Origin of the sequence: Streptomyces cinnamoneus (assembly GCF_014650495.1) — a bacterium.
GTDB lineage: Bacteria > Actinomycetota > Actinomycetes > Streptomycetales > Streptomycetaceae > Streptomyces > Streptomyces cinnamoneus.
In genome coordinates this window covers 173,015-230,685 of the sequence record NZ_BMVB01000005.1, presented here as the reverse complement: position 1 = coordinate 230,685, position 57,671 = coordinate 173,015, and the positions used below count along the sequence as shown (strand labels likewise).

The window sequence follows — 57,671 nt, the reverse complement described above, 5'->3', positions numbered from 1 at the left end:
GCGGGGTCCCCGGAATCGAGGGCGCCCAGCCACAGGTCCTGTGCCAGGCGCAGCAGGGTCGTGCTGTCGACCTCGAGGCTCAGCATCCACCGGAACACCTCTGCCACGACGGGTTGCAGGACCTCACCCATGAGGTCCGCTTGCCCGTGCATGCCGGAGACCCGCTCGATGACCAGCTTTCGTGCGTACGCTCGGGCGCGACCGGCGTATTCGGGCTCGAAGAGTTCCTCGGCGCTGGCGCGCATCCCTTGGTGGATGTCGCCGCTCCTCGACAGGATGTTCTCCGATCCGTAAATCTCCGACATCGCGGACGGAAAGCTGGTGGTGAACGTCTGACCGTGGCTCATCACCTGACGCACGTCCTGCCAGCGCGTGACAAGCCAGCAGCCGAGCGCAGGGATATCGGCCACAGGGTGGTCCCGTCGAAGCCGCTGATAGATCGGATAGGGATCCGCGTGGAGCTCCTCCGGTGTGATCGTGTCCAGGAACGAGGTCATGCGTCCTTCCGAATGGCTTCGCAGCAGTCTTTGGAGGTTGCCGGCAGCCAGTGGCGGTGACGGGCCCCGGGTTGCGTCCTTGGCCAGTTGCCCCGCACGCGGAGATGTACGGGGCAACATCGCCAGGAGGCGGGCGGGCGATTGCGGTCCGGCTGCCCGCCTGCGGGTCAGCGCTGGTGGGGAATCGGGGGCCGCTGCGCGTCCTTCTCCGCGGAACGGTCGAACGCTCCGGGCTGGGCGAGGTCCTCGAGGAGTTCGTCGATCAGCTCCTGGGTGACGTGCGGCATGACGTAGACGTGGCTGTAGTCGTGGCGGCGTCCACCGAGATTGAGTGGCACGCAGGCCAGCGAGTACTTCTGCGCGATCTCAGCCCGCGGCTGCTGGAACCAGACGCTGAGCGCGTGATCGCCGTGACCGACCTCGATACCGTCCTCGGCCCAGGGCTCACCGCGCTCCTGCAGCTGCTCGCTCAGCCGGCGCAGGCGTTCGGCCGTGTACTCGGCGATCCGCAGGACCTCGGCGGCCTGCCGCACCTGCTGCTCCTCGCTGAACTGGGCGAGGTGGTTCCACATGGCCAGGGAGGCGAAGCCGCTGCGGGAGCCGGCGAAGGTGCTGTCGGGGGAGGAGACGACCGCCGGGTCGGACGGCGGGCGCAGCTTGGATCCCGCGCGGGACATGTAGATCCCGGTGGGGACGGGCGCGCCGGGGTACTTGTGTCCGCTGGTGACGATCGAGGACACCTCGGGAATCCGGAAGTCGAAGACCGGCGGCGCGCTCTTGATGAGTCCGCTGTCGCGGGCCTTCTCCAGGTAGGGGGCGTAGGCGCCGCCGAGCGCTCCGTCGACGTGGATCCAGTACCCGTTGCGGATGCTGACGCGGGTGGGGTCGTCGGGGTCGAAGCGCACGGTGCGGTCGACGAGGCCGTGCCGCTCGAAGACGGGTCGCAGGCGCTCGCAGGCGCCTTGAACGTCGTCGTAGGCGCCCTTGAAGACGCTGCCGATGTTGAAGTTGACCAGGACGGGGTGGCCCTTGGCGGCGAAGAAGTCCACGAGGGCCACCAAGGCGTCGACATCGACCGTGCCCGGACCCTCGTCGCCGCCGGTGGTCGGGACTCCGCCGAGCGGCCACCCGTTGTACGTCTGCATGCCGGTGCCGGCCACGTCGATGGGGCACTCGCCCGGGTAGAGGCTGCCGCCCAGGTCGTAGAAGGTCGGGATGTCCAGCACCCGCATCGCCTTGATGTGCGAGTAGTGGGTCTCCTGCGAGAAGAACGCCACCGGCATGTAGGCGTTGGGATTGTCGGCGGGGTGTTCGGCCCGCAGGTAGGTGGTGCGGCAGCTGGCATCGCCGGAGACCTCGTCACGGACCAGGGCGTTGCCGTCCAGATAGTCGCGGGCGTTCCACATGGCGTACAGGTTGCCCTCGGTGCTGCCCATGGACAGCACGTATCCCCACCCGTCCTCATCCCCAGGACTGGCCGGGTCCTCGGGCAGCGGGGCGTGCCACAGGCGGGCGTAGTGCTCCAGGACCGCCCGCTCCAGCCACCGCGAGTGCAGGCTGTAGTTGCTGTCGACGAACGGGTCCCCGATGTTGTTGATGTGGTAGCCCAGGAAGCGACCCAGCGCGGCGTGGCCGTCGAGCGACAGGTTCACCTGGTAACCCAGAAGACGATTCCGGTGCCCTCCCAGGTACCCCTCCAACTTGGCAAGGACCGCAGTCCGCTGCTCATCGGTGTATGCCTCGGTACCCAGCCGGTAGTCCTCGTTGGCCGGCCGTGCCGTGAGATGCGTCTCGGAGTGTTCGGTAATCATTCGATGTCCGATTCTGAACGAAATTGCGAGACTGCTGCAAGTGGGGATTGCCGTCAGGCGCCAAGGGTCTCGAAAATCGCTCGGATCTAGGGGGTGGGTGGTTGCGCGAGTCGGCCGCCTGTACGACGGTCAACGAGCGGTTGCCGAATGGGTCGGTCGCCTGTCGTTGGACTGCCGAAGCGGCGGTTGCCGCGGAGTGCGGGTGCCCTGTCCGGGGACTCGCGGTACGCAGGATATGCGTGACGTGCCGCGCCGATTGCCCACCCTTCTCTATTTATCTCCATCTGATTATTCTAAGTGACAAGCGTTTGGTGCCGGTTATCCAGGAGTGCCTTCGGGAGTGACGTTTCGGCAACTCTCGGAGAGGTGGATCTGCGTCGCAGAAGTGTGCTGTAGTCGCGTTCTTTTCCGACCGGGACCAGTCCCGGGCGTCGTCGGCCACGGCCTACCACCCGGCCCGCGCCCCTGCCGTCCTCGCCCGGGGGCCCGGCCCGGACACGCTCGCCGAACCTGCGCGAATCCAGCGTCCTGTCACCAGCCGTTACAGCGCCGGCGCCACCACCTCCGGTCCTCGGACCTTCGGCGAATAGCACTCCGGCAGCCAGTGCGACCAGTTGTCAGCCCCGGGCATGAGCGTGGTGAAGATCGCGGAGGTGACGTTCAGCAGCGCGGACCGGGTCCGAGACCTGACCTGCTGTGCTGGTGTGATCGGGGCGGAAGGCTTCGGACGGTGAATGTGCGTTCCGGCTTGCGCCCGGCTTCCATGGAATGGGCCGCTCGAAGTGCCGCCGCGTCCCAGGGTGTCCCCCATCCTCTCGTGGGAAGCAGCGTCCCAGCAGGTCACAGCGTGCTTCGTCCCCCGTCGTCCCGCCTCGGGTCGGCCCCCTGGCCGCCTGCCGCCGGGCGTACGAGTCTGTGGGTGCCGGATCCGGCGGCGGGGCAAGCGATCGCCCGCCGGTCGGGCCTCAGGTCACGACAGGAGGAGGCAACACATGCTCAACGGCAACATGGTTCAGCGGGTCGGCCTCGGCACGGCCGCCCTGGCCCTGGCGGGCACGGCGTTCGGCGGCGCCGCCCACGCGGCGGATTCCGCGAGCACGTCCGCAGCCGCCGAGCCGGCCACGTGCGAAGGGTGGCGGTTGATCACGATGCCCGGAGGCGAGGTCAAGTACAACGAATGCCACCGCACGTACAAGGGCAAGCGGCAGTCCAGCGTCTCGCTGTACGTCGCGGACCACGCGTACAACTCATCGCCCAGGGCGAGGGTCGTCATCGGCGCATGGGAAGCCACGTATTCGCACTACAACCCCGGCGGCCCGGACACGCAGTGGAGCGAGAAGTACGAAACCGGCTGGCACAACGGCGGCGACGCCAAGGTGACCCTTTCCATAGTGAGGTCCCCGTAGTGAGGTGCCCGTCCGCAAGATGACCTGCCCTCCCTGATGAGGGGCGCACGCCGAGCCGCACTCCGATGTCAAGGCGCCGAGCCGCCGCACCTACGCTACGGAGAGCCCTTCGGGCCCAGGTGAAGCCGGTGCTCAAGCCCCTCATCAGCGAACGAAGAGCCCGCGGACGAGCATCGGCAACACCATCGGGAACCTCGCCGACGCCGTCGTCCGCTTCGTCACCAAGGCGATCGCCGGCGGCCTGCTGGACGCCGCCGCCTCGTGGACGGCTGAGTTCCGACCTCAACGCGGTACTAGGGAAAATCGGGTATCACCAGCCATACGGTTGTCCTTGACTTTCGAACAGAGTCGAGGTGGTGACCATGCACGACCAGAGTCCGCTGCGAGCCGAGACCTGGCCGATGTCCCGGACCTGCCCGTTCTCCCCGCCACCGGACTACGCCGGCCTGCGCGAGCACCCCGGCCTGGCCAGGGTGACGGGCCCGAGCGGACGCACGGTGTTCGTTGCCGCACGCCATGAAGACGTCCGTGCTGTGCTCGGCGACGCCCGGTTCAGCTCCGACCGCTCGCACCCGGACTTCCCGTGGATGCGCGTCGGCGAGGCCGTGTTCCCCGGCTTCAGGCCCTCGCTGATCGAGATGGACCCACCCGAGCACGGCCCCGCCCGTCGTGCGGTCGCCGGCGAGTTCGCCATCCGCCGCATACGAGAACTGCGCCCCAAGGTCCAGTGCATCGTCGACGGTCTGCTCGACGATGTGCTGGCCGGCGCCGGGCCCGCCGACCTGGTGTCCGCGCTGGCCGTGCCGATGTCCGGTCTGGTGCTGTGTGAGCTGCTCGGCATCCCGACCAGTGACCGGCAGGAGTTCACCACCAACACCATGGTGCTGACGGCCCACGACTCCGTTGATGCGGATCGCGTCGCCGAGTCCTTCCGCTCTCTGATCGCGTATTTCGACGCACTGTGCGCCGCCAAGATGACCGAGCGGCCCGAGGACCTGCTGGGCAGGCTGGCGGGCCACCAGCTCTTCAGCGGTGACGAGGGCCGCTGGGCCATGGTCGAACTGTGCATACTCCTGGTCGTCGCGGGCCTGGAGACCACCGCCACGATGACCGCACTCGGGGTCCTGGCGCTCCTCGAACACCCCGACCAGCTCGCCCTCCTCACCGCCGACCCGGGCCTGACCCCGGCGGCGGTGGAGGAACTGCTGAGGTTCTTCTCCGTCGCCGAGCTGCCCCTGATTCGCCGCGCCACGGCGGACGTCGAGATCGGCGGCACTCTGATACGGGAGGGTGAGGGCGTCGCCGCCCTGTCCGCCGCCGCCAACCGCGACCCCGCGGCCTTCGCCGACCCGGACACGTTCGATGTCACCAGGGACAACCGCAGGCACCTGGCTTTTGGCTCGGGACCGCACCAGTGCCTCGGCAAGAACCTGGCCCGGCTGGAGCTGTGCATCGTCCTCGACACTCTGTTCCGGCGCATCCCCACTCTCCGCCTGGCCACGCCACGCGACGAACTGCCCTTCGTCAACGGCTCCGGGTTCTCGGTATCGGCACTCCCGGTCACTTGGTGACGGGGACAAAAAAGCGCCGGCCGTCGGCCATGCGTATACCGGGTTGCGGAGAGGCAGTTCGTTCGTGAGCCGGTCACATGGCGGCCTGCCATGGGGATCTCCTGTGCGTCACGGTAATGGTAATTCTTGACAACAGGCCGAAGTTTCTAGTGAAAGCCCCAGATTTTGGCCGACCGGAGGTGTTGTGTGGAATGAGCCGGGGTGCTGATCATGTTGATGCACCTCGATTTATCGGCGTTTGGTCAGATGGTCGCGAGTCCGGTGAATGATCTTGCGCCCATGGTAGCCGAAAAAGTCCAAACTACTCTGGGAGGGCACCGGATGCCGGGCGAACCGATTGCGATTGTGGGAATGGCGTGCCGCTACCCGGGCGGAATAGCCGTCCCGGAAGGGCTCTGGCAGGTGGCCAGGGACGGGATCGACGCGATCGGCGAGTTACCGGACGACCGGGGCTGGGACCTGGCGGCCCTCTACGATCCCGACCCGGACCGGCCCGGTACCTCCTACGTCCGGCACGGCGGATTCCTCTACGACGCCGGCCATTTCGACGCCGAGTTCTTCGGGCTCTCCGCCCGCGAGGCGTTGACCACCGATCCGCAGCAGCGCCTCCTGCTCACGACGGCGTGGGAGGCCCTGGAGAACGCGGCCATCGATCCCACCTCGCTGCGGGGCAGCCGCACGGCCGTGTTCGCCGGCTCGATGATGCACGACTACGCGCCCCGGGTGCATACCGTCCCTGACGGGCTGGAGGGGTACCTGATCACCGGGAACACCTCCAGCGTGGTGTCCGGCCGAGTGGCCTACGTGCTCGGCCTCAACGGCCCCGCGGTCACGGTGGACACCGGCTGCTCCTCGTCGTTGGTGACCACTCATCTCGCGGTGCAGTCACTGCGTCTCGGCGAGTGCGACCTGGCCCTGTCCGGCGGCGTGACGGTGATGGCGACCCCGGAGATGTTCGTGGAGTTCTCGCGGCTGCGGGGCCTCGCCCCGGACGGCCGGTGCAAGCCGTTCTCTGCGACGGCGGACGGCACGGCCTGGTCCGAGGGCGTCGGAATGCTGGTGCTGGAACGGCTCTCCGACGCCCTGCGCCATGGGCACACCGTGCACGCGCTGGTGCGCGGCACCGCGGTCAACTCGGACGGGGCCTCCAACGGGCTCTCCGCACCCAGCGGGCCGGCTCAGGAACGGGTGCTGCGGGCGGCGCTGGCCGACGCCGGACTGTCCGAGGCGGACGTCGACGCGGTGGAGGCGCACGGCACGGGCACCAGGCTCGGCGACCCGATCGAGGCACGGGCGCTGCTGGCGGTGCACGGCCCGCAGCGGGCGCGCTCGTTGCTGGTGGGTTCGGTCAAGTCGAACATCGGGCACACACAGGCCGCTGCCGGGGTGGCGGGCATCCTGAAGATGGTGCACGCCATGCGCGACGGCGTGCTGCCGCGCATCCTGCACCTGACCGAGCCCAGCCCGCACGTGGACTGGGAGTCCGGCAGGGTCACCCCGCTCGCGGAGGACACGCCGTGGCCGGAGACCGGACTCCCGCGCCGGGCCGGGGTGTCCTCGTTCGGCATCAGCGGCACCAATGCCCATGTGATCCTGGAACAGGCACCGGAGCGCGCGCCCGCCGCGGCACCACGACCGGCGTCCGCGGTGCCGCTGCTGCTGTCCGCACGGTCGGCGGAGGCACTGCGGGAGCAGGCCGGCCGGCTGGCCGAGCGGCTCCGCCCGGACCGGGTCGGCCTGCTGGACGCCGGATTCACGCTGGCGACCGGCCGGGCCGGGTTCGAGCACCGGGCCGCCGTCGTCGGCCGGGACCGGGACTCGTTGGTGCACGGACTGGACGCGCTCGCCGAGGGCGGTTCGGCACCGGGCACGGTCGTCGGGTCACCCTGCCGGGACACCAGTCCGGTGCTGTTGTTCCCCGGCCAGGGCACGCAGTGGACCGGGATGGCCACGGAACTGCTGGAGTCCAGCCCGGCCTTCGCCGGGCACATGGCGGCCTGTCAGGACGCGATGGCGCCGTACGTGGACTGGAACCTGCGCGACGTGCTCACCGACGCGGACGCGCTGCTCCGGGTGGACGTGGTGCAGCCCGCGCTGTGGGCGGTCATGGTGTCGCTGGCCGGACTCTGGCGGGCACACGGGGTGCGGCCGGCCGCGGTGGTGGGCCACTCCCAGGGCGAGATCGCGGCCGCGACCGTAGCCGGCGCGCTGTCCCTGGACGACGGGGCGCGGATCGTCACGCTGCGCAGCCGGGCCTTGCGGGCGCTCTCCGGTACGGGCCGGATGCTGTCGGTGGGGCTGCCGAGAGCGGCGGTCGAAGAGTCGATGGCCCGCTGGGGCGGGGATCTCTCGGTGGCCGCGGTCAACGGGCCGCGCTCGACGGTGGTCTCGGGCGCCGTCGAGGCGGTCGAACAGTTCGCCGCCGCACTGGTCGCCGAGGACATACGGGCGAGCCTGTTGCCGGTGGACTACGCCTCGCATTCGGCGCAGGTCGAACTGCTGCGTGCGGAGCTGCGCGAACTGCTGGCGCCGGTGACTCCGATGGCGGCCGAGGTTCCCTTCCACTCGACCGTGACCGGCGGTCCGGTGGACACCACCGGGCTGGACGCGGACTACTGGTACCGCAACCTGCGCGCCACGGTCGAGTTCGAGGCGACGGTGCGCGGGCTGGTCGCCGCCGGGCACACCACGTTCCTGGAGGCGAGCCCCCATCCGGTGCTCGCCGGCGGCGTGCGGCAGATCCTCGGTGACTACGAGGAGGACCACGACGGGGGCGGCGTGGTGCTGGAGACCCTGAAACGGGACGACGGTGGTGCCGACCGCTTCCTGCTGGCGGTGGCCGAGGCAGCCGTGCACGGTGTGGACGTGCACTGGAACGGGCTGTTCGACGACGCCCGGAGTGTGGAGCTGCCGACCTACCCGTTCCGCCGGCAGCGGTACTGGATGCTGCCCACCGCCGCCTCCGGGCCCGTCGCCGGGCATCCGATGCTGGACTCGGTGGTCCAGCTCGCCGGCGGTGGCCTGGTCGCCACCTGTCGGCTCTCTCTCACCCGGCACCCCTGGCTGGCCGAGCACGCGGTGCGCGGCACCGTGCTGCTGCCCGGGGCCGCGTTCGCCGAACTGGCGCTGCACGCGGGTGAGCGGGCGGGGCTGCCGGTGCTGGACGAGCTGGTGCTGGAGAGCCCGCTGGTGCTGCCCGAGCGGGGCGAGACCGAGTTGCAGATCGCGATCGGCGAGACGGGTCCGGGCACGCTGGCGATGTACGCCCGGTCCGCGCCGGACGCGCCGTGGACCCGGTACGCGACGGGGACGCTCCGGGCCGCGGAATCCGGCGGCGCGCCCCTGACGGAGTGGCCGCCGGCCGGTGCCGAGGAGATCGACCTCGACGGCGAGTACGCACAGCTCGACGAGCGAGGTTACGAGTACGGGCCGGCCTTCCAGGGGTTGCGGCGGGCCTGGCGGCTCGGTGCGGAGCGCTGGGCCGAGGTCGAGCTGCCGGTCGATCCCGGGCGGTTCGGCCTGCACCCGGCCCTGCTCGACGCCGCATTGCACCCGTTGCTGCTGGATGCGGGGGACGCGCCGGTGAGGTTGCCGTTCTCCTGGAGCGGGGTCGCACTGCATGCGGTCGGGGCCACAGCCTTGCGGGTGCGGCTGACTCCGCAGGGCAACGACTCGTTCGCCGTGGCGCTCGCCGACGCGGCGGGGGAAGCGGTGGCCACGATCAGTGCGCTCGCGCTCCGGCCCGTGGGGCCCCTGCGGTCGGGGGCGGCGGGCGTGGACCGGGCGCTGCACCGGCTGGACTGGGTGCCGGTTGCGCGGCGGCCCGCCCCGGCGATCGTGGACGCGCCGATCCTGGACGTGGCCGGGCCGATCGTGGACGTGGCCGGGCCCGAGGAAGCACTGGCGCGGGTCCGCGAGTTCTTGGGCACCGACGACGAGAAGGCGACGGGCGGGCCCCTGATCGTGCGGACCCGTGGTGCGGTCGCGATCGTCCCGGAGGACGACCAGGACCCCGACGCCGCGGCGGTCTGGGGCTTGGTCCGCGCGGCACGCACCGAACATCCCGGCCGGTTCGTGCTGGTCGACCTGGACCGCCCTGGCGACCCCGAGGACGCCGGCTCCGCCCTGGAGCCGGCGTTGGGCACCGGTGAGCCGGAGATCGCCATCCGGGGCGGGCAGGCGTTCGCGCCGCGGCTGGCTCGGGTAACGCGGACGGGGGAGCGACCCGCCCTCGCCGGAGGCACGGTGCTGATCACCGGCGGGACCGGCGTACTCGGCCGGGAGTTGGCCCGGCACCTGGTCACCGAGCACGGGGTGCGGCACCTGGTGCTGGCGGGGCGGCGGGGCGGCTCGGCGCTCGAGTCCGGTCTCGGGGACCTGACCGGCACCGCCGAGATCACGGTCGTGGCGTGCGACGTCGCCGACCGGGCCGCCCTCGCCGAGCTGCTGGCGGCGATCCCCGCGCACCGCCCGCTGACCGCGGTGATCCATGCCGCCGGGGTGCTGGACGACGGCACGGTGCGCTCCCTCACCGCCGAGCGGCTGAACGCGGTGCTGCGACCGAAAGTCGAGGGTGCGCGCAACCTGCACGAACTGACCGAACACCTCGACCTGGCCGCGTTCGTGCTGTTCTCCTCCGTGGCCGGTGTCCTCGGCACGCCGGGGCAGGCGAATTACGCGGCCGCCAACGCGTGGCTGGACGGGCTGGCGCAGCACCGCCGCTCGCGGGGACTGCCCGCTTCGTCGATGGCGTGGGGACTTTGGGCGCAGGACACCGGCATGACCGGGCGGCTGGGCGACACCGACCGGGCCCGGCTGCGGCGAACCGGGCTCGTGCCGATGTCCCGCGAACACGGGCTCGCACTGTTCGACGCGGCGCTGGGCACCGACCTGGCGTGCACCGTGCCCGCCCGTTTCGACCTGGCCAACGTGCGTGCGGCAGGCCCGGAGCGGGCTCCGGTGTGGGCCGGGCTGCTCGGCGTCCGGCGGAGCGCGGCCCGGCCGGCCGCCGTGGCCGCGGCGCCCGTGTTCGTCTCCGGTGGCGAGCGGTCGGTGCTCGATCTCGTGCTGGCCACGGTGGGCTCCGTGCTCGGCGTGGAGCGCCGGGTGGACCCGGCGCGGGCGTTCCGCGACATCGGCTTCGACTCGCTGTCCGGGGTGGAGCTGCGCAACCGGCTCACCGCCGCGACCGGGGTGCGGCTCCCCGCGACCGCGGTGTTCGACCACCCCACCCCCACGGCCCTGGCCGGGTACCTGTCCGGGCAGCTCCCCGACGCGGTACCCGGCGGCCGGACACCGGTTGCCGGGCCCGGCCCGCACGACATGGACGACCCGGTGGTGCTCGTCGGCGCGAGCTGCCGCTTTCCCGGCGGGGTGTCCACCGTGGACGAGCTGTGGGAGTTGCTGGCCGCCGGGCGGGACGCGATCACCGAGTTCCCGGCGGATCGCGGCTGGAACCTGGACGAGGTCTACCACCCGGAGCCGGGCCGTGGCGGGCGCAGTTACGTGCGGCACGGCGGCTTCCTGGACGGGATCGCCGAGTTCGACAACGGCTTCTTCGGCGTCGCCCCGGCCGAGGCGGTCTCGATGGACCCGCAGCAGCGCATCCTGCTGGAACTGGCCTGGCACGCGCTGGAGGACGCCGGGATCGACCCGACCACGTTGCGGGGCACCCGCACCGGTGTCTACCTCGGGCTGATGGGCAACGACTATGCGCGCCGCGCGCACCGGACGCCCGAGGACCTCACCGGCGACGTTTCGATCGGCAACGCGGGCAGCGTCGCGTCGGGGCGGCTGGCCTACACGTTCGGTTTCCACGGCCCGGCGATCACGGTGGACACGGCGTGTTCCTCCGCGCTGGTGGCGATGCACCAGGCCGCGCAGGCGCTGCGGGCCGGTGAGTGCACGGTCGCGCTGGCGGGTGGCATCACGGTGCTCACCACGCCGACGCTGTTCGTGGAGTTCTCCCAGGTGGGGGTGCTCGCCCCGGATGGCCGGTGCAAACCGTTCGACGCGGCCGCGGAGGGCACCGCGTGGAGCGAGGGCGCCGGCCTGCTGGTGATGGAGCGGCTTTCCACCGCGCGCGAACGGGGCCACCGGGTGCTCGCCGTGCTCCGCGGCTCGGCACTCAACTCCGATGGCGCGTCCAACGGGCTGACCGCGCCGAACGGATCGGCCCAGCAGCGGGTGATCCGGGACGCGCTGGCCGTCGCGGGCCTGGCGCCCGACGAGGTGGACGCGGTGGAGGCGCACGGCACCGGAACCCCACTCGGCGACCCGATCGAGGCCACCGCGCTGCTGGCGACCTACGGGCAGGACCGGGCGCGGCCCGTGCTGGTCGGGTCCGCGAAGTCCAACCTCGGGCACACCCAGGCCGCGGCGGGCTTGGCGGGTGTGCTCAAGATGGTGCTGGCCATGCGGCACGGCCGGTTGCCCGCGACCCTGCACTTGAACGACCCGAGCCCGCACGTGAACTGGGACGACGGCGCGGTGCGGTTGCTGGACGAGCCGGTGGACTGGCCGCGCGTGGGCCGTCCGCGCCGGGCGGCGGTGTCCTCGTTCAGCCTCAGCGGCACCAACGCGCACGTGATCCTGGAGGAGCCCGAGCCCGAGCCCGAGCCCGAGCCCGTGCCCGAGCCCGTGCCCGAGCCCGAGCCCGTGCCCGAACCGGAGCCCGTGCCCGAACCGGAGCCCGAGCCCGTGCCCGAACCGGAGCCCGAGCCCGAGCCCGAGCCCGAGCCCGAGCCTGAGCCCGAGCCCGTGCCCGAGCCTGAGCCCGAGCCCGTGCCCGAACCGGAGCCGGCGACCGCCGCGGCTCCGCCGCTGATCCCGTGGGTGCTCTCCGCGGCCACCCCGGAGGCGCTGCCCGCGCAGGCCGAGGCCCTGCTCCGCCGACTGACCGACGAGGACGGGAACGGCTCGCCGTCCGCGCTGGACGTGGCGTACTCGCTGGCCACCACGCGGGCCCGGCTGCGTGCCCGCACCGTCGTGCTCGGCACGAACACCGGCGAGCTGACCGCCGCGCTGCGAGCGGGGACCGGCAGTACCGGAGTGGCGGCCGACGGCGCGACCGCGTTCCTGTTCCCCGGCCAGGGCGTGCAGTACGCGGACATGGCCACGTCGCTCCGGGACCGGGTGCCGGTGTTCGCGGCGGCCCTCCAGGAGATCGCCGCCGAGCTGGACCCGCTGCTGGACCGCCCGCTCGCCGGGATCCTCCGGGACGGACCCGGGGAACGCACCGACCATGCGCAGGCGGCGGTCTTCGCGGTTCAGGTGGCGGTGTTCCGGCTGCTCACCACGATGGGGGTGCGGCCGGACGCGGTGGCCGGGCACTCGGTCGGCGAAATCGCCGCAGCGCACGCCGCGGGCGTGTTCTCGCTGGCCGACGCTTGCACGCTGGTGGCCGCGCGCGGGCGGCTGATGCGCGAACTCGGTGGCGAGGGCACGATGGTGGCGGTCCAGGTACCGGAAGCCGACGTGCCGGAACTGCTGCGCGGCCACGAGGACCGGGTGGCGCTGGCCGCGGTGAACGGGCCCGCCTCGGTGGTGCTCGCCGGGGACGCGGACGCGCTGCGGGAGATCTCGCAGCGGGTGGCCCACGTGCACCGCCTGGCGGTGCGGCACGCGTTCCACTCCCACCACATGGACCCGGTTCTGGACCCCTTCCGGGAGGTGCTGGCCGGACTGGACTTCCGGAAACCGGTGATTCCGGTCGTGTCCTCGGTGACCGGGGCACGGGTCACCGAAGAGCTTTGCGACCCGGAGTACTGGGTCCGGCACGCGCGGGAACCGGTGCGCTTCCACGACTGCCTGCGCGCTCTGGACGCGGCGGGCACCAGCACCTACCTGGAGCTGGGACCGGGCGCGACGCTCAGCGCGCTCGGTCAGGAGGCGCTGGGCGGGGACGGTTTCCTGCCGGTGCTACGGCAGGGCGCCGATGAGGTGCACGGCCTGCTGACGGCGTTGGCGACCGCGCACACCCGGGGGGTCGACGTGGACTGGGCGGCCTGGTGCGCGGGCGGGCGGGCGGTGCCACTGCCCGGCTACGCGTTCACCCGGCAGCGGTTCTGGCTGCCCGACGACGAGGAGGCCCCCGCCGACCCTCTGCTGCACGGTGTCGAGTGGCCGCTGCTGCCCGTCCCCGGCCCGGTCGCCGACGCGCAGGGGCCGTGGCTGGTGGTGGCCCCGCCGGGCGCGGACTGGGACCGGCTCACCGAGGACGTGGCGGGCGTGCTGGGCGGAGGGACCCGCATCGTGCGCGGCGACGCCGTGGACGGCGAGCACTGGGACCGGCTGCTGCCCGACCTGCCGGGCGGCGGCATCGTGTCCCTCCTGGCGATGGCCGAGGGCTCGGACAGGCCGCGGGTGCCGACCGGCCTGGCCGCCACCCTGGCGCTGCTGCAGGCGCTGCTGTCCAGAGGCGCGGACACGCCCCTGTGGTCGGTCACCAGCGGCGCCGTGCGAGCCGGCACGGCGGACACCGTGCCGCATCCGGAGCAGGCCGCCGTGTGCGGGTTGCTCCGGGTCGTGGGCATGGAAGCGCCCCGGCTGCACGGCGGCCTGGTGGACCTGTCGCTGCGACCGGCCGTGGAGGACCTGGCCGCGCTGCCCGCCGCGCTGGCTGCCAGAGACGAGATGGCGATCCGGGACGGGCGGCTGCACGCCAGGCGACTGGTTCCGGTGCCCCGCACCGAACCCGCCACGACGGAGCCCATCGGCACCGTACTGATCACCGGGGGGCTGGGCGGCATCGGCGCGCACGTCGCCCGCCGGCTGGCGGCCCGGGGCGCGGACCGCCTGCTGCTGGTCGGCCGCCGGGGCGTGGACACCCCTGGCGCGACGGAACTGCGCGCCGAACTCACCGCACTGGGTACCGAGGTCGACATCGCCGGCTGCGACGTGGCGGACCGCGAGGCGCTGGCCGGGCTGCTCGCCGGGCGGTCGCTCACCGGCGTGGTGCACGCCGCCGGGGTGCTTGACGACGGGGTGCTGGAGGGGCTGTCCGAGGACCGGCTGGCGCGTGTGTTCGCGGCGAAGGCGGATGGCGCGCGGTTCCTGCACGAGCTGACCGCCGGCCATCCGCTGCGCTTCTTCGTGCTGTGTTCCTCGCTGGCCGGCACCGCAGGCTCGCCGGGGCAGGGCAACTACGCCGCGGCCAACGCCGTCGTGGAGGCGCTGGCAGCCCATCGACAGGCCGGCGGCCTGCCCGCGACAAGCCTGGCTTGGGGCCCCTGGCTGGACACCGGGATGACCACGTCCTGGCCCGTCGGCCCGCGGTCGGACAGCGGCGCCACGCCGATGCCCGCCGACCGGGCGCTGGACGCGCTGGAGCGGGCACTGTCCGGCGGTGCGGCGCAGTACGTGGTCGGTGCCGTGGACTGGCCGCGGTTCGCCGCCGCACGGCCAGGGCGCCTGTGCTCCCAACTGCCGGGTGTGGGCGCGGACACCGGGCCCGAACCCGCGAGCGCGTTGCGGGAACGACTGGCGGCCACCGCGCCGGAGCGGCGGTCGTCGGTGCTGCTGGAGCTGGTCACCGCCCGGGTCGCCGTTGTTTCGGGCCGGCCGGCCGGAGACCTGGACGCGCACCGGCCGTTCCAGGAGCTGGGCCTGGACTCGCTGGCCGGGGTCCGGCTGCGCAACCTGCTCGGCGCGGACACCGGAGTGCCGCTGGCGGCCTCCGCGGTCTACGACCATCCCACCGCCGCCGCGCTGGCCCGGTACCTCGGCGACGCGCTCGGTGTCGACGAGGGCGACCCGGCCGAGCGGGTCGTGCTGGACCGCCTGAGGGAGCTGGAGGCGGCCCTGCTCCGGCGGCCTCCGTCCGTGCCCGTCCCCGAGGAGATCACTACGACACTGCGGCGACTGCTGCGCAGCCAGGAGGACGGCCCCGCCGACGAGCAGGCCGCGGTGCCCGACCTGAGCGACGCCACGGACGACGAGATGTTCACGCTGATCGACGGAGTGCTCGGCGATGCGACATCGGACACCGGTCGCACTGCCGGCCGTGTCACGGAGAGGAGCTAGCCCATGTCAGTGCCAAGCCGCCCACCGGCCACCGCGCTCGACAACCCGCTGCACGCCCTGCTCGACCGGGAGGTGCTCGCGAACCCCTACCCGTTGTTCGAGCGGTGGCGAGAGCAAGGTCCGATGTGGACGTCGGACGGTTCCCTGCTGCTGAGCGACCACGCCGCCTGTATGGCGGTGCTCAAGAGCCACACGACCATGGGCAGTGACACGTTCAACGCGCCGGGGATGCGGGAACTCTTCGGCGACCGCGGCGACGAGCCGGTGCTCAACTCGATCTTCTTCATGGACGATCCCGGACACGGGCGGCAGCGGAACCTGGTCAGCAAGGCATTCACGCCACGGATCACCGCGCGCTTCGAGCCGTGGATTCGCGAGATCGTGGACGAACTGCTCCGCGACTGCCTGGCCGACGGCGAGTTCGACGGCGTGCAGGACCTGGCCGCGGTGCTCTCGCTGCGGGTCATCGCGACTCTCCTGGGCATCCCGGGCGAGGACATCCCGATGCTGCGGGAGTGGTCCAGCGACATGGCGCTGTCCACGGAGCTGCCCACGCTGGTGGCCAGCTTCCGCTCCACGGCGATGTTCGACCGCGAGGAACTCGTCCGCATCGTCCGCACCACCACCGAACTGCACGGCTACTTCGCGGACCTCATCCACAAGCGCCGCCGCAAGCCCGGCGAGGACCTCATCTCCAGCCTGCTCTCCACGCAGGAGGACGGGCGCGGGCTGAGCCGACGTGAGGTGACGAACGTCGTGGTGACCGTGTTCACCGCGGCCCACGAGTCCACCACGAACCTGATCACCAACGGCCTGCTCGCGATGTCGCGCCACCCGGAGCAGTTCCAGCTGCTCCGGCAGGACCCGGCGATCGTCGGCGATGTGGTCAGCGAGGCGCTGCGCTACGACTGCCCGATCATGCTGACCGGCCGTGTCGCGCTGCGGTCCGACCGGATCAACGGCATCGACATCCCCGAGGGCTCGGTGGTCACCCTGGTCCTCGCGTCCGGCAACCGGGACGAGCGGGTGCACCCGATGGCGGGTCGGTTCATCGCGGACCGGAAGCCGGCCGTGATGAACCTCGCCTTCGGCGCCGGCGCGCACTACTGCCTCGGCAGCAGCCTGGCCCGGCTGGAGGCGGAGATCGTGTTCGGTGAGCTGGCTCGCCGGCTGCGCGGCTTCCACGTGCACGAGGACTCACTGAGTTATCGCAGGCACGTGGTCGTCCGCGGCCTCGACACCGAACGGATCACCTTCCAACTCTGACCGGCCATCTGTCGCAGGGAGTCATTCATGCCCGATGAAGTCAGCACGCTCCGGCAATATCTGAAGAGGGTTACCACCGATCTGTTACGCACCCGGGAGCAGTTGCGTGACGCGACCGAGCAGTCCGCCGAGCCGATCGCGGTGGTCGGCATGTCGTGCCGGCTGCCCGGCGACGTGGCCTCGCCTGCCCAGCTGTGGGACCTGGTGGCTGCGGGCACGGACGCCATTTCGGCTTTCCCCCGGGACCGGCACTGGCCGATCGAGGAGCTCTACGACGCCGATCCGGAGTCCCAGCAGGCGCGGCGGTCCTACGTGCGCGAGGGCGGCTTCCTCAGCGGGGCGGGCGATTTCGACCCCGCGTTCTTCGGGATCTCCCCGCGCGAGGCGCTGGTGATGGACCCGCAGCAGCGGCTGGTGCTGGAGCTGGCCTGGGAGGCGTTGGAGTCCGCGGGCATCCTTCCGGACTCGCTGGTGGGCGAGCGGGCCGGGGTCTTCGTCGGCGCGTCCAGCAACGACTACGAGATGCTCTGGCAAGGCACCGACCAGTTCTCCCAGTACGGCATCACCGGCAACACCATGAGCGTGATCTCGGGCCGGATCAGCTACGCCTTGGGCTTCCACGGCCCGGCCCTCACCGTGGACACCGCCTGCTCGTCCTCGCTGGTCGCCACCCACCTGGCGATGCGGGCCCTGCGGGCCGGGGAGTGCCCGATCGCGCTGGCGGGCGGTGTGACGGTGCTGAGCACTCCGGAGACGTTCGTCGAGTTCTGCGGCCAGGGCGTCACCTCCCGGGACGCTCGGATCAAGGCGTTCGCGGCCGGGGCGAACGGCTCGATCTGGGCCGAGGGGGCGGGTCTCCTGGTACTGGAGCGGCTGTCCGACGCGCGGCGGCAGGGCCATCAGGTGCTCGCGGTGCTGCGCGGCTCGGCGGTCAACTCCGACGGCACCAGCAACGGGCTCTCCGCACCCAACGGCACCGCCCAGCAGGAGGTGATCCGTACCGCGCTCGCCGACGCCGGACTGTCCACCCAGGACGTCGACGTGGTCGAGGCGCACGGCACCGGCACCCCGCTCGGCGACCCGGTGGAGGGCACCGCGCTGGTGGCGACCTATGGCCAGAACCGGCCGCCCGGCCGGCCGCTGCTGCTGGGCTCGCTGAAGTCCAACATCGGGCATACGCAGGCCGCGGCCGGCGTGGCCGGCATCATCAAGATGATCATGGCGATGCGGCACGGTCTCGCGCCGAGGACGTTGCACGTGGACAGCCCCACCCCGAAGGTGGACTGGGGGGTGAACGGGGTCAGCGTGCTCGCCGATGCGATGCCCTGGCCGGAGACCGGTCGAGCGCGCCGCGCCGCCGTCTCCTCCTTCGGGATCAGTGGCACCAACGCCCATGTCGTGCTGGAACAGCACGTCGAGCCGAAGGCGCCGGAGCCCGGCGTGCCGTCCGCCGGTCTGGTGTGGACGGTGTCGGGCCGGACCGAGGACGCGCTGCGCGCCCAGGCGACCCGGCTGCTGGCCTTCGCCGAGTCCGGCGATGCTCCCTCCGCCGAGGGGCTGGCGCACGCATTGGCCACCCGCCGCACCCACTTCCGCCACCGGCTGGCAGTGCCCGGCCGGGACCGGGCCGAACTCATCTCCGCGCTGCGCGGCCACCTCGACACCGGCCTGGTCCCCGATGTGGCGGTGGGCACTGCGGTCGGCGGCGGGGTGTGCATGCTGTTCACCGGCCAGGGCGCGCAGCGGCTCGGCATGGGGCGGCAGCTCGCCGCCTCCTTTCCGGTGTTCGCCGAGGCGTTCGACGAGGTGTGCGAGCTGTTCGACCGGGAGCTGGCGATTCCGCTGCGGAGCGTGCTCGAAGGCGAACCGGACCTGCTCGACCGCACCGACTACGCCCAGGCCGCCCTGTTCGCGGTGGAGGTCGCGCTGTTCCGGCTGATGCACTCCTGGGGTGTGCGCCCGGACATGCTGCTGGGACACTCGATCGGGGAGATCAGCGCGGCGCACGTGGCCGGGGTGTGGTCGCTGCCGGACGCGGTCCGGCTGGTGGCCGCCAGAGGCCGCCTGATGGCCGCGCTGCCCGAGGGCGGCGCGATGCTGTCCGTGCAGGGCACCGAGCAGGACCTGGCCCCCTGGCTGGCGGGGCGCGCGCGGCGGGTGTCCGTCGCGGCGGTGAACGCCTCGGACACGGTGGTCGTCTCCGGTGCGGACGAAGACATCACGGAACTGGAGGCCGACTGGGCGGCCCGGGGCCGGCGGACCCGGCGGCTGCGGGTCAGCCACGCGTTCCACTCGCCGCTGATGGAGCCGATGCTGGCCGAGTTCGGCACGGTTGTGGCCGGGTTGACGGCGCACGATCCGCACATCCCGGTGATCTCCAACCTCACCGGCGAGATGGCCACGGCGGAGCAGTTGCGCTCGCCGGCGTACTGGACCGCGCACGTCCGGCAGGCGGTGCGGTTCCACGACGGGCTGCGTACCGCACGCGAGACCGGTGCACGCGTCCTGCTCGAACTGGGACCGGGCGCGGTGCTTTCCGCGCTGGCCGGGCGGGATGCCGGGCCGGACGAGGCGGTGGTGCCCACCCTGCGCGGGGCCGATCGTGACGAGACCAAGGACGTGCTGCTCGCCCTCGGCGTGCTGCACACGCAAGGCGTGGAGGTGGACTGGCCCGCCGTGCTGCCCGCCGCGCCCGCCAGGACGGCGGACCTGCCCTGCTACGCGTTCCAGCACGAGAGGTACTGGCTGGTGCCGGACGGGAACGGGCTGAACCTGCGTTCCACCGGGCTGCTCCCGGTGGGCCACCCGCTGCTGGGCGCCATGGTGTCCGCGGCCGAGGGCGACGGCGTGCTGCTCACCGGCAGGCTGTCCTTCCAGTCGCACTCCTGGCTGGGGGGCCACCGGGTGCGCGGCCTTCCCCTGCTGGCCGGCACCGGCTTCGTGGAACTGGCGCTGGCCGCGGGCGAGCAGGTCGGTTGCGACCTGCTCGAACAGCTGACCGTCGAGGCACCGCTGGTCCTGCCGGAGCACGGCGGGGTGACGGTGCAGGTGGTGGTGGGCGACACCGAGGAGACCGGCCGCCGCCCGGTGCGGGTGTACTCCCGGCCGGAGGGCGTGGGCCAGGCCGAGCCGGGCCCATGGCGGTCACACGCCTTCGGCTACCTGGGTATCCGCACCGCGACGCCGGACACGCCCCTCGCGCACTGGCCGCCGCGGGATGCGCGGGAGATCCCGGTCGCGGACGTCTACGACGAGGTGGTGGAGGGCAGGCACTTCCGCTACGAGGGCGCGTTCCGAGGTCTGCGGACCCTCTGGCAACGCGACCACCCCGACGGGAGCTCGGAGATGTTCGCCGAGGTCGCCCTGCCCGCCGAAGCGGCCGGGGACGCGAACCGCTACAGCCTGCATCCGGCGCTGCTGGACGCGGCACTGCACGCGGTCGGTCTCGGCCCGCAGCTGGACGGGATCGACGAGGGCAGCGGCTCGATGCCGTTCTCGTGGTCGGGGCTGTCGCTGTTCCGGGCCGGAGCCTCGACGGTGCGGGTGCACGTCACCGGCGGGAACGGTGACGTGGCGATCACGCTGGCGGACGAGACCGGTGCCACCCTGGCCACGGTGGACTCCCTGGTGTTCCGGCCGCTGCCCGCCGATGAGTCCTACCTGCTGGGACCGGCCGAGGACGGCGCGGAACTGCTGGCACACGACTGGGTGCCCGTGCGCCGGCCACCCACAGTGGACGATTCCGGTGAGTGGCACGACCCTGGGACCGGTGGGCTCGACCTCGCGTCGCTGGCGGACGCGGACGACCCGGTGCCGCCGGTGGTGGTGCTACGCCCGGCCCGTCCCGCCGGGGACGACGTCACCGCACGGGTCCGCGCCGCGCTCACCGAGCTGACCGGGTACCTGCGAGTGTGGCTCACCGACCAGCGGTTCGCCGGTTCGCTGCTGGTGGTCTGCACCGAGCGCGCGCTCGGCGTGCGTGCGGGCGACGAACCCGACCTGGCACTGTCCGCGGCCTACGGACTTGCTCGCTCGGCACAGAACGAGTACCCGGGTCGCCTCCTGCTGGTCGACGCCGACGAGCCGACCGACACCGCGTTGCGCGACGCGGTCGCCGTCGCGTCCGCGGCCCGTGAGCCCCAGGTGGCGTTGCGCGCGGGCGAACTGCTGGTGCCCCGGCTGCACCGCGACGACGGTCAGGCGGAGAGCGACGGCGGCTCGGCCGCCCGCACGCCCGACCCCGACGGCACCGTGCTGATCACCGGTGGGCTCGGGTCGCTGGGCCGCACGCTGGCCCGGCATCTGGCAGGCCGGGGCGCCCGCAGGCTGCTGCTCCTCTCGCGCCGTGGCGCGGAGAGCCCCGGCGCCGCGGAACTGGTCGCCGAACTCGGCCGGCTCGGCGCGCACGCCGAAGTGGCGCGCGGCGACGTCGCCCGGCGGGACGACGTGGCCCGGGTGCTGGCCGAAGTGCCCGCGGCACACCCGCTCACCGCCGTGGTCCATGCGGCCGGTGTGCTGGACGACGGCTTGGTGGAGTCGCTGACCGATGGGCAAGTGGAGAACGTGCTGGCGCCGAAGGTCGACGGAGCCTGGCACCTGCATGAGTTGACCCGGGATCTCGATCTCGCCGAGTTCACATGTTTCTCCTCCGCCGCCGGCGTGTTCGGCACCGCGGGCCAGGGGGCTTACGCCGCGGCGAACGCCTTCCTGGACGCGCTCATGAACCAGCGGGCCGCCGCCGGGCTCCCGGCCCGCTCGCTGGGCTGGGGCCTGTGGGCGCCGGACAGCGGGACCGGCACGACCGACGGGATGGGCGGCGGGCTGGCCGCCGCGGACCGGGCCCGCATGGACCGCACCGGGATCCGCGCACTGACCGTCGCGCAGGGCCTGGCCCTCTGGGACACCGCGACCGGCTCGGACAGGGTCCACCTGGTGCCCATCGGGCTGGATCTGGTCACCGTGGCCGGGCTGGGAGAGGAGGGCATTCCGCCGTTGCTGCGCGACCTGGTCCGCCCGGCCCGCCGCCGGCGCTCCGCGCGGTCCGCCGCGCCCGCCGAGTCCCCGGCGGACCTGGCCCGCAGGCTGGGCCGGCTGAGCCCCGCCGAACGGGACCGGCAGCTCCTCAACCTGGTGCTCGGGCAGATCGCGGCCGTGCTCGGCTACCCGTCCGCGGACGGGGTGCCCGCGGACGGTCCGTTCGGAGACCTCGGATTCGACTCACTGAGCTCGGTCGAGCTGCGCAACCGGCTCAACACCGCCACGGGTCTGAACCTGCCCGCCACCTTGGTGTTCGACCACCCCACTCCGGCCATCCTCGCGGCGCACCTCGGTACGGAGGTCGCGCCGGATGCCGCCGGCGCGGAGGAACCGGCGGACGGCCCTGCCGAGCGCGGCCCGGATCAGCTCGCCGGACTCGTGCAGGCGGTCGAGGAGGCGCTGGCCGGCGAGAACGCGCAGCGCGACGCGCTGCGCGGACGACTGCGGGCGGCGCTGCGCGCGCTGGACGGCGAGCCGGGGCCCGGGGTGGACGAACTGAGCTCGGCCTCCGTGGACCAGCTCTACGCCTTCGTGGACCGGGAACTCGGCGATGCGTGAGCCAGCAGCCGGGACCGCCCGGCCGACCGGAGAGGAATCGAACGCTGTGGGCGAGGACCCGAAGCTCGTCAAGTACTTCCAGCGGGTCACCGCGGAACTCCAGCGCACCCGGGAACGGTTGCGGGAGCTGGAGAACCCCGTCGACGACCCGGTGGCCGTGGTCGGCATGGGCTGCCGGTTCGGCGGTGGGGTCGGCTCGCCGGAGGAACTGTGGGAACTGCTCGCCGCGGAGCGGGACGTGATCACCGGGTTCCCGGCCGACCGCGGCTGGAACGAAGACCAGATCTACCACCCGGAACCGGGCACGCCGGGCCGCTCCTACGTCCGGCACGGTGCCTTCCTCGACAACGCGGCCGACTTCGATCCCGAGTTCTTCGGCATTTCGCCGCGCGAGGCGCTCAGCATGGACCCGCAGCAGCGGATCGCGCTGGAGGTCACCTGGCAGGCGCTGGAGTCCGCCGGTATCGATCCGGCCGGGCTGCGCGGCAGCCGCACCGGCGTGTTCCTCGGACTGTCCAACGCGGACTACGCCACGGCGGTCCGCGAGATGCCCGAGGACATGCTGGGCCAGCTCTCCATCGGCAACGCGGGCAGCGTGACCTCCGGCCGGCTGGCCTATGTGTTCGGCCTGCAGGGGCCCGTGCTCACGGTGGACACCGCCTGTTCCTCGTCCCTGGTCGGAATCCACCTGGCCGTGCAGTCGCTGCGCGCAGGCGAGTGCACCCTGGCGCTCGCGGGCGGCGTGACCATCCTGTCCAGCCCGCTGCTGTTCATCGACTATGCCCGGCAACGCGCCCTGGCGCCGGACGGACGGTGCAAGCCCTTCTCCTCGGCCGCCGACGGCACCGCGTGGGGCGAGGGAGCCGGGATGCTGGTGCTGGAGAAGCTGTCCGACGCACGGCGCAACCACCACCCGGTGCTCGCGCTGCTGCGCGGATCGGCGATCAACTCCGATGGCACCTCCTCCGGGCTGACCGCCCCGAACGGAACCGCGCAGCAGCAGGTGATCGCCGACGCGCTCGCTTCGGCCGGCCTGTCGCCCGCGGACGTCGACGCGGTGGAGGCGCACGGCACGGGCACCGCGCTCGGCGACCCGATCGAGGCGCAGGCGCTGTTGGCCGGGTACGGCCGCCACCGCGGCGACCGGCCGCCGCTGCTGGTCGGCGCGGTGAAGTCGAACCTCGCCCACACCCAGGCCGCAGCCGGAGTCGCCGGCGTGGTGAAGATGGTGCTGGCCATGCGGCACAGCACGCTGCCCAAGACCCTGCACACCGACACGGTGACCCCCCGGGTCGACTGGGCGCAGGGCGGGGTCGAACTGCTCACCAGCGCGGTCCCGTGGCCGCGCGACGGGCGTCCCCGGCGGGCGGGCGTGTCCGCGTTCGGAGTCGGCGGCACCAACGCGCACGTGATCCTGGAGGACCCAGGGCCCGACCCGGACATCGAGCCCGGCGACCGGGCCGTCCCGCCACTGCTCGCCTGGACCCTGTCGGGCAGGACCGAACAGGCGCTGTCCGCGCAGGCGGCCGCGCTGCACGAGTACCTCGACCGGGCGCGCCCGGATCTGCTGGACCTGTCGTGGTCGCTGGCCACCGCCCGGGCACACCTGCCGCACCGCGCCGTGGTGTTCGGCTCCCGCCCGGCCGACCTCGCCGCGGGCCTGACCGCGCTGAGCACGGGCCGGAACGACACCGGGAGCGCCACGGTGGTGGTCTCCGGCACCGCCGTGCGGAACGGCACCACCGCGTTCCTGTACCCACACGAGTGCACCCCGGCCGTGGTGCGCGCGTTGGCCACGCAGTACGCCGAGGCCGAGCCGTTCGCCGAGCACCTCTCCGCATGTGAGGCAGTGCTGGCCGGGCTGGTCGGCTGGTCTCTGACGGATGTGCTGCGCGGTGACCCGGACGTGCCACCACTGGACCGGCCGGACGTGTTGGTCCCGGCCACGCTGGCCGTGCTGACCGGCGTGACACGAACGTGGTGCGCGTCCGGGGTGCGCCCGGCGGCGTTGGCGGGACACGGATACGGCCGGCTGGCCGCGTCCTGGGCGGTCGGGTGGCTGTCCCTGTCCTCGGCGCTGCGGATCGCGGCCGGGTGCCCCGCGGGCGCCGAACCCGACGCCGTGGATGTCCCGCCCCCCGCGCCCGGTGTGCCGGTGCTGTGCGGGGACACCGGCCGTTGGCTGCAGGACCGTCCGGCCGAGGACGACTACCGCACGGTGCCGGCTGCCGAATCCGGCTTGGCTGCCCGCGAGCTGCGGGCCGACGGTCATCGACTGCTGCTCGTGTTCGGTGGGGACACCGCGGGCATGGCCGCCGCGCTGTCCGACGGTCCCGCCGTGCTGGCCGTTCCGGAGGAGACGGAGAGCGCGGTGACCGGTTCGGCGGCGATCGTGCGCGCGCTGGGCCGCGCGCACGTGATGGGCGCGGCGGTGGACTGGCGTGTCGTCCTGGCCGGCGCCGGTGCGCGGCGTATCCCGTTGCCCGGCTACGCTTTCCAGCGCAGCCGGTACTGGATCGAGCGCGAGTGGACCATGCCGGTGCTGATCTCCGGCGACCCCGGGACGCGCGAGCCCGATCGGCGCTCGCCCGCGGCTGCGCTGTGGGCACTGCACGAGCAGGAGCGCACGCGCCACGTCGAGATGCTGGTCCGTGAGTGCCTGAACTGGGCGCTGGGCAACGGACCGGATGACCAGGTCGACGCCGAGGACACGTTCCGCGATCTCGGGATGGACTCGCTGGGCGCGGAGGATCTGCGCGATCGCCTCACCACCGGTGCCGGTGTGGAGATCGAACTCGCCGACGTGCTGAACTACCCCACGGTGGTCGATCTCACCGAGCGCGTACTGGAAAAGCTGGCCGCCCGCGCCGAGGATGGCACGCTCGACGAGACCGCGGGGACCGCCCGGTCCGGGAACGAGGTCCCGGAATCCGGCACCGGGCCGGTGGACCCGGCGCCCGAGAACGCCGACGAAAGCGACGGCAGCCTGGCCTCGTTCTACATCCGGGCGATCCGCACCGGCCGGATCAACGTCGCCCTCCGCCTGGCCCGCGCGGCCTCCGAGACCCGCGACACGTTCGACCAGGACGATCCGCGCGATCTCGCCGAACTGCGCCAGGTGGGGGCGGGCGCGGGTGGCCCCACGATCGTCGGCCTCACCCCGCCGATCTTCCCCAACCTGGACCTCCCCTACTCCTACCTGCACGCCGGGCTGGACCCCGCGTCCGACGTGTGGTCGCTGTGGTCGCCCGGATTCGCGGGTGAGGCCCCGCTGCCCGCCGACCGTGCCGCCCTGATGCGGATGCTGGCGAAACCGCTGCACCGTGAGCTGGACGGTACCCCGTTGATCATCGCGGGCTACTCCTCGGGCGGCTGGCTGGCGCACGAGCTGGCCACGCACCTGGAGCAGACCGGCGTCCCCGTCACCGCGCTGCTCCTGCTGGACTCGTACCTGCCGGAGGAGGAGATGGAACAGACCGAGACCCGCAGCGAGTTCATGCGTGAGCAGATCCGACGACGTGACCTCATGGGCATGTCGCTCGACCGTCCGGACCGGACAGTGACCACCAGCGGCCAGATCGCGGCGATGGGCGGCTACAGCAGGATCTTCAGCGGCTGGCGGCCCGGCCCGCTGAAGGCGCCGATCCTGCACCTGCTCGCCAGCGAGGTCGTCGCGGGTGTGCCCACCAGCTCGGAGGACCACCCGTTCCCGGCCGAACTGGCGCATCGCGTGCGCAGGCTGCCCGGCGATCACTTCACCATCCTGTCCCAGCACGCCGACCTGATCTCAGCGAACCTGCACGACTGGCTGACGGAGGTACAACCCCTATGACGACCGTTCCCGATCTTCCCGACGCCACAGAGGCACTGGAGCGCTTCCCCTTCGACGACGGCCGCGGCATCGAGGTCAACGAGCGGTTCCGGGAGCTGCGGCAGCGCAAGGGGCTGCTCCGGGTGCGGCTCGCCTACGGTGAACCCACCTGGCTGGTCACCCGCTACGCGGACGCCCGGCTGGTGCTGGGCGATACGCGGTTCAGCCGCGCGATGTCGGTCGGCCGGGACTTCCCGCGCCAGGAGGAGGCGACGGACCTGGCCGGGCTGATCACCATGGACGCCCCCGAACACACCCGGCTGCGCACACTGTTGCTGAAGGCCCTCAGCAGATCCCGTATCGAAGCGCAGCGCCCGACGGTGCACGCGGCGGCGGACGCTCTGCTGTCGTCGGCGATGAACGCCGGGCCGGGCATGGACATCGTGGTGGACTACGCGCAGCGGATGAGCGTGCTGTCCATCTGCGACCTGCTCGGCGTGCCGGTCTCGGACCGGGAGGTGTTCGAGTCGACCAGTGCGGCGCTGATGCCCGGCAGCGCTGTCGGCGCCGAGGACATGATGCGGCGGTTCGGTGCCCTGCGCACCTGCACCGAGCAGCTCATCGCCGAGCGTCGGGCCCGCCCCCGCGACGACCTGATGTCGGCGATGATCCAGGCCCGGGACGAGGAGGACCGGCTCACCGACACCGAGCTGATCGACCTGGTCGTCAGCATGCTGCTGGCCAGGTTCGAGGCGATCATCACCCAGATTCCGAACTGCGTCTACGTTCTCACGCGGGGCGACCGTGCGCTCTGGAACCGGCTGCGTGCGAATCCGGCCGAGCTGCCGGCGGCGGTCGAGGAGCTGCTGCGCAACAACGCCTCCGCCGGTGCCGGCCTGTTCGTCCGCTATGCGCGGGAGGATGTCAACGTCGGTGGCACGCTGGTGCGCGCGGGCGAAGCTCTCACCGTCGCCATCGAGTCGGCCAACCACGACCCGGCCCGATTCGAGGACCCCGACGCGATCGACTTCACCCGGCCACCCGGTGGACACCTCACCTTCGGTTATGGCGCGCACTACTGCGCCGGAGCCCAGCTCGGGCGCATCGACCTCCAGGAGGGACTGCGGGTGCTGCTCACCAGGACCCCGGAGCTGACCGTCCGCGACATCACCTGGAGAGAACGGCCGCACATCCGGGGGCCGGAGGCGATGCGCGTGACCTGGCAGGGTGGCCCGGAATGACCGCCACCGGCGCTGGGGGTCCGCCGGCTTCCGGTGGGTAGTGGCAGGTCGGCTGGATCCGGTGCGGCTGAGACTCCGACGCTCGGAGGGGGGCTCGTTGTCGGCGGCCTCGGCGCGGGCGAAATGCACCTGGCTGCTGACGGTCGCTGCCGCCCGCTGTGCTTCGTCCTCACGCCCGGACAGGCCGGCGACGCATCCGCCTTCGGACAGGTCATGGCCACGATCCGGGTGCCGCGGCCCGTCGGAAGACCGCGCGTCAGGCCGGACGCGGTCCTGGCCGACAAGGCGTATTCGTCGCGCGCCGTCGTCCAGCCGCTGCCGCAGGCCGCCCCGGCGCATGCACGCGCGAATGCCCGGCTCGTAGCTACCGCTGCGTTGTTACTTCGTATCGGACGTGTATCGGGCAAGTAACCGGGTGAGGCTGCCCCGGGGCCCGGGCCGTACGAGCCGGTGACGGCTTCGGGTCCGGACCGGAGCCCATGATCCTGGGGGAGAGACCATGAGCCGTAAGCGCACCGCAGTGATCGTCTGCGTCGCCACGAGTGGAGCACTTCTGCTTTCTGCTTGTGGCGGAGACGATAAGGGCAGCTCCGCACCCGCTTCTTCGGCTGCAGCCGCGGCGGGCCAGGGCAAGTCTGCTGACGGCAGTCCGTCGGCCGGGCAGGGCCTGAGCCTCCTCGGCGGCACCGCGAAGGCGAACAACGCCCCGCCCAGGACGGGGGACTGGGCGAACGAGCCGGGAAAGCCGGCGGTGAAGCCGGAGGCACAGCAGTGGGTGCAGCTGTCCGCGTCGAAGGCCGGTGCGCTGAACCCGGTGGTGGTCAACGGTGCCGGATTCACCCTCTATCGGTTCGACAAGGACACCGCGGACCCGTCGAAGTCCACGTGCAACGGCGAGTGCGCGTCGACGTGGCCGCCGGTCGTCGTCGCACCGGGCGGCAAGGTTTTCCTCGACGGCGTCGACAGGTCGAAGGTCGGCACCGTCAAGCGGGACGACGGCACCCTCCAGGTCACGGTCGGGGGCTGGCCCGTCTACCGCTTCAGCAAGGACGCCAAGCCCGGCGAGACCAAGGGTCAGGGCGTCGGGGGCACCTGGTTCGGTGTAGCCCCCGACGGAAAGAAGGCGGGCGTCGGCGTTGGCAACACCGGCAGTGGCAGCCCGCAGCCCAAGCCCGCCACCAGTGTTGTTCTCTTCGACGACCGGAACTTCGGCGACCCCTCCCAGGGCCTGGCCGGCAAGGGGTGCCAGAACGTGGCCCGGGACAACGTCGCCTCCTCCCTCCAGGCCCAGGGCAGTCTGAAGATCTGGTCCGAGCGGAATTGCACGGGCAAGTCCAAGGTCGTCAACGGTGATGTGTCCGACCTTGCGACCATCGGATTCGACAACGCCATCTCCTCGGTCTTCTTCGGCTGACCGGGGCATGAGCCTGCGGTGCGTGCGGGCCCTGATGGCCGACCCGAGAGGCTGAGGGAGGCCATGGAACCGAGCTGCCCCGAGCGCGAGGCGGTCGGGGCAGCCGGGGCTCGCCGGCCGTGTGGCCGGGGACGTCGGTGTGACCGATGGCGCCCCGGCGGAGAGCGATGGAGATCGCCTGTCGGAAGCCGTGGGTGTCGACCTCGCACTTTCGGCGGTCGTCGCCGGGGCCGCTGCGATCGCGGTCCGAGGAGCCGGTGGTGAGCTGGGGGATGCGGTAGCGGCCCGGGATGGCCGGGGCGTATGGGAAGGCGGTGCCGCCGGCTGACGTTCGGACTCAGGCGCATGCCCCCCTTCCGGACCATTGCGGTCTTGAAGCGGCATGGAGGCGGCGAGTGCCGCGCTCCTCGCCCACGGGATCAGAACTGCGGGTGGAGGTAGAACGTCTCGTTGACCGCCGGAGTGCCGTTGGGGTTCGTCTGGTAGGGCCACTGGATGACCCAGGTGCCGTCGCCGGTGCCGTTTCCGCGGATGTTGGCGAAGCGGTGGGTGCCGTTGTTGCGCAGCACGGTGAGGTTCGGGAAGCGCGGTTCGGGGTGCTCCAGGGTGAAGTTCTGGGTGTCGCGCGCGTATCCGCCCGGCAGTGGGGCGCCGTCCCAGTTGTGGCAGTCCCAGATGTTCAGCCAGTCGCCGTCGCCGCTGGCCTGACCACGGTTGACGTCGAGGCACTTGCCGCTGCGGGCGCTGACCAGCTTGTACAGCGGTTGTCCGGAGTCACCGTTGCGGCCGACCGCGCGGAGCGTCCAGCGCTGGTTGGCGGCGCCGTTGGCGTGGTAGGTGATCACGTGGGTGCCGTTGGCGGTGTTGCCGCGGTAGACGTCGAGCAGGCGGTCGCTGTTGTCGGCATGGACGGTGAACTGCCGTGGCCCGGCCGCGGCCTGCAGGGCGCTGAAGCCGACGGGCCAGTGGTCGCTGCCGTAGTTGGGGTTGACCGTCGCCTGCCAGTTGTCGGTGTCGACGTTGGAGACCATGTAGTCCAGCTCGTTGCCGTTCTGCTGGGTGGCCTGGCCGCCGTTGTAGATCAGTCCGTTGCCGGGCATGTACCGGTCGGACTGGAGGTCGCCCGGGGCGCGGTTGTAGTCGCCCAGCACCGCCCAGTTGCCGACGTTCTGCTGGAAGGCGGTGTCGGAGACGCGGCGTACCAGATAGGCGGCGTCGTTGGGCCTGCCGCCGTTGGAGGCGGCATGGATGGAGGCGAACATGATGTTGTCGCCGGTGTTCGTCACGGCCAGGGCGGAGCGGTAGGCGCCACCGATCTCCTGCACGCGGTTGGGCACCCACGAGGTGACGATGCCCAGGTTCCGCGACCGCTGGCGCAGGATGTACAGGTAGCGGTAGGAGCCGCCGCCGATCGGCCACAGATACGAGGTGACGTTTCCTGTCTGTCCGTCCTGGACGGCTCCGGCCGGCGGTCTGTTGGGCACCTCCTGGAGCGCCACCACGTCGAAGGTACGCGCCAGGGTGCGTACCCCGTCCCAGCGGGTGGTGCCGACCTGCATGTTCCAGGTGGCCATGCGGTGCGTGTCCGGCGGGGCGGCGGCCGCGGGGCCGCCGCCTGCGACCAGTAGGCCGAGGGCGAGCAGACCGGCGGCGAGCAGTGCGCCCAGGCGGCGTAACCCGTTTCCCGGGGCCCTTGAGGCGGGCGTGGAAAACCGGCTTCTTCGGGTGAATGAGAAAAACATGCCCGGCAGTGTCTCACTCAACTCCGCGTAAATACAGGGTGGTTGAGGAGCGGCTGGGCCGGCGGATCTCGTTGACCCGCTCGGGCGGCGCGAGGACCTCCTGCGGCCCGAGCAGTCCGTCGGGGGAATGCCTCGTTCTGCTCGTCGGCGTGGACCACCCCCAAGCGAATCGGTAGGCCCGGCAGTGTCACGGAGGCCGCCGGGCCGGGGCGGCCGAGGCCCGGTCCGGCGTCCGCGTGCGGTTACTCAGAACATGCGCGGTTGACCGCTGGACGCACTGAGCCCGCCGTCCACGGGAATGTGGGCGCCGTTGACGAAGCGGGCGTCGGGGCCGGCCAGGAAGGCGATGACATCGGCGACCTCGGAGGGCTCGGCGGGGCGCTGCATGGGGATGCGCTGACGGAATGCGGCGATCATGTCTTCGTTCTCGATGACGGGCGCGGTTACCGGGGTGCGGGTGAGACTCGGGTGCACGGCGTTGACGCGTACGCCCTCGTGGCCGTGGTCGAGCGCCATGGCGTTGGTGAGGTTGACCAGTGCCCCCTTGGCGGCGTTGTACGCGGCCAGGCCCCAGTCCCCGCCGAGCCCGGACGCCGAGCCGACGTTGACGATGCAGCCACCGACGCGCCGCAGAGAGGGCAGCGCGGCCCGCGAGGCGAAGAAGACACTGTCGATGTCGACTGCCATGACGTGACGCCATGTGGCGGTGTCGGTGTGCTCGACGGTTCCGGGCACGCCGATGCCGGCGTTGTTGACGAGCACGTCCAGCCGGCCGTATTCCGCAGTCACGCCCGCGATCAGCGCGTTGACCGAGGACTCGTCGGAGACGTCCGCGACCCGCGTGACCATGGTCGAACCAGTGGGTGCGGCGGCGGCAGCGTGCTTGAGTTTGTCCTCGGTCCGTCCGGCGGCGATCACCGTGGCGCCTTCGCGCGCGAAGCGGTGCGCGGTGGCGGCGCCGATGCCGGATCCACCGCCGGTGACGATGACGACCTTGCCGGCGAAGCGGTTCTCGTCCACGGCAACTCCCCATTCATTGGTGTTGATGTGTCACAGCGGCGAACTCCGGATTCCCTGCTCAAGTAAGCCCGGGAGGGGCAGAAGGCGCAATGGGCGTCTCCGTCCGGTGACCCTCCGCTCCTGCCTGTCCCAGCGAGTGCCATCGGGGCCGACGCTCCGGAGTCCGGTGCTGACACGGCGGGCCCGATTGAACGTTTGGACGAGCCGGACCGAGGTTCGTGGCCCGCCGAGCGGTGCAGAGGATTCCGGCATGGGTGACGACACGATCAAGCACGCGGCGGAAACGGCCCGCTGGAGCGCAACGGCCTGGTGGGGCGCGTTGCGCCGAGGCGCCCCCGCGCGTCGACTACGCCCTCACCGAGGCCGGCACGGCCCTGCTGGTCCCCATCCGCGCGATGGGCACCTGGGCCGTCCGCTACGCGGACACCGTTCCTGGCCTCACAGGATCGCTTCGGCGCCTGCTGATACGGCAATGGTCTTTGTGGTATCGACGACCTGGAGTCCCGCGGACTCCCTTCCCGTCGCCCGGACCCCAAGGACCGTCGCGCATGCCTGCCGTCGCTCACCCGCTCATCCGCTCACCACGCAGGGATGCCGGGCTCCGCGACCCGGTCCATCAGCCAAGACCGCCCAGGTCTCTGAGGCACTTCCGGGCACTTCCGCAGGTGAGCCGGATGGACGAGGGCGGGCGGCGGGACGAGCCTCGTCGGTGGCCCGCAAGCGGACGGCCATACCCCGGCTGGGGTGGCGATGTACACAAGAAAGGATTGCGTCCGCTGGAGCACCTGGCCCGGGAGACCTTGATCTGCGCACGGGCATGCGAGTCCTCGACCTCGGCTCCGGTAGGGGCGCGCCACGTCCGTCTTCCTCGCCGGGGATTCGACGTGGACAGCCCGCCCGGCCCAGGCGAGCGCTGACAGACACCCCAGCCTGAGCTCGGAGCTCTCCGCCCGGCCTGTCAGAGTTACCCTGGCGTGCGAAAAGCGCGCGAACGTGACGTCAGCTCAGGGAGGTTGATGAATATGGCCGTCAACGGCCTTTCTCAGCATGCCCTTTTCCGGTCCGCGCGCTGAAGCGACGCGACGCGGTCCGGGTCGTTCCAACGACCAGGAGTCACACGTGCATTCCTCCCCTTCCAAGGACCTCACCGAGCTGACCACCGAGCGCCTCGTCCTGCGCACCTGGACTGCGGCCGAGGCCCTTACCGCCCTCGACTGCGAGGACAGCTCCCGGCCGGCTGACTGGGCCGCGGACTTTCCCTCCGAAGGCGACGGCGTCATCGTGAGCCTCCTCGGTGACAACCCCGCCTGGCTCGGCATGTACGGCCACCGGCTGATCATCGAGCGGGACAGCGGCCTTGTCGTGGGCTCGATCGGCCTGTTCTGGCCGCCCGCCGAGGGGGCCCTCGAACTCGGATACGGCGTCGTCGCCTCCCGGCGCGGCCGGGGCTACGCCACCGAAGCCACACGGGCGCTCGCTGACTTCGCCCTCGCTGCGCCAGGCGTCCACACCGTGACCGCCGGCGTGGAACTGTCGAACCCGGCCTCCGTCCGCGTTCTGGAGAAGGCCGGCTTCGAGCGGTACGACACCACCCCGGCCGAAGGCGCCACAGGCACAGCCCGTTTCAGAGCCACACGGCATAACCTCGGGAAGTAAGAGCCCGGTGGGCCGGCGGCGCACCGCCGCCGGCCCACCGGATTGATAGCCGCGTTCCACCCAGAAGCCGCGCCGGTCCTGGGTCATGCACTCGATGCCGCGCAGCCACTTGGGGCCCTTGTAGCCGTACAGGAGACCTGCAGCGTCCACCGGTCCGGGCGGGAAACGGGGCACTGGCCCGTAGTGCGAGACCGGCCAGCCCTTTGCCAGGAGCTGCCCGTGCGCTTCGACCGACGCACCCGGGACTACTACGCACTCCGCGCGTCCGGTCTTGCCCTCCTCGGCGCGGGGCCTGGGGGCGGCATGCGAGTGGTCCACCCGTCAGGCTTCGAAGCGGTGACGGGAGGCTTCGATGTGACCGAGGTAGTGGTGGGTCCAGTTGCACAGTCCGTCGATCGTCACCCGCAGGGCTTGGCCCGCCTCGGTGAGGGTGTACTCGACCCGCGGTGGCACGACGGGGTGCACCGTCCGTTCGATCAGGCCGTTGCGCTCCAGCATGCGCAGGTTCTGGGTGAGCATCTTGTGGCTGATGCCCTCGATCTCGTTCCGCAGCTCGCTGAAGCGCAGGGTGTGTCCACCGAGAGACTCGATGATCAGGAGTGCCCACTTGTTGGCGATGTCCGAGAAGATCTCCCGCGCCAGGGAGTCCGCACGCCTGAGGTCCGCATCCTCTGGCGAGCCGCTGAACTGCTTGGTCACCATCAGGTTCCCCAGTCACCGAAAAGTGCGTTCTTCCATGTCGGCGGCCACTCTCCTACGGTTTCTGAGTAACTGCAAGAGAGCGGCTCTCGCAGCAATGGAGGAAGGCGCAGCATGGCCATCACCCTCGTAAACCCCAGCGGGTTGCCGGAGCTTGACGCCTACCGGCAGGTCTCGATCGCGACCGGGTCGAAGCTGGTCTTCATCGCCGGGCAGGTCGCCTGGGACGCGGACGGTGTCGTGGTCGGCGAAGGCGACCTCGCCGCTCAGGTCGAGCAGTGCTACCTCAACATCGGCACCGCCCTGACCGCGGCCGGCGGTTCCTTCGACGACGTGGCGAAACTGACCGTCTACATCGTCGACTGGACGCCCGACAAGATGCCCCTGCTCTATGAGGGGATCACCCGGGCGGCCGCGAAGCTGGGCGTGACCCCGGTACCGCCGGCCACGCTGCTGGGCGTAGCGGCACTGGATGTACCCGAGCACCTGGTCGAGATCGAAGCGACCGCCGTCATCGACTGAACGAATGCTCTTCGCACGGGAACTGTCTGAGGCAAGGGCATCTGCTTGAGGCTACTACGCACCGCATTCTGGCAACGATCAGCCCTGCGCTGTTCCAAGGGCGTTGCGCAGGAACGCCGTTGCCTGGTCGATGGCTCCGCGGGCGGCTTCGGAGTGACTCAGCGAGTTGAGCATCATGAAGTCGTGGACCGTGCCGTCGTAGCGCACCGTGGTCACCGGAACGCCGGCTGCTCGGAGCTTCGCGGCGTACGCCTCGCCCTCATCGCGCAGCACGTCGGCTTCGTCGACGATCAGCAGGGCGGGCGGCAGGCCGGAGAGTTGCTCGATGGTGGCACGGTTGGGAGATGCGGTGATCTCCGCGCGTTGGTCCGGGTCGGTCGTGTAAGCATCCCAGAACCATTCCATCAGCTTGCGGCTCAAGTAGTAGCCGGTGGCGAATTGGCCGTAGGAACCGGTGTTCATGGCCGCATCCGTGACCGGGTAGTACATCGACTGCTGTACGAACTTGACGTCACCGCGTTGCTTGGCCATGAGGGCGAGTGCGGCGGTCATGTTCCCGCCGACCGATTCCCCGGCCACTGCCATGCGCTGTGCCTCCAGCCCCTTGGAGGCCCCCTCGCGGGCGATCCACTGCGCGGTGGCGTAGCCCTGCTCGATGGCCACCGGATAGTGCGCCTCCGGCGACGGCGTGTACTCCACGAAGGCCACTGCCGCACGGGCGCTGACCGCCAACTCGCGTACCAGGCGGTCGTGGGTACCGGCATTGCCCAGCACCCAGCCACCGCCGTGCATGTACAACACGACGGGCAGTGTTCCGGTGGCGCCCTGCGGCTTGACGATGCGTACCCGCACATCACCCACCGCTGCCGGGACCGAGACCCACTCCTCGTCGACCGGTAGCTTGTCGACCGGAGCGGCCTGGAGGTCGTCGAGCACCTTGCGCGCTGCGGTCGGGTCCAGCTCGTACAGGAACGGATGGTGCGAGGTTGCGTCAGCGAGCTCCTGTGCCTCGGGCTCAAGGACAATTGAGGCGGCTCGACCAGCCATGGGAATACTCCCTGGAGCGCATCGTGACGAGCGCAGGGCGCTGAAGAGCGCCGCGCTGCGCTCGGGCTGCGGAGCGGTGGGCCAAGCCTCCGCCCTTGTTCAAGCCCCTGATGGGTGTATATACCCATGGTAATCGCCCATGCTCCGCAGATGCATTTCCGGGGAACCGCCTCATCCGTCCCGTGCCGGGTGCCGCCTGTTCATTGTTCGGCATGTCCGGCATGGCGAGGTCTTCAGTGGTGGGCCCGCCGGGTCAGGCGAGCCAGTCGGTGTAGTGGGTGGGGGCGATGCGTGCGTCGCCCTTGGTGATGAGCACATCGCCGTCAACGGCGGCGAACATGCCGGCGGTGTCGTCGGTGACGACCGTGCGGCCGTCGGGTCGGGCGTTCAAGGTCATCCGGCCGAGTTCATCGAGGGGACGGACGTCGGGCCCGCCGATGTTGAGGGTTGCGTTCAAAGGGGTACCGGCGGCGACTTCGGCGACGGTGTCGGAGAGATCCTGGGCGGCGATCGGCTGGAGTGCGGTGGTGGGCAGGCGGACGGTGTCGCCCTCGGTCGACCAGGACATGACGGCGGCGATGAACTCCATGAACTGGGTGGCGCGGACGATCGAGTAGGGGATCGGACCGGCCTTGAGGATGTCTTCCTGCAAGACCTTGGCGCGGTAATAGGCGAGGTTGGGCACCTGGTCCGCGCCGACGATCGAGAGGATGACGAAGTGCCCCACCCCGCCCTTGTGGCCGGCGGCCAGGAGGTTGTCCATCGAGGTCTGGAAGAAGGCGGGAGAAGCATCGTCGAAGGTCGGGGAATTCGTCAGGTTGACGACGCCGTCGGCTCCGGCCACCGCCTCCTCCACGCCCCGGCCGGTGATCACGTCGATACCTGTAGACAGCGAGTGCGGCACGGCCTCGTGCCCGGCGGCGTTCAGCTTCTTCACGACCTGCGACCCGATCAGACCGGTACCGCCGATGACGGCGAATTTCATGGGTCACCTTTCGTTGTGTATCGATAGGTCAATATGCGTCCAGATTGAGGCAATGCAGTGCATGGCGCATGCTGGCCGGTGTGCTCCTGGGCATGCCGGTGACCCCGCGCGCTTGGAGGCGGACCTGCCGTGCAGCGCGAGATCGGCACCGGCACCGAAGACGTGGCCGCCGTCACCGGTCGGCACACGCATGGAACGGCCGCACACGCCCGTGCCGAGTGGCCCGGGCACAACGCCGGCGCCCTTGCCGGTTCAGGCGGCAAGGCCGTCGATGGCCACGGGAAGGTGGTGGGGGCCACGCAGGACGGGGTTGGCGCGGTAGGGCGGCGGGTCCGCCGTCAGCCGCGGATTCTTGATTCGCCGGAAGAGAAGGGGCAGGGCCAGCTGCGCCTCCATCCGGGCCAGCGGGGCGCCGAAGCAGTAGTGGATGCCGGTGTAGAACCCGAGGTGCTGGTTGTCCTCGCGGTCGGGGTCGAACCGGTCGGGATCCTCGAAGCGCTTCGGGTCGCGGTTGGCCGAGGCCAGCAGAAGCCAGACCTGCGCACCCTTGGGGATGGTGGTGCCGGCGATGTCGATGTCGGACAGGGCGGCGGTGAAGGGGATGAACTGGACCGGCGGTTCATAACGCAGCACCTCCTCGACGAGCGGGACGACCAGGCCCGGTTCGGTCTGGAACCGCTTGAGGATGTCGGGGTGGCGCAGCAGCGTGAGCGTCGCGTTGCCGATCAGGTTGACGGTGGTCTCGTGGCCTGCGATCAGGAGCAGCATCGAGGTGGACACCAGCTCCGCCGTCGACATGCTGCCGTTGGAGCCGGTTTCCTGGGCGAGCGAGCCGAGGATCCCGCTACCGGGGTGGCGCCGCTTGGCCTCGATCAGGTCGGACAGGTAGGCGCCGAGCTCGCGGCGTGCCTCCTGTGCCTTTTCTTTCCCTTGGCTGGGGTCGAGGCCGGACGCCACGGTGTCGGCCCAGCCATGGAAGCGGGGTTCGTCCTCGCGTGGCACGCCGAGAATCCTGCAGATGGCTGTGACGGGAAGGGGGTAGGCGAAGTCTTCGACGACGTCGACCTCGTCCTTGCCTTCGAGCGCGTCCAGCAGGCCGGTGATGATTTCGGCGATGTCATCCCGCATGTCGTGGAGGAACCTGGGGCTGTGCGGGGGGCCGAACGGCCGCATCGTCGTGTTGCGCAGCCGGTCGTGTTCCGGCGGGTCGTGGAAGAGGAAGCTGGGCGGCAGGTTCGTGTCCTCCTCGGCCACGGCGGGGCCGCCGGCGCCCGGGGCGCGGTTGCGCAGGTCGTTGCTGAGCCGCGGGTCGTTGGCCAGGCTCCGCACCTCGTAGTACGTGCTGACCAGGTAGGTACCGTCGTCCTGACGCGTGACCGGCGACTTGCGCAGTGCAGCGTAGAGCGGGTACGGATCGGCGCGATTCGCGAAGTCGGTGATCTGCGCGGACATGGTGCCGAGGGCCATGGTGTCTCCCTGTGGTGGCGGTCCGGGGCGAGGGTCAGGCACGTGGTGCGGTGAACTGGACGCCCCGCTCGGTCGGTGAGTGGCCTGTCAGGGTGACGGTCGGCTCGTGGGTGGGAAGGTGGGGGTCCGGGAAGGCTGGATCAACGGGCTGCAGCGCGTCGGTGCGGCGGTCCACCATGGCGTAGTCCGGCGGGAACGATGCTCCGGTCTCAATCTGCTGTTGATAGAACCCGAGCCACTTTCCCGAGTCGAAGGAGGCCGCGGCGATCACCCGGCCGCGATACCCGTACACCGCGACGAACCGCCCCTCGGCGAGCGCGCCCTGGGCTATGACCAACTGGTCGCCCATCGTGGGCACACCGACCGACTTGATGTTGACGCCGAACTGGACGGACCAGAACATCGGCACCCACAGGTGCGGGCGACGGTCCGGGCCCGTGCTGACCATGTTGTGTGCCGCGACCTGGGCCTGTTCCACCGCGTTGCCCCAGTGCTCCAGTGAGAGGAACTGGTAGCCGAACAGCGGATGGGGGCTGCGGGCGACGTCACCGGCGGCGTAGATGTCATCAGTGACGATGCCGTTGACGTCGAACACCCGGCACCCGGCGTCGCAGGCGACGCCCCTGGGGCCGGCCGCCAGCCCGGAACCGGCGAGCCACTCGGTGTTCCGGATGGCGCCGAGGGATACCACCGCCACGTCGACGTCGATCGCCGATCCGTCGGACAGGTGGGCACGCCGGAGCCGCCCCGCCTGGTCGCCCTCCAGCGCGGTGACGCTGACACCGCAGCGCAGATCCACTCCGTGATCGCGCTGCAGCCGCGCCGCCGCCGCGGCGACCACCTCGCCGAGGGCGCCCACCAGCGGCGCTGGGGCGCGTTCGGCGACGGTCACCTCCACGTCTCGCTCCCGGCAGACGGAGGCGATCTCGGAGCCCGTGAAACCGGCGCCGATCACCAGCACCCGGCGCGGGCCGGCAGCGAGTTTCCGGGACAGCCGAGCGGAGTCGTCGCGGGTACGCAGCACGAAAACCCCGTCCAGCGCCGCCTCCTCCGGATGGAGCCAGGGCCGGGCCTTGGTCCCGGTCGTGATCAGCAGGCGGTCGTAGGGAACGGCGTCGCCGTTCACCAGGCGTACGTGCTCGGCGGCCCGGTCCAGGCTCGCGGCGGCCGCACCGAGACGCCATTCGGCGTCGATGTCGCGTTTGCGCGGCAGCGCGGTGTCCTCGGCGGGCTCCATCCCCAGCAGCACCTGCTTGGACAGCGGGGGCCGGTCGTACGGCTCGTACGGCTCGTCTCCGATCAGCGTGAGCGACCCGGTGAAGCCCAGGTCACGAAGCGTCTCCGCCGCGCGCAGGCCGGCCAGCGACGCACCGACGACGACGATCCGGCCCTTTCGGCGGAGAGCCTGGACATCGGCGTCAGCCGACATGGCCCTCTGCCCCCTTGGCCGGTTCGTCGGAGTAGTCGACGAGAACGGCCTGGACCGGGCAAGCAGCCGCAGCCTGCTCCACTTGGTCACGCAGTCCCTCGTCGAAGCGGGAGGTAAAGAACAGCGCCTCCCCGCCGTGCAGGACGAAGACGTCCGGGGCGAGGAAGGCGCACTGCGCGAATCCCTGACACCGGTTGAGATCGACGACAAGCCTCATCTGGAACCCCGCTCCATGCTCGGGCCACGATGACCGCAGGCTCCGCAGCCTCTCTGCGCTCGGTTCGCTCGAAGGGTCGGCATGCCCTTCTTCAGGATCAGCTCGGCGGGAGGGCCTCGCAACACGAGTCGGCCGAGGCGGCCGACGAGGTGCTGCTCGACGTCGGGGACGGTGTCACCCGCGTCCAGCGCAAGCAGTACACCGCCCAACGGCGGCTGCGGAACTTCGCCCGCGTCTGCCTGCCGCAGCAGACCAGGCTCCTCGTCTACCTCAAGATCGACCCGAAGGGCGTCGACCTCGTCACGGCTCAATGTGCCTTCGAGGGTGCACCAGTGGCGTCCCTCGGCCTGGCTGACCGCTACGGCCGTGCCCGGTCCGGCGGCGCGCAGGGTTCGGGCCTTCTTGCTTCCGGCGGTGGTCAGGAAGCAGGTCCGGTGTTCCGGCCCGAAGTCCTTCTGGGCCCTCAGGGTCGCACGGACAATCGATTAGGGTGCGGCCATGGTCCTGGGACATCTGCATACACATCGCTATGGCGCTCCTGCGGCCGGCCCGCTGCTGGCTCTGCATGGGATCCAGGGGCACGGCGCGCGGTGGCGACGGCTCGCCGAGCGGCATCTGCCCGGCTCGTACGTCATTGCTCCCGACCTTCGTGGGCACGGACGCTCCGACTGGAGCCCGCCGTGGAGCGTGGAACGTCATGTGGCGGATGTGCTGGCAGTGATGGACGACCTGGGGCTTCCCCAGGTCGACGTGGTCGGGCACTCCTTCGGAGGACTGGTTGCCCTTCACCTTTGCCGCACGGCGCCGGAGCGTGTAGGGAGGCTGGCACTCCTGGATCCGTCGGTCGGCCTCGCCCCTCACGGGCTGCACGAGCAGGCTCGCCGGACGATGACGACATCGTCGTTCGCGGGGTGCGACGAGGCGCGTGCGGATCGGAAGGCCGCTTGGCCGTACGCATCCGCGGAAGCGGTGGACGACGAAGTCGCCGACCATCTGACCGAAGAACCGGACGGTCGCCGGCGGTGGCGGTTCGACGCTGCGGCCGTTGTGACCGCGTGCTCCGAAATGGCCGGCCCGCCGGTGTTTCCTCCACCCACAGTGCCCACACTGCTCGTGATTGCCAAACGTTCCGGCTTCGTCCGTCCGGAGTACGTCACAGATTGCCGAGCGGTTCTGGGTGACCGTCTCATCGTCGCTGAACTGGACTGCGATCACATGCTCTACCTGGAGCGGCCACGCGAGGTCGGCGCTCTGCTCCGGCAATTCCTCGCCGGTGATCCGATGAGTATCTGACTCGGCGATCAAGGGGCAATAGCGTCAGCGCGGGCACGTGCGTACCGATCACTTCCCGCGCCGTATCCGCGGGTCAGATGTCCGGGGTGGCGAGTGAGCTCGTTTCACCGTTGAGCTGTAGGCCACAGGGCTGGCGTGGGCGGCGGCAGGGATGCTCAAGCTGGTCGTGGGCGCGGTCGACGGCCCGGGGCCCCTGGCCCTGCATGCAGGTTGCTGGGGTCAGGACGCCGACGCGCGCGGATGCACTCGTTCCGGCGATTGCAGCGAGCGAAGGCGGTGGCGACATCGGTGTAGTAGCGGGCGCGGCGCTCGATGCCGCGGAGACCAGGTGCAGCTGGACGGTCGTGGGGCTGAACCCGCCGCCGTGGTCCCGCAGCACGGTGGCCGGGCCGAGCCTCTTGGCGATCGCGGTGGCTTCGCCGGTCGGCTCCCGCATGCCGACCGCGTCGCCGAAACCCACTCTCTGCTGGTGCGGCCCTCGAGTGCGGTTGCAGGGCGTGTGCCGGGCGTGAAGGCGCGCGATGAGCTCATCCCAGCCAAACGGGCCAGGCCGTGTCCGGACGCAGTCGGCTCGGGGGAGAAGTCTCGGGGCGAGGCTCAGGGGAGGGTGAGCGGCTGCGTCTTGTCCCCGGCCGCGGGCGCGGGCCTGTCGGGGTGGACGGCGACCAGCCGGGCGCTGCCCTGCGCGTAGGCGCTCTCCCGGCCGTGGAACCGGTAACCGGACTCGATGAGCTGGAGGATCTCGTGCCCCAGCATCGCCTGGGGGCCGCCTTCGTCGGCTGGCTTGCTGCTGTCCCAGAGCGCGCTGTCGCCCAGTTTCTGGATCTCCTGCCAGAAGTTGCCCGCGTGGAGCTGCCCGCCGGTCAGCATGCCTTCGATCTGCGGACCGAGGCTGGTGACGATCTTGAACACGGCGCGCTCCGCGATGCCTCCGTCCATGAAGGCGTAGTTGACGGGAACGGACCACTTGGTGGTGTTCAGCCGTCGGCCCATCCGTGCATCTGCGGGCAGCCGGTCCCCGGCCTGGGGCTTGCCTTGCTGGTACGTGGCCCACGGGCCGGTGTCGCCCGTGCGGCCGAGGACAAGCTTGCGCTTCGCGTCGAGCGCCGCCGCCCGGGTGTTCGCCATCGTCTCCGACGAAGTAGTGGTCAGATCAGCGCGAATGGCACCCTCCAGGGCGACCACCAGATCCGCCTTGCTGCGCCTCTGGGGCGGGCCCACCAGGTTCTCAAGGTGTTCGAACGAGTCGTTGAGGTCCGCGTTGTTCATGAGCCATTTGACGTTTCCGCGATTCTTCTGCCAGGTGTCGTAGTCGGTGAGGTACTGGTCGAGGTTGCTCTCCGCCTGGGCGACCAGCCTCCTCACCTCGTCGTCGATCTTGGCCGGGTGATGCATGCACTGGACGACGCCCGTCCCCCTGGAGACCTGCGTGGCCTGTGCGGGCGGGTCCACGGCAACAGGGGCGGTGGTCGCGGGGCGGCTCATCACCCGGCGGGCGTTGGCCTCAGCCTCGCGCTCGAACCGGTCCGACGGATCGCTGACGCGCAGCCCGTCGCCCCGGTCGGTCCCGGCCACCGGCCCCGAGCGCTGCTGGAGGACATGAGTCAGTTCATGGGCGAGGGCGTGCCGGTCGATGCCGGAGGCCCCGGCGACGATATGGCTGCCGGAGGTGTAGGCCGCGGCGCCGAGTTCGGCGGCGGAAGCCCGGGCGGCGGCGTCGGTGTGGATGCGCACATCAGAGAAGTCCGCCCCGAAGCGCGCCTCCATGTCGGCGCGGCTCCGGTCGTCGAGCGGCCGGCCGCCGCTGCGCAGGACATCGTGCACGGCGGAGAGCTGCGCGGCAGGCTGCCGCTCCTCCCCGTGGCCGTGCCGATGCCGGTCCTGGGCGGCACCGGAGGCGCCGGCCCGGCGCATCATCTGGACCACGGCGGCGTTCCCGGCCGAGCGCTGGAGGGCAAGCAGGGCCTCGGCGGGCGCCACCGCCCGGGCCGGGGAGGTGCGTTCCACCGCGGCGTCCCGCCTCTTCGGCGCTCGGCTGCTCGATCGGTCGTGCATGAAGGTCCCTTCCGACGCCGGTCGTCTGCCCACCCGGTATACCTGAGCGGGCTGACGCCCCGCCAGGTGGCGGGGCAGGCCCCTCAAGAGACGGACGCCGCTGCCCGAATACCCCCCTCGCCACGCCCGCCCCGGGCCCTCGCCGAGGGCCCCCGCCGCGGCTACGTGCCGTGCGCGTCCGGCAGGTCGGCTGGTGCGGAGCTGCACCCCGAGAAGTCCGGAATCACCTGTCGCACCCGAGGCAGGCAGGGCTTCGCATTCCTCGGATTTCACCACCGGAAAGTGGAATCGTAGAAATGGCGAGGCAGGTTCCACCTGCAACGCCGGCCCTCGGCCAGAGCGATGCGCGTGTTGAGGGACAAGGTCCGCGCGGCGACCGCCCACTCGAAGACCGAACGGCCTGTGCCCGCCGTGGTTGCCGACCTCAACCCCGTGTTGCGGGGCTGGGCAGCGTACTTCCGCAACGGAAACTCTGGGCGGGAGTTCGATGCGGTGGACGGCTATGTCCACGAACGGCTGGCAATCTTCGCCAGCCGGAAGCACAGACGGCGGGGCCGGAACTGGACCACCCGGTCCACCTACGGGTGGATCACCCGGCTCGGGGTCTGCCGCCTCACCGGAAACGTGCACCGGGCGACGGCGTATGCCAGTCGGTGAGCGATGCCGGAAAGCCGTGTGCGGGAGAACTGCATGCACGGTTCGAAGTGGCGGGCCTGGAAACGGAGCGGAAGCCACCGCGCCATTCAGCGTGCGGTCAGCACAGGCGGTCTCATCGGAGCCCTTCCTTCGCCGGAGTCCTGGGCGCGTGTGGCCGGAATGTACCGGGGGCGCCATGCAGGCTGTTGAGGCGGGGTGACCGCTGGGTAGGGACCAGTGCGCTACTGGTTGCCCGAGCTAACGCACGCCTTCCGTGTTCCCCAGCGCCGAGCTCGACCCCACCCGCCGCCATTTCGTCGCCGCCGGCCCTTACCGCTTTACCGCCTTACCGCCTTACCGCCTTGCCGCACTTGCTGTCCTCGGTCCGGGATATCCGACCGGACACGCGTCAGGGATCACGTCGGGCGACCACCAAGCCTCTCGGACAGAGGCCACCATCGGAGACACCGCCGTAGGAGCGCCCTCATGAACGCCCCGGCTGGAGGAGTGATTCGTATGCCGCATGCCTACTACTGCGCCAAGTGCAAGAACGAGGAGACCGACCCCCGTGAGGCCGAACGCCTCGCAGACATCCTCGGGTTACCCCTGTGGCTACCCAAGGACAAGGCCGGTTCGTTCGGATTCCCCGACGGCGCCTTGGCCTGTCAACGAGCCATTGACGAAGCCGATTGCGTCATCTGCCGGCCGCCGATCGGCCGTGATTGCGCCTGGGAACTCGGCTACGCCGCGGGCACCGGGAAGAAGATCTACGTCATCGGTTCCCTGCCGGAGGACGACTGGATGACCAAAATCGACATCCACTACGTCGACCCGGCCGCCTTGGCGCCCCGCTCCCGGCGGCCTCGTACCGGCGGCGGGCCGGTCGGTGTCCCGGCTCTTGCAGCACAGGACCGAATAGGCGACGGCGGCGCATCGCGCCGTCGGCCTCCGCCGTCCGACCGCGCATGTACCAGGGTGGCGGCGATCGACTGCGGCACCAACTCGATCCGGCTCATCGTGGCCGATCTGCCCTCGGCGGAGCGCGGCCCGGCCGCCCGGATGGTCGAGGTGGTGGAACGATTCGACATCATCCGCCTGGGGCAGGACGTCGGTCGCACCGGGAGACTGGCGCGGGAGGCCGTCGACCGAGCGAGAGCGGTCCTGGACGACTACGCGGCGCTGATCACCGCGTTCGATGTCGAGCGCGTGCGGATGTGCGCCACCTGGGTCTCGCGCGGCGCCGTCGACGGCGAGGAGTTCCTGACCCTGGTGCGCGACACGCTGGGCCTGACGAGCGAGGTGCTGTCCGGCCGACAGGAGGCTCACCTGGCCTTTGCGGGAGTCACCCGCGCTCTGACCGGCGGGGTCAAGGCCCCGTACCTGATGGCCGACATCGGCGGTGGATCGACCCAGTTCGCCCTCGGATCCGCGGACGCCGAGCATGCCGTCTCCGCCGACCTCGGGTGCGTGCGTATCGCGGAACACCATCTGCTCACGGATCCGCCGACATCGCAGGAGGTCGCCGCGGCCGAGCGGGCCATCGAGGCCGAGCTCGACGAGGCGTTGGACGCGTTGCCGGGGTGGCAGGACGCGACCCTGATCGGGGTCTCCGAAGCGGTCACCACCGTGGCGGCGATCGCCTGGGCAGGGTCGGCCTCCTCGCCCGGACACCACCCCCGATACCTGACCTACCACGAGGTGGACCGAGTGGTGACCGATCTGCTGGGGACCACGGCAGCGCAGCGGTCCCGGATCCCCGGCATGCATCCGGGCATGGTGGATGTGATCGTCGCGAGCGCGCTGGTGGTGCGCGCCACGATGAAGCACACCGGCAAGGAGACGATGGTCGTCAGCCGGCACGGACTCCTGCACGGCATCGCCTGGTCGCTCGGCGACCGGCCGCCGCACACCGCTTCCCCCGCGGCCGCCGTGATCGACGGCGGAAAGGTGCGGCCGTGAACATCGTCGTCGGCATGACCGGCGCGTCGGGGGCCATCATCGGCGTGCGCACCCTGCAGGCGTTGCGGGCCCTGGAGGTGGAGACCCATCTCGTGCTCACCCGGTGGGGGCGTGCGCTGGTGGAATACGAGACCGAGTACACGGTGCAGGATCTGCGCGAGACGGTCGACCATGTTCATGGGCCCGGGGACCAGGCGGCCGCGATATCCAGCGGGTCGTATCCGACCGACGGGATGATCATCGCTCCGTGCAGCATGAAGACGCTGGCCGCGATCCGGGCGGGGTACGCCGAGGATCTCGTCGTACGAGCGGCCGATGTCACGCTCAAGGAGCGGAGGAAGCTCGTCCTTGTGCCCCGTGAGGCGCCGTTGAACGAGATCCACCTGGAGAACATGCTGGCCCTGGCCCGTATGGGAGCCTTGATCCTTCCTCCGATGCCGGCCTTCTACCACCACCCCGAGACCATCGACGACATCGTCATGCACCTCGTGGCCCGCATCCTCGACCACTTCGGCCTCGAACTCCCCTCCGCCTTCCGCTGGCAGGGCGGCCTCAGCAGACCCCAGGTCGAGATCGCGACGGACCCGGCCGCCGAAACACATGCGGACGCGCCCGCGTAGCAGGACACCCAGTCAATCCAGTGGATGCAGATCGGGCAGGGTAGATTTCGCCGACCGCCAGGGCGGCGAAATCTGCGTGGGCTGCTTCGGTGACCTCGGGTATGACGGGGTCTTCTCACGTCCGGCAAGCGCCAGGTAGCTGCTGATCGCGCGCGGGATTCAGGTCGTGGCCGCATCGGTGAGCGGCCACCATGCCTGGCAGACCCGGATATTGCGCTACACCAGCGCATCGCAGGTTCTGCCCAGTTCCGGACTCGGTCGCTTTGACGAGATCCTGCCGGCGCAGCGCCACCGGGGCCCGCAGATCCAAGGTCGCGTCGGCCTCGGCCAGGGGTGTCCGATGGGGCCATGGTCGGTTCTCAGTCGTTCCGGCGGGTGTCGTTGTCCGTGATGCTCAGCACGACAAGTCTCCGACCCGGTCGCTAGCGTGAGGGCAAGTGAGGAGCACACATGCCCGGGACCGCACCCGAGGCCGAAGCGACCGATCCGGGACTCATCCCTTCCACCGAGGTCAGGCCCGAGAGCATGGGCATACTCAGCCTCCGCTGCGTGGATGGTCAGCCCCAGCTCGTCATCAGCGGCGGGGACCGTCGTTCCGACCGGGCTCACGGTCGTGGACGGCGCAGTACAGGACATTGCCGCGTACGCCCTGGGCGTGGGTTGTGAGGGCGGTGACGGGCCTTCCGGGCTTCCGGCTGCGCATTTCTTCGTATACGACGGCGGGACGGCCGAAGGCTATCGTGAAGGTGTCTTCGTCTCATGGCGGTCGGGCCGGAATTGCCGAGGTATGGGCAAGGCGATGCACGGCAGTCCGCCTGTCGGGGCGCGGCGTTCGGGGGTTGGAGGAAGCCGTGGCCCAATACCGCAACTGGCTGATGGCCGTGACGATATGCCTGCCCCTCGCCCTGACCGGCTGCTCGGACGCTGCCGCGGCTGACAAGTCGGTCGCCGCCGCCGTCGGCAAACGCGGTGCGCGGTCCGCCGCCCCGGACTCCGACACGGCGTGGATGTCAGAGGCCAAGGACGCCGTGAACGTCGTGAACGACTTCTGGCAGAAGAACTGGAACGCTTACTTCACCGGCGCCTACACACCACCACGGGTCGCCGGCACCTACACGCCGGGCAGCCCGGGTGCTCCGGCGTGCGGAGGTGAACCGGCGCCTCCCGACAATGCCTTCTACTGCCCGGCAGGGGATTTCCTCGCCTGGGACGGCAAGCTGATGCGCGACGGATATGCCCAGGGGGACTCCTGGGTCTATCTGGTCATCGCCCACGAATGGGGACACGCCGTTCAGAACCGGGTCCTGGGACTGAAAGCCGTGGCTCAGGAACTCCAGGCGGACTGTCTGGCGGGGGCGACCCTCTTCGGCTCCGACAATCTGCGATTCGAGCCGGGTGACACCGAGGAACTGTCGGCCGCCCTCACCGGGCTCGCCGACGCGACGCCGTGGACCAGTTCCCAGGACCACGGCAATGCGGAACAGCGGATCAGCGCCTTCAACCGCGGCGGCCAGGGCGGGGTGAAGGCATGTCTCCCGGTGTGAGGGGAGCACCCTCGCCGCTCCAGGTCACCCCCAGAGAACCACCTTGAGCGTGATCGACTGTGGCAGGGGCATGGGATCCGCGGAGACGATCGAGAACGCCGCGACCCGCCCCTCGGTGGTGTTGAAGCAATACGTGCCGCCCATCCCGTTCCCCCGGAGCGCGTCGATCCAGACAGGCCCCTTGGGGACGCTGGACGTGAGTCGCTTCTCGCACGCGGAGCGGGTCAGGCCGTCCGCGTCCCCGGGGATCTCGGCGGCGTGGCCGCTGAGGACCACGATCTTGGGTGAGGTCTGGTAGTCGCCTCGCAGGTCGTCGTCGACGCCGGCGCGTACGGGCTTCGCGGTGTCGAGTTCTATTCCCTCCTGTGACGGCACGTTGAGCGACAGGGGCAGCGTGACGGGGCCGCGCCACCGTTCCTTCGCGGACGTCGAGGGGCGCTTGCTCGCGGTCGGGTCCCCGGACGTCGTGCTGTCGGACGAGGACTCGTCGGACCGCGACCGCGTGGACGACGGCTCCGCGGTCGGCGGCGGTTGCGGGCCAGACGTAGGCGTCGGATCCGGCTTGAAGAACCCGATGAGCGCCGCGGTGACGGCGCCGAGCGCTCCGATCACCGCAGCGGCGATGACCCCGTTGCGTATCCGGTGCGGCTCTTCCCCCGACGGCCCCGAGGGCCCCGGGGGTATGGGTACGGGAGCTCCCCCTGCACCCGGCTGCCCGTCCCCCGCCCCCTGCGTCATGCCAACCCCCGATGGCCGAAGTCCGTGTCTCAAAGGTAGTGCGCGGGACGCGCGCCGCGACGGGATCCGGGTGAAAATCCGGTGCATGACGCGGCATGCCGCACGCCGGACGCCTGGCGCCGGACGCGGTGAGGCGCGGCGCTGCCCGACCCCCGCCCCCCCGCCCTGTTGGGCGAGCTCGACGGCTTCGCCCTTGGGGCAGCAGACAGGAGCGTGACGAGCGTGGGGGAGGTGGGGAGGGGGACAGCCCCTTCCCGAGTGTCGGTGTGTTCGCACACCGTGCGGATCCTGCGGAGCCCACGGCATCGGCGGATCGACGAGGGGAGAAAGGACCGTTCGGCCTCGGAGAGGGCCACCGGCCACGTACGCCGCGCCGACGCCGCCCCCCCGGCGAGGGCCCCGGCCGGTGCGGGAAGACCGGCCGGGGCCCTCGCGTGCCCCGTCGGGGGGGCCGTGACCGCCCCGCGTCAGCCCGTCGTCGTCGGGGCCGTACGTGCGAAGTGGCGGGCGGTGGGCACCAGCGCCGCCGCGGCCGGTACGAGGAAGCAGGCGGCGGCGCACACCGCGAGGACGGGCGTGACCCCGAACGCGTCGATGGCCGGGGCGATCAGGGCCAGGCCGACGGGCGCCAGGCCGTAGGACACCAGGAAGTCCAGCGAGGAGACGCGGGCCAGCTTCTCCGGGGCGACCTCGCGCTGGGTGGCCGTGAACCAGGGCACGTTGAACAGCTCGATGCCGATCCCGGCGACGGCGTACGCGGCGACGACCACGACCGGGTGCACGGGCAGCATCAGGCTCAGCGGCGCGACGCCGTACGCGGCCAGGCCGGCGAAGGCGGTCCAGCCCTGGGAGCGCGGCCGCCAGCGGGCGATGACCAGGGCCCCGCCGAGCGCGCCCACGGTGTACGCGGTCATGGCCGCGGCCAGCACCCACTGGGTGTCGTAGCGGTCCCGGCTGATCAGGGGCAGGGCGACGCTCGTGGCGGAGTAGCCGAGGGCGACGACGGCGACGAGGGCGGCGAGCCCGGCGAGGAACCAGGGGTGGCGTCGCGCCTCGCGTATCCCCTCGTGGAACTCGGCGCGGAAGCCGGCGCGTGGGGCGGGCTCGGCGGCGAGGTTCACTGCAGCGCCCCCCTTGCCCGGGACGAGCGCGGCGACCAGCCAGAGCAGGCCGATGCCGAGCAGGAGCGTCGAGACGTCGAGGAAGGCCGCGAGCAGCGCGGTCAGGGCGGGTCCGGTGAGCGTGGCGCTCCGTACGGCCATGGTCATGGCGGCGTTGGCCTGTTGACGGCTCTCCGGGGCGACGGTCTCGGCGGTGAGCGCCTGGAACGCCGGGCGGCAGGCGCCCTGGCCGGCGCCCGCGAGGGCGGCGGCGGCCGTCATCAGCACGAGCGAGCGGCCGAGGCCGGCGGCGAGGAGGGGTGCGGCGACCGCGGCCGCGAGGGCCGACCAGAGGACGACCGCGCGACGGGAGTGACGGTCGGCCAGCACGCCGCCGACGACGACGGCGACGAGGAAGCCGGCGGTGCGTGCGGCGAGGACCAGGCCGAGGCCGGCGGCGCCGAGGTCGTGGTGAAGGACGGCGAGTCCGAGGACGAAGGGCAGGGCCCAGGTCGCGAGGCCGGAGGCGGTGGTGCCCGCCCACAGGCGCAGGAACGCGGTGTCGCGGAGGACCGAACGCGGGGGAGGGGTATCGGTCTTGGCCGCTGTCGGCGCGGGTGTGGTCGGCACGGTGTGGCTGCTCCTCGGGGGTGGGGGCGGCGGCTCGGCGAACCGCACCCGGATTCGTTAATGAAAATGAATACCATTACAGTACCCTTCGAACGCGGCACTCCTGCCCGGTGCACGACAACACCCACGCCCTCCTCTCGCTCCCCTCCCTCCCCTCCCAGACCGGAGAACCCATGCGCCACCCAGCCCGCCTCGGCATCGCCCTGACCATCGCCCTCGCCACCGCGGGCTGCTCCACGGCAGCCGGCGACGGCTCCAGAGCGGACGCCGAGCCCGGTTCCCGGGCCTCCGCCAAGGCAGTCTCCGTCACCAGCTGCGGCCGCCAGGTGTCCGTCGCGGGGCCCCCGAAGCGGGCCGTCGCCCTGGACCAGACCTCGACCGAGACCCTGCTCGAACTCGGGCTCCAGGACCGGATGGCGGGAACGGCCAACCTCAAGACGAAGATCCCCGCGCAGTACGGGGCCGCGTACGCCAAGGTCCCGGTCATCGCCCCGAAGATCGCCACCGCCGAGCAGCTGCGCGCCGCCACCCCCGACTTCGTCGTCGCAGGCTCCACGGACCTCTACACCAAGGACCGCGCCGGCACCCGCGAGGAGCTGGCCTCCCTCAAGGTCCCCACCTTCGTCAGCGCCGTCGACTGCCCGCAGCAGAATCCGGCCGGCAAGACCCCCTTCGAGCTGCTCTTCTCCGACTACGAGAACCTGGGCAAGGTCTTCGGCACCGAGGAGCGGGCCCGCAAACTCGCCGCCGACCAGCGCGCGGCGGTCGCCAAGGCCGGGGAGAACGCCTCCAGGGTTCCCCGGGGCGACGACCGGCCCACCGTGGTCTACCTCTACTCCGTCTTCAACGGCATGCCGTACGTGGCGGGCAAGAGCGGCCTGCCCAGCGAGATGAGCCGGATCGTCGGCGCGAAGAACGCCTTCGACGACGTGAACGAGGACTGGCCGGAGGTCTCCTGGGAGGAAGTCGCCAAGCGCGACCCCGACTTCATCGTGATCGGCGACCTGTCCGAGCGCGGACGGCCGGGCGACAGCGCCGCCGAGAAGCGCGCCGCGATATCCGGGCACCCGGTGGTCTCCCAGCTCGCGGCGGTCCGTGACAACAAGGTCCTTGAGGTGCCGGGCATCGAGCTGGACCCGTCCGTGCGCTCGGTGCACGCCCTGGGACTGCTGGCCAAGGGGATGAAGGACCTCGGGTATGTCCGCTGACCCGGTAGCCCGGGCGGGGTCGGAGGACCTCCTGCTTCCGGCGGCTCGCGGGCGGGTGGTGACGGAGGGCTCCGTCGCCACCCCGCGGTCCGGCCGGTCCGCCGCGACCCGGGCGGTCCTCTTCCTCCTCGCCGCGCTCGCCCTGGCGGGCTCGGTGGCGTCGGCCGTGCGCATCGGCACCGCCGACGTGGGCTGGACCGACCTCGCCCGCGTCCTCGGCACCCATCTCGGCCTGGGAGACGAGCCGTTGCCCCCGCTGGTGGACTCCCTCATCTGGGACCTGCGGCTGCCGCGCGTGCTGATGGCCGCCCTCGTCGGCGCCTCGCTCGCCGTGTGCGGCACGGTCCTCCAGGCGGTCACCCGCAACGCGCTCGCCGACCCCTACCTGCTCGGCGTCTCCTCGGGCGCGTCCACGGGAGCCGTCGCCGTGATCGTCCTCGGCGTGGGCGCGAGCGCCCTCGGGATCACCGGCGGCGCGCTCGCCGGCGCGCTGCTCTCCTTCGGGCTGCTGCTGTTGCTGCTGCGGCGCACCGGCCTGGACTCGGTCCGTATCGTCCTCACCGGCGTGGTCGTCGGCCAGCTCTTCACCGCGCTGACCTCGCTCGTCCTGATGGCCTCGGCGGACGCGGACACCACGCGGGCCGTCACCCACTGGCTGCTGGGCTCGATGGCGCCGGCGCGCTGGAACACCGTCGTGGTCTGCGCGATCGTCACCCCGCTGGGGCTGGTGGCCGCGTGGCTCTGCTCGAACGCCCTCGACGGACTCGCGTTCGGCACCGACACCGCCGCGTCCCTCGGGATCGGCGTGCGGCGCACGCGGATGCTGCTGCTCGTGGTCACGGCCACGCTGACCGCGGTGGCGGTGGCCACCGTCGGCGCCATCGGTTTCGTCGGGCTGATCGTCCCCCACGGTGTGCGGTTCCTCGTCGGGCCGCTGCACCGGGTGCTGCTGCCGTACGCGGCGCTTGCGGGCGCGGTGTTCCTGGTGTGGACGGACGCGCTGGCGCGGATCGCCTTCGCACCCCGCGAGGTGCCCGTGGGCGTGATCACCGCGCTGCTCGGCGTGCCGCTCTTCCTCCTCGTCCTGCGCAAGAGAGGCGAACTGTGAGGATCACCGTCGAAGAGCTGAGCTGGTCGGTGGCGGGCACTCCGGTCGTCCGCGAGGTCAGCGCGGACATCGCCCCCGGCGAGACGGTCGGGCTGCTCGGCCCCAACGGCTCGGGCAAGTCCTCGCTGCTGCGCTGCCTGGCCGGCCTGCGGGCCCCCGACGCGGGCACGGTCCGCTACGACGGCGAGTGCGTACGGGACTGGAGTGCGCGCCGGATCGCCCGCCATGTCGCCTTCGTCGAACAGGACTCGGGCGCGGACAGCGATCTGCGGGTCGCCGACGTCGTCGGGCTGGGACGGACCCCGTTCCGGGACCGCTGGCGCGGACCGGACACCACCGACCGGGCGGTGGTCGCCGCCGCGCTGGAGCGCGTCGGACTCACCGCGCTCGCCGACCGCTCCTGGAAGGCCCTGTCGGGCGGCGAACGACAGCGCGCCCACATCGCCCGCGCGCTGGCCCAGCAGCCGTACGGGCTCCTGCTCGACGAGCCCACCAACCACCTCGACGTCAAACACCAGCTGGAACTGATGCAGTTGCTGACCGGTACCGAGCAGACGGTCCTGGTCGCGCTGCACGACCTGTCGCTCGCCGCCCGGTACTGCGACCGGCTGCTGCTCCTGCACCACGGCCGCCTGGTCGCCTCCGGCACCCCCGCCGCGGTCCTGACGGCCGAGCGGCTCGCCGAGGTCTTCGAGGTGGACGCCGAACTCACCACCGATGCCCTGGGGCGCCCGGTGGTCACGTACCGCGGACCGCTCGACGCGGCCGCCACGCCCCAACCCTCTCTGTGAACAGGAACCCCATGAACCGGACGTCCCCCGCCCCTTCCACCGTGCCGACCGTCGACGCCCTCGTCGAGGCCGTCCTCGCGGGCGAACACGGCCCGCTCCCCTCCGAACTCGTCGCGACCAGCGTGTTCTGGATCCACCACGGCACCCGCCTGGCCGGCGGCGACACCACCTACCTCAATCAGTACGTCCTGGTCCGCCTCGGCGGCTCCTTCGGCGGCTGTGCCTTCGAGGCCGGCGAGATCGACCCGTCGATCTGCCGCGACTCATCCGGCACCCCGCTCGACGTCCTGCTGCGCGAGGCCCCGCGTCCGCTGCGGATCGCGGCCCTCGACGCCTACCTCTCCGAGACCCGTCCCCACCGCGTGGCGGCCGAGGCGGGCGACGCGGAGCCCGTCACCCTGCCCGCCGGTACCCCGGAGGTCCGTGCGAAGGCCCGCGACGCGGCCGTCGCCGGCCTGCTGGACATCGAGGAGGGCGCGAAGGTCGGCCTCATCGGCGTCGTCAACCCGTTGATCGCGGCGATACGCGAGCGCGGCGGCCGGCCGCTGCCCTGCGACCTCAACCTCAAGACCACCCAGTGGGGCGACCCCGTCACCGACGACATGCACGAGGTACTGGACCGTGCCGAGGCCGTCGTCGCCACCGGGATGACCCTCAGCAACGGCTCGTTCGACACCATCCTGGAGCGCTGCCGCTCCCGGGGCATCCCGCTGATCGTCTACGCGCAGACCGGCAGCGCCGTCGCCCGCGCCTTCCTCGGCTCGGGCGTCACCGCCCTGTCCGCGGAACCGTTCCCCTTCTCCCAGTTCAGCGCCGAGGAGACGGGTCTGTACCGCTACCGGACGGTGGGCGGCGCGTGATCCCCACCGCCCGCATGACCGTGCCCGGTGCCGGTGCCGGTGCCGGTGCCGGTGGGGAGGTCACCGGCACCGGGTACGCCCCCTGTCACCACGGCGAGATCCTCCAGGGCGTCTTCGTCGACGACGAAGGGCGCCGGTGCGCGGGCCTGGTCACCCTGCCGATGGCCGGGCCGGGCAGCAGCGCCGAGTTCGTCCGCCGGCCCGGCACAGCACCCGAGGCGCTCACCGTCGTACCCGCCGACCGTACGAAGGCCGCGCGAGCCGCGGCCCTCGCGGTGGCGGAGTACGCGGAGCGAGCCGGCCGGCCGCCCTGCGGCGGGGAGTTGCGGCTCACCGGTGACGTACCGGTGGGCCTGGGCATGGGCAGCTCCACCAGCGACGTGATCGCCGCCGTGCGCGCGGTCGCGGACTCGTACGGGCTGCGGCCGGCCCCCGACGCGGTCGCCCGGCTGGCCGTGCGCGCGGAGTCGGCCTGCGACCCGCTGATGCTGGACGGCCGACCGGTGCTGTTCGCCCAGCGGGAGGGCCGGGTCCTGGAGGTCCTCGGCCCGGCCCTGCCGCCGCTGGTCGTGGTGGGCTGCGCCCTCGGCGGGGGCGCGCCCGTGGACACCCTGTCCTTGCCCGTACGCGAGCCCGGCGACAGTGACATACGGGCCTGGGAGCGCATGCGCACGCGGCTGCGCCGGGCGGTGGCGACCGGCGACGTACGCCTGCTCGGCCAGGTCGCCACCGCCAGCGCGCGGCGCGGCCAACAAGTACTCGGCCACCCGGAGTTCGACGCCCTGACCGGCATCGCCCGCCGGGTCGGGGCGGCGGGTGTCCAGATCGCGCACAGCGGCGCGGTGGCCGGAGTGCTGTTCGACCCGGCCGCGCCGGGCCTGCGACACCGCGTCCGCAGCTGCCTGCGCGCCCTGGACGCCCACGGCATCCCCGCCACCCGGACCTTCACCACGTTCACCACCACCAAGGAGATCCTGGATGGACCAGCACATCGCGGAGTCGATGGGCCGCCCGGACCTGATACGCCTCGACGACCGGCTCGTCTGCCTGCGCTTTGAGACGATGAAGGTGGTCTCCGCCCTCGCCGCGGTACGTCACCTGCTGGACACCGGGACGGTACGCCGCGGGGACACCCTGCTGGACAGCTCCAGCGGCATCTACGCGTACGCCCTCGCCCTGGCCTGCCACCGGCACGGCATGCGCTGCCACATCGTCGGCTCGACGACGGTGGACCACACGCTGCGCACCCAGCTCGCCGTACTCGGGGCGACGCTGGAACAGATGGAACCGTGCAGCGACCTCAAGCTCGACCAGAAGCGGCGCGTCGAGCGGATCCACGAGATCCTCGCCGAACACCCCGAGTACCACTGGATGCGGCAGTACCACGACGACATCCACTACCTCGGCTACCGCGCGATCGCCGACCGGATCCGCGAGGCGACCGGCACGGACGGGCTGACCGTCGTCGGCGGCGTCGGATCAGGGGCCTCGACCGGAGCCCTGGCCCGTTACCTGCGCGCGGCTACGGAGGGACCGGCAGACGTCGAACTGGTCGGCGTCCAGCCCTACGGCAGCGTCACCTTCGGCGCCGAGCACGTCTCCGACCCGGAGATCATCATCGCCGGGATCGGCAGCTCCATCCCCTTCGGCAACGTCTCGCACGACCTGTACGACACCCTGCACTGGATCTCCTTCGACGCCGCACTGGCCGGAAGCATCGACCTCCTGCGGCGACATGCGGTCTTCGCGGGCCTGTCGACCGGCGCCGGCTACCTCGCCGCCCGCCACGAACGCGACCGCACCCCCGAACGAACGGTCCTCTTCATCGCCGCCGACACCGGCCACCGCTACGTCGACACCGTCTACGCCCGCCACCGCGAGGCCACCCCGATCGCGGACCTCGCCCCGCGAGAGGTGCCCGACCAGAGCCGACTGGCCCTGCCCTGGTCCCGGATGCGCTGGAACCGCGCCCCGGCGGCTCCGGCCATGCACAACGGCGCAGCCGGATGCGGGAAACGAGGGCTTCACGCCGACGCCGTTCCCGCCCCCTCCCGTCCCTTGAGGATCTACGATCGCTGACCGGGGGATCACGGCAAGGGGGGCGGGGGATGACCGCTGAGCACGGCGGGTCGACGGCGGCTGACGTGGAGCGGGCGATCCGGGTGGCGGAAGAGCTCATGGAACGGGAGGGGCTGGCAGGCGGTACGGAGGTGCCCGAACCGGTCGGGCCCGAAGCAACGTGCGCAGCCGTCCAGCGGCTCGGGCAGCTGTTCAGGGAGCTGCCCGGACAGATGCGGTACGGGTTGCGCCAGCAGCGCGACAACGGCGGAGACCTCTCGACCGACCCGCTGCAGGGGCTGTCCGAGATGGTGCAGAACGCCGACGATCTCGGCGCATCCCAGGTCAGGATTCTCGTCCGCGACACGGAACTGCTGGTGGCGCACAACGGCCGTCCGGTACGGCTGACCGACGTCATGGCGCTCGCCATGCCATCGCTGACGAGCAAGGCCGACGACCCCGATGCCACGGGCAGGTTCGGCATCGGACTCATGACCCTGCGTCGCCTGTCCCCTGTCCTGGAGATCTTCTGCGGCTTCTACCGCGTCAGGATCGGGGACCCCGACGTGACTCTCGCCGACCCCATCCCGGTTCCCGCCCGGTTCGCGGAGGACGGCTGGACGATCCTGCGCATCCCGCTCGCCACGCCGGCCAAAGTGCGGGGGCAGGACGTGGACAACTGGCTCGCCGAGTGGAGTGACGCGGCGCTGCTCTTTCTCGACCACGTGCGCACGGTCGTGCACCAGCAGGAGAGCGGTGACGTACGCACCCGGCTGGCACTGGACTGGGCCGAACCGGACGCCTACGAAACGGTCGTCGGCGACCGGGACACCGTGGTCGACGTGCGCACAGCATGGTCTTCCGGCGGCATGTCCTGGCAGGTCAGCCGCGCCACCGTACCGAGTCCGCCCGACGTGCCACGGATCCGCAAGGCTGCGGCCGAATCGACCGGCCTTGCCGTCGCGATCCCGCTGCACGAGGGCGCGGGCGACCAGGGTGCCGGACAGGTGCACGTCGGACTGCCCGTGACCGAACTGGGGCTTCCGCTCCGGGTCGGCGCCCAGTTCGATCCGAACCCCAGCCGTCAGCACCTCAACGACACCCCGTGGAACCAGGCGCTGCTTCCCCTGCTGGCCGACCTCTGGGCCGCCGCCGTGGTGCGACAGCTTCGCCTGAACCCGACCGCGGCCTGGCAGTGCCTGCCGCTGCCGCACGACGTCCGGTCGCCGAAGGGGCCCGTACGCGTCCTGGAGCAGCGGTTCCTCGCCCTGGCCCGCGCGAGGGTGTCGTACGAGCTGCGCCTGCGGACGCCGCTCCACGGCGACCTTGGACTTGCCGACCTCGCTGTCGGCGACGAAGCGCTTCCGCACGCCCTGTCGGAGACGGAGATCGCGCAGGTGGCCGGGCGTACGGCCGCATTGCCTCAGGCAGCGCGGGATGCGGACGGGCGGTGGCGGGACGTCCTCGACGACTGGGCCGGACACGACGGTGCCTCACCCAAGACCGTCACCGTCGCGATGGCTGTGGACGCGCTCCTCGGCGATGCCTCCCGGAGCCCGGAGGCGACGGCCGCACTCGCTTCCGTCGCCATCGTCGAGGACGAGACGCTGAGGCTTCGACGGCACACCTGGCTGGTGGACATTTCCGGGGCC

At 71.4% G+C, this 57,671-nt stretch carries 35 protein-coding genes and 4 pseudogenes (2 of these 39 running past the window's edge); 25 read left to right on the top strand and 14 right to left on the bottom strand.

The window, feature by feature from the left end:
• Together IE182_RS09860 and IE182_RS09855 are read right to left on the bottom strand one after the other, a co-directional pair.
• Nucleotides 1-497, bottom strand: the start of a protein-coding gene (locus IE182_RS09860) for a cytochrome P450 (RefSeq protein ID WP_190109314.1). 703 nt of this gene lie to the left of the window's left edge; 497 of the gene's 1,200 nt are visible here — the first part of the coding sequence; its start codon is at nucleotides 495-497; its stop codon lies beyond the left edge, outside the window.
• 167 nt (nucleotides 498-664) lie between these two features.
• Nucleotides 665-2,308 (bottom strand): PLP-dependent aminotransferase family protein, encoded by a 1,644-nt coding sequence (locus IE182_RS09855; RefSeq protein WP_190109313.1) that lies wholly within the window; start codon nucleotides 2,306-2,308, stop codon nucleotides 665-667.
• 992 nt (nucleotides 2,309-3,300) lie between these two features.
• Here IE182_RS09855 and IE182_RS09850 point away from each other — a divergent pair.
• From IE182_RS09850 to IE182_RS09785, 10 genes and pseudogenes are all read left to right on the top strand, one after another.
• The gene (locus tag IE182_RS09850) at nucleotides 3,301-3,714 is read left to right on the top strand and encodes a hypothetical protein (RefSeq protein ID WP_190109312.1); all 414 of its coding nucleotides are present in this window, start codon (nucleotides 3,301-3,303) and stop codon (nucleotides 3,712-3,714) included.
• A 362-nt stretch (nucleotides 3,715-4,076) separates the two neighbouring features.
• Nucleotides 4,077-5,285 (top strand): cytochrome P450, encoded by a 1,209-nt coding sequence (locus IE182_RS09845; protein ID WP_190109311.1) that lies wholly within the window; start codon nucleotides 4,077-4,079, stop codon nucleotides 5,283-5,285.
• Nucleotides 5,286-5,486: 201 nt separating this feature from the next.
• A pseudogene (locus IE182_RS32930) lies at nucleotides 5,487-11,915 on the top strand (SDR family NAD(P)-dependent oxidoreductase); the annotation flags it as partial.
• Nucleotides 11,913-15,308 carry an SDR family NAD(P)-dependent oxidoreductase gene (locus IE182_RS32925; RefSeq protein ID WP_506417122.1) on the top strand — a complete coding sequence of 1,132 codons (3,396 nt, stop codon included), beginning with the start codon at nucleotides 11,913-11,915 and terminating at the stop codon, nucleotides 15,306-15,308. The pseudogene IE182_RS32930 and the gene IE182_RS32925, both read left to right, overlap by 3 nt.
• Nucleotides 15,309-15,311: 3 nt before the next feature.
• Complete coding sequence (locus tag IE182_RS09810) at nucleotides 15,312-16,574, top strand: cytochrome P450 (RefSeq protein ID WP_190109310.1); 1,263 nt, start codon at nucleotides 15,312-15,314, stop codon at nucleotides 16,572-16,574.
• A gap of 27 nt (nucleotides 16,575-16,601) precedes the next feature.
• Nucleotides 16,602-22,169 carry a type I polyketide synthase gene (locus IE182_RS09805; RefSeq protein ID WP_190109309.1) on the top strand — a complete coding sequence of 1,856 codons (5,568 nt, stop codon included), beginning with the start codon at nucleotides 16,602-16,604 and terminating at the stop codon, nucleotides 22,167-22,169.
• On the top strand, nucleotides 22,162-26,001 hold the full coding sequence (locus IE182_RS09800; RefSeq protein WP_190109308.1) for a type I polyketide synthase: 3,840 nt from the start codon (nucleotides 22,162-22,164) through the stop codon (nucleotides 25,999-26,001). Before IE182_RS09805 ends, IE182_RS09800 begins: the two co-directional genes overlap by 8 nt.
• Nucleotides 25,998-27,221: a cytochrome P450 gene (locus IE182_RS09795; RefSeq protein ID WP_190109307.1), complete on the top strand. Its 1,224-nt coding sequence runs from the start codon at nucleotides 25,998-26,000 to the stop codon at nucleotides 27,219-27,221. The genes IE182_RS09800 and IE182_RS09795 overlap by 4 nt, the downstream gene beginning before the upstream one ends.
• A 102-nt stretch (nucleotides 27,222-27,323) precedes the next feature.
• Nucleotides 27,324-27,632 (top strand): annotated as a pseudogene (locus tag IE182_RS32425) (transposase); the annotation flags it as partial.
• Nucleotides 27,633-27,972: 340 nt separating this feature from the next.
• Nucleotides 27,973-28,635, top strand: a complete 663-nt coding sequence (locus IE182_RS09785) for a hypothetical protein (RefSeq protein ID WP_229844691.1) — start codon at nucleotides 27,973-27,975, stop codon at nucleotides 28,633-28,635.
• A 419-nt stretch (nucleotides 28,636-29,054) separates the two neighbouring features.
• Here the strand turns inward: IE182_RS09785 and IE182_RS09780 are convergent, their stop codons facing one another.
• Nucleotides 29,055-30,377: an RICIN domain-containing protein gene (locus IE182_RS09780; RefSeq protein WP_190109304.1), complete on the bottom strand. Its 1,323-nt coding sequence runs from the start codon at nucleotides 30,375-30,377 to the stop codon at nucleotides 29,055-29,057.
• A gap of 246 nt (nucleotides 30,378-30,623) precedes the next feature.
• Nucleotides 30,624-31,397, bottom strand: coding sequence for a meso-2,3-butanediol dehydrogenase (gene budC / locus IE182_RS09775; RefSeq protein ID WP_190109303.1), 774 nt, complete (start codon nucleotides 31,395-31,397; stop codon nucleotides 30,624-30,626).
• Nucleotides 31,398-32,516: 1,119 nt separating this feature from the next.
• Here budC and IE182_RS09770 point away from each other — a divergent pair.
• Entirely contained in the window at nucleotides 32,517-33,053 is a 537-nt protein-coding gene (locus tag IE182_RS09770) for a GNAT family N-acetyltransferase (protein ID WP_229844690.1), read from the top strand.
• A 33-nt stretch (nucleotides 33,054-33,086) separates the two neighbouring features.
• Here the strand turns inward: IE182_RS09770 and IE182_RS31960 are convergent.
• Both IE182_RS31960 and IE182_RS09765 read right to left on the bottom strand, forming a co-directional pair.
• Nucleotides 33,087-33,185 (bottom strand): annotated as a pseudogene (locus IE182_RS31960) (sulfite oxidase-like oxidoreductase); the annotation flags it as partial.
• Between the two features lie 189 nt (nucleotides 33,186-33,374).
• Nucleotides 33,375-33,755 (bottom strand): winged helix-turn-helix transcriptional regulator, encoded by a 381-nt coding sequence (locus tag IE182_RS09765; RefSeq protein WP_190109301.1) that lies wholly within the window; start codon nucleotides 33,753-33,755, stop codon nucleotides 33,375-33,377.
• 111 nt (nucleotides 33,756-33,866) lie between these two features.
• Between IE182_RS09765 and IE182_RS09760 the strand changes: the two genes are divergently transcribed.
• Entirely contained in the window at nucleotides 33,867-34,274 is a 408-nt protein-coding gene (locus IE182_RS09760; RefSeq protein WP_190109300.1) for a RidA family protein, read from the top strand.
• A 78-nt stretch (nucleotides 34,275-34,352) separates the two neighbouring features.
• On the opposite strand, the gene IE182_RS09755 is transcribed toward IE182_RS09760, so the two are convergent.
• The 5 genes from IE182_RS09755 to IE182_RS09735 form a co-directional block, all read right to left on the bottom strand.
• A complete protein-coding gene (locus tag IE182_RS09755) occupies nucleotides 34,353-35,321 on the bottom strand; it encodes an alpha/beta hydrolase (protein WP_190109299.1) in 969 nt (322 codons plus the stop codon).
• A 253-nt stretch (nucleotides 35,322-35,574) separates the two neighbouring features.
• Nucleotides 35,575-36,306, bottom strand: a complete 732-nt coding sequence (locus IE182_RS09750) for an SDR family oxidoreductase (RefSeq protein ID WP_190109298.1) — start codon at nucleotides 36,304-36,306, stop codon at nucleotides 35,575-35,577.
• Between the two features lie 252 nt (nucleotides 36,307-36,558).
• Nucleotides 36,559-37,773, bottom strand: coding sequence for a cytochrome P450 (locus tag IE182_RS09745; RefSeq protein ID WP_190109297.1), 1,215 nt, complete (start codon nucleotides 37,771-37,773; stop codon nucleotides 36,559-36,561).
• A 34-nt stretch (nucleotides 37,774-37,807) separates the two neighbouring features.
• The gene (locus tag IE182_RS09740) at nucleotides 37,808-39,202 is read right to left on the bottom strand and encodes an NAD(P)/FAD-dependent oxidoreductase (RefSeq protein WP_190109296.1); all 1,395 of its coding nucleotides are present in this window, start codon (nucleotides 39,200-39,202) and stop codon (nucleotides 37,808-37,810) included.
• Complete coding sequence (locus tag IE182_RS09735; RefSeq protein WP_190109295.1) at nucleotides 39,192-39,419, bottom strand: ferredoxin; 228 nt, start codon at nucleotides 39,417-39,419, stop codon at nucleotides 39,192-39,194. The genes IE182_RS09740 and IE182_RS09735 overlap by 11 nt, the downstream gene beginning before the upstream one ends.
• A gap of 125 nt (nucleotides 39,420-39,544) precedes the next feature.
• Here IE182_RS09735 and IE182_RS31955 point away from each other — a divergent pair.
• Nucleotides 39,545-39,721 (top strand): annotated as a pseudogene (locus IE182_RS31955) (transporter); the annotation flags it as partial.
• Between the two features lie 196 nt (nucleotides 39,722-39,917).
• The gene (locus IE182_RS09730; protein ID WP_190109294.1) at nucleotides 39,918-40,712 is read left to right on the top strand and encodes an alpha/beta fold hydrolase; all 795 of its coding nucleotides are present in this window, start codon (nucleotides 39,918-39,920) and stop codon (nucleotides 40,710-40,712) included.
• 597 nt (nucleotides 40,713-41,309) lie between these two features.
• Here IE182_RS09730 and IE182_RS09725 read toward each other — a convergent pair.
• Complete coding sequence (locus tag IE182_RS09725) at nucleotides 41,310-42,767, bottom strand: eCIS core domain-containing protein (protein WP_190109293.1); 1,458 nt, start codon at nucleotides 42,765-42,767, stop codon at nucleotides 41,310-41,312.
• Nucleotides 42,768-43,109: 342 nt separating this feature from the next.
• Between IE182_RS09725 and IE182_RS32730 the strand changes: the two genes are divergently transcribed.
• The 4 genes from IE182_RS32730 to IE182_RS09705 all read left to right on the top strand — a co-directional run bounded on the left by IE182_RS32730 (nucleotide 43,110) and on the right by IE182_RS09705 (nucleotide 47,526).
• On the top strand, nucleotides 43,110-43,424 hold the full coding sequence (locus IE182_RS32730; RefSeq protein WP_190109292.1) for a group II intron maturase-specific domain-containing protein: 315 nt from the start codon (nucleotides 43,110-43,112) through the stop codon (nucleotides 43,422-43,424).
• Between the two features lie 495 nt (nucleotides 43,425-43,919).
• On the top strand, nucleotides 43,920-45,362 hold the full coding sequence (locus IE182_RS09715) for a Ppx/GppA phosphatase family protein (protein ID WP_229844689.1): 1,443 nt from the start codon (nucleotides 43,920-43,922) through the stop codon (nucleotides 45,360-45,362).
• The gene (locus tag IE182_RS09710; protein WP_190109291.1) at nucleotides 45,359-45,982 is read left to right on the top strand and encodes a UbiX family flavin prenyltransferase; all 624 of its coding nucleotides are present in this window, start codon (nucleotides 45,359-45,361) and stop codon (nucleotides 45,980-45,982) included. The genes IE182_RS09715 and IE182_RS09710 overlap by 4 nt, the downstream gene beginning before the upstream one ends.
• A gap of 851 nt (nucleotides 45,983-46,833) precedes the next feature.
• Nucleotides 46,834-47,526: a neutral zinc metallopeptidase gene (locus tag IE182_RS09705; protein ID WP_190109290.1), complete on the top strand. Its 693-nt coding sequence runs from the start codon at nucleotides 46,834-46,836 to the stop codon at nucleotides 47,524-47,526.
• Nucleotides 47,527-47,550: 24 nt separating this feature from the next.
• Here IE182_RS09705 and IE182_RS09700 read toward each other — a convergent pair whose 3' ends face one another.
• Nucleotides 47,551-48,138 carry a hypothetical protein gene (locus IE182_RS09700; RefSeq protein ID WP_190109289.1) on the bottom strand — a complete coding sequence of 196 codons (588 nt, stop codon included), beginning with the start codon at nucleotides 48,136-48,138 and terminating at the stop codon, nucleotides 47,551-47,553.
• Between the two features lie 593 nt (nucleotides 48,139-48,731).
• Entirely contained in the window at nucleotides 48,732-49,994 is a 1,263-nt protein-coding gene (locus IE182_RS09695; RefSeq protein WP_190109288.1) for an MFS transporter, read from the bottom strand.
• 173 nt (nucleotides 49,995-50,167) lie between these two features.
• On the opposite strand from IE182_RS09695, the gene IE182_RS09690 reads away from it, so the two are divergent.
• The 7 genes in view from IE182_RS09690 to IE182_RS09660 are tightly spaced (at most 29 nt apart) and all read left to right on the top strand, a layout consistent with a single transcriptional unit that may run on beyond the window.
• Entirely contained in the window at nucleotides 50,168-51,202 is a 1,035-nt protein-coding gene (locus IE182_RS09690) for an ABC transporter substrate-binding protein (protein WP_190109287.1), read from the top strand.
• Nucleotides 51,192-52,310, top strand: coding sequence for a FecCD family ABC transporter permease (locus tag IE182_RS09685; protein WP_229844688.1), 1,119 nt, complete (start codon nucleotides 51,192-51,194; stop codon nucleotides 52,308-52,310). The genes IE182_RS09690 and IE182_RS09685 overlap by 11 nt, the downstream gene beginning before the upstream one ends.
• Complete coding sequence (locus IE182_RS09680) at nucleotides 52,307-53,101, top strand: ABC transporter ATP-binding protein (RefSeq protein WP_190109286.1); 795 nt, start codon at nucleotides 52,307-52,309, stop codon at nucleotides 53,099-53,101. Before IE182_RS09685 ends, IE182_RS09680 begins: the two co-directional genes overlap by 4 nt.
• An 11-nt stretch (nucleotides 53,102-53,112) precedes the next feature.
• Nucleotides 53,113-53,961, top strand: a complete 849-nt coding sequence (locus IE182_RS09675) for a Rossmann-like domain-containing protein (protein WP_190109285.1) — start codon at nucleotides 53,113-53,115, stop codon at nucleotides 53,959-53,961.
• Complete coding sequence (locus IE182_RS09670) at nucleotides 53,958-55,019, top strand: GHMP family kinase ATP-binding protein (RefSeq protein WP_229844687.1); 1,062 nt, start codon at nucleotides 53,958-53,960, stop codon at nucleotides 55,017-55,019. The genes IE182_RS09675 and IE182_RS09670 overlap by 4 nt, the downstream gene beginning before the upstream one ends.
• Nucleotides 54,940-56,040 carry a pyridoxal-phosphate dependent enzyme gene (locus IE182_RS09665; RefSeq protein ID WP_190109284.1) on the top strand — a complete coding sequence of 367 codons (1,101 nt, stop codon included), beginning with the start codon at nucleotides 54,940-54,942 and terminating at the stop codon, nucleotides 56,038-56,040. The genes IE182_RS09670 and IE182_RS09665 overlap by 80 nt, the downstream gene beginning before the upstream one ends.
• 29 nt (nucleotides 56,041-56,069) lie before the next feature.
• Nucleotides 56,070-57,671, top strand: the 5' portion of a protein-coding gene (locus IE182_RS09660) for a sacsin N-terminal ATP-binding-like domain-containing protein (RefSeq protein WP_190109283.1). The gene runs 2,991 nt beyond the window's last position; only the first 1,602 of its 4,593 coding nucleotides appear in the window; its start codon is at nucleotides 56,070-56,072; its stop codon lies off the right edge, out of view.

What these genes read in the sequence shown, in the direction of transcription:
- IE182_RS09765 (WP_190109301.1), bottom strand. Translation starts at nt 33,755, where the DNA reads ATGGTGACCAAGCAGTTCAGCGGCTCGCCAGAGGATGCGGACCTCAGG.
- IE182_RS09805 (WP_190109309.1), top strand. Translation starts at nt 16,602, where the DNA reads ATGCCCGATGAAGTCAGCACGCTCCGGCAATATCTGAAGAGGGTTACC.
- IE182_RS09725 (WP_190109293.1), bottom strand. Translation starts at nt 42,767, where the DNA reads ATGCACGACCGATCGAGCAGCCGAGCGCCGAAGAGGCGGGACGCCGCG.
- IE182_RS09755 (WP_190109299.1), bottom strand. Translation starts at nt 35,321, where the DNA reads ATGGCTGGTCGAGCCGCCTCAATTGTCCTTGAGCCCGAGGCACAGGAG.
- IE182_RS09690 (WP_190109287.1), top strand. Translation starts at nt 50,168, where the DNA reads ATGCGCCACCCAGCCCGCCTCGGCATCGCCCTGACCATCGCCCTCGCC.
- IE182_RS09845 (WP_190109311.1), top strand. Translation starts at nt 4,077, where the DNA reads ATGCACGACCAGAGTCCGCTGCGAGCCGAGACCTGGCCGATGTCCCGG.
- IE182_RS09735 (WP_190109295.1), bottom strand. Translation starts at nt 39,419, where the DNA reads ATGAGGCTTGTCGTCGATCTCAACCGGTGTCAGGGATTCGCGCAGTGC.
- IE182_RS09810 (WP_190109310.1), top strand. Translation starts at nt 15,312, where the DNA reads ATGTCAGTGCCAAGCCGCCCACCGGCCACCGCGCTCGACAACCCGCTG.
- IE182_RS09850 (WP_190109312.1), top strand. Translation starts at nt 3,301, where the DNA reads ATGCTCAACGGCAACATGGTTCAGCGGGTCGGCCTCGGCACGGCCGCC.
- IE182_RS09855 (WP_190109313.1), bottom strand. Translation starts at nt 2,308, where the DNA reads ATGATTACCGAACACTCCGAGACGCATCTCACGGCACGGCCGGCCAAC.
- IE182_RS32730 (WP_190109292.1), top strand. Translation starts at nt 43,110, where the DNA reads ATGCGCGTGTTGAGGGACAAGGTCCGCGCGGCGACCGCCCACTCGAAG.
- IE182_RS09750 (WP_190109298.1), bottom strand. Translation starts at nt 36,306, where the DNA reads ATGAAATTCGCCGTCATCGGCGGTACCGGTCTGATCGGGTCGCAGGTC.
- IE182_RS09795 (WP_190109307.1), top strand. Translation starts at nt 25,998, where the DNA reads ATGACGACCGTTCCCGATCTTCCCGACGCCACAGAGGCACTGGAGCGC.
- IE182_RS09675 (WP_190109285.1), top strand. Translation starts at nt 53,113, where the DNA reads ATGAACCGGACGTCCCCCGCCCCTTCCACCGTGCCGACCGTCGACGCC.
- IE182_RS09665 (WP_190109284.1), top strand. Translation starts at nt 54,940, where the DNA reads ATGGACCAGCACATCGCGGAGTCGATGGGCCGCCCGGACCTGATACGC.
- IE182_RS09745 (WP_190109297.1), bottom strand. Translation starts at nt 37,773, where the DNA reads ATGGCCCTCGGCACCATGTCCGCGCAGATCACCGACTTCGCGAATCGC.
- IE182_RS09760 (WP_190109300.1), top strand. Translation starts at nt 33,867, where the DNA reads ATGGCCATCACCCTCGTAAACCCCAGCGGGTTGCCGGAGCTTGACGCC.
- IE182_RS09730 (WP_190109294.1), top strand. Translation starts at nt 39,918, where the DNA reads ATGGTCCTGGGACATCTGCATACACATCGCTATGGCGCTCCTGCGGCC.
- IE182_RS09780 (WP_190109304.1), bottom strand. Translation starts at nt 30,377, where the DNA reads ATGTTTTTCTCATTCACCCGAAGAAGCCGGTTTTCCACGCCCGCCTCA.
- IE182_RS09715 (WP_229844689.1), top strand. Translation starts at nt 43,920, where the DNA reads ATGCCGCATGCCTACTACTGCGCCAAGTGCAAGAACGAGGAGACCGAC.
- IE182_RS09685 (WP_229844688.1), top strand. Translation starts at nt 51,192, where the DNA reads ATGTCCGCTGACCCGGTAGCCCGGGCGGGGTCGGAGGACCTCCTGCTT.
- IE182_RS09740 (WP_190109296.1), bottom strand. Translation starts at nt 39,202, where the DNA reads ATGTCGGCTGACGCCGATGTCCAGGCTCTCCGCCGAAAGGGCCGGATC.
- IE182_RS09800 (WP_190109308.1), top strand. Translation starts at nt 22,162, where the DNA reads ATGCGTGAGCCAGCAGCCGGGACCGCCCGGCCGACCGGAGAGGAATCG.